Source organism: Pseudoalteromonas sp. NZS100_1 (assembly GCF_015864285.1).
Classification (GTDB): domain Bacteria; phylum Pseudomonadota; class Gammaproteobacteria; order Enterobacterales; family Alteromonadaceae; genus Pseudoalteromonas; species Pseudoalteromonas arctica.
The window spans coordinates 115,344-173,014 of record NZ_JADYXN010000004.1; the positions used below are offsets into that span (position 1 = coordinate 115,344).

51 protein-coding genes and 1 tRNA gene (1 of these 52 only partly in view) are annotated in these 57,671 nt (G+C 39.0%); 30 read left to right on the forward strand and 22 right to left on the reverse strand.

Annotated elements, in window-relative coordinates:
* Positions 1 to 639, forward strand: the 3' portion of a protein-coding gene (rlmB, locus tag I6F66_RS04260; protein ID WP_007378377.1) for a 23S rRNA (guanosine(2251)-2'-O)-methyltransferase RlmB. Its footprint begins 105 nt before the window's first position; 639 of the gene's 744 nt are visible here — the last part of the coding sequence; its start codon lies off the left edge, out of view; the stop codon is at positions 637 to 639.
* A gap of 206 nt (positions 640 to 845) precedes the next feature.
* Here rlmB and I6F66_RS04265 read toward each other — a convergent pair whose 3' ends face one another.
* Entirely contained in the window at positions 846 to 3,002 is a 2,157-nt protein-coding gene (locus I6F66_RS04265) for a TonB-dependent receptor (protein WP_197208814.1), read from the reverse strand.
* Between the two features lie 188 nt (positions 3,003 to 3,190).
* Positions 3,191 to 4,042: a LysR family transcriptional regulator gene (locus I6F66_RS04270; RefSeq protein WP_007579940.1), complete on the reverse strand. Its 852-nt coding sequence runs from the start codon at positions 4,040 to 4,042 to the stop codon at positions 3,191 to 3,193.
* Positions 4,043 to 4,168: 126 nt separating this feature from the next.
* On the opposite strand from I6F66_RS04270, the gene I6F66_RS04275 reads away from it, so the two are divergent.
* The 6 genes from I6F66_RS04275 (at position 4,169) to I6F66_RS04300 (ending at position 10,386) form a co-directional block, all read left to right on the forward strand.
* Entirely contained in the window at positions 4,169 to 4,768 is a 600-nt protein-coding gene (locus tag I6F66_RS04275; protein ID WP_197159609.1) for a hypothetical protein, read from the forward strand.
* 117 nt (positions 4,769 to 4,885) lie between these two features.
* Positions 4,886 to 5,968, forward strand: a complete 1,083-nt coding sequence (gcvT, locus tag I6F66_RS04280) for a glycine cleavage system aminomethyltransferase GcvT (protein WP_007579945.1) — start codon at positions 4,886 to 4,888, stop codon at positions 5,966 to 5,968.
* Positions 5,969 to 6,041: 73 nt separating this feature from the next.
* On the forward strand, positions 6,042 to 6,431 hold the full coding sequence (gene gcvH / locus I6F66_RS04285) for a glycine cleavage system protein GcvH (RefSeq protein WP_197208815.1): 390 nt from the start codon (positions 6,042 to 6,044) through the stop codon (positions 6,429 to 6,431).
* Positions 6,432 to 6,592: 161 nt separating this feature from the next.
* Complete coding sequence (gcvP, locus tag I6F66_RS04290) at positions 6,593 to 9,484, forward strand: aminomethyl-transferring glycine dehydrogenase (RefSeq protein WP_197208816.1); 2,892 nt, start codon at positions 6,593 to 6,595, stop codon at positions 9,482 to 9,484.
* A 315-nt stretch (positions 9,485 to 9,799) separates the two neighbouring features.
* Positions 9,800 to 10,096: a type II toxin-antitoxin system RelE/ParE family toxin gene (locus tag I6F66_RS04295; protein ID WP_197208817.1), complete on the forward strand. Its 297-nt coding sequence runs from the start codon at positions 9,800 to 9,802 to the stop codon at positions 10,094 to 10,096.
* A 5-nt stretch (positions 10,097 to 10,101) separates the two neighbouring features.
* Positions 10,102 to 10,386 carry an addiction module antidote protein gene (locus tag I6F66_RS04300; RefSeq protein ID WP_096793685.1) on the forward strand — a complete coding sequence of 95 codons (285 nt, stop codon included), beginning with the start codon at positions 10,102 to 10,104 and terminating at the stop codon, positions 10,384 to 10,386.
* A gap of 1,011 nt (positions 10,387 to 11,397) precedes the next feature.
* Here the strand turns inward: I6F66_RS04300 and I6F66_RS04305 are convergent.
* Positions 11,398 to 13,995, reverse strand: coding sequence for an AAA family ATPase (locus I6F66_RS04305; RefSeq protein WP_197208818.1), 2,598 nt, complete (start codon positions 13,993 to 13,995; stop codon positions 11,398 to 11,400).
* A 412-nt stretch (positions 13,996 to 14,407) separates the two neighbouring features.
* Here I6F66_RS04305 and I6F66_RS04310 point away from each other — a divergent pair, with 412 nt between their 5' ends.
* Positions 14,408 to 15,301, forward strand: coding sequence for an Abi family protein (locus I6F66_RS04310; protein WP_197208819.1), 894 nt, complete (start codon positions 14,408 to 14,410; stop codon positions 15,299 to 15,301).
* Positions 15,302 to 15,532: 231 nt separating this feature from the next.
* Here the strand turns inward: I6F66_RS04310 and I6F66_RS04315 are convergent, their stop codons facing one another.
* From I6F66_RS04315 to I6F66_RS04325, 3 genes are all read right to left on the reverse strand, one after another.
* Positions 15,533 to 16,681, reverse strand: coding sequence for a hypothetical protein (locus I6F66_RS04315; RefSeq protein ID WP_197208820.1), 1,149 nt, complete (start codon positions 16,679 to 16,681; stop codon positions 15,533 to 15,535).
* A 279-nt stretch (positions 16,682 to 16,960) separates the two neighbouring features.
* Positions 16,961 to 17,269, reverse strand: coding sequence for a hypothetical protein (locus I6F66_RS04320; RefSeq protein ID WP_182681743.1), 309 nt, complete (start codon positions 17,267 to 17,269; stop codon positions 16,961 to 16,963).
* A gap of 380 nt (positions 17,270 to 17,649) precedes the next feature.
* The gene (locus tag I6F66_RS04325; protein WP_002958040.1) at positions 17,650 to 17,895 is read right to left on the reverse strand and encodes a DUF4235 domain-containing protein; all 246 of its coding nucleotides are present in this window, start codon (positions 17,893 to 17,895) and stop codon (positions 17,650 to 17,652) included.
* A 481-nt stretch (positions 17,896 to 18,376) separates the two neighbouring features.
* Between I6F66_RS04325 and I6F66_RS04330 the strand changes: the two genes are divergently transcribed.
* From I6F66_RS04330 to I6F66_RS04340, 3 genes are read left to right on the forward strand one after another with little or no spacing between them, the layout of a single operon-like run.
* Complete coding sequence (locus tag I6F66_RS04330; protein ID WP_197118630.1) at positions 18,377 to 19,051, forward strand: VWA domain-containing protein; 675 nt, start codon at positions 18,377 to 18,379, stop codon at positions 19,049 to 19,051.
* Positions 19,051 to 19,770, forward strand: coding sequence for a PP2C family serine/threonine-protein phosphatase (locus tag I6F66_RS04335; protein WP_197118631.1), 720 nt, complete (start codon positions 19,051 to 19,053; stop codon positions 19,768 to 19,770). Before I6F66_RS04330 ends, I6F66_RS04335 begins: the two co-directional genes overlap by 1 nt.
* Positions 19,763 to 22,465, forward strand: coding sequence for a hypothetical protein (locus I6F66_RS04340; protein WP_197118632.1), 2,703 nt, complete (start codon positions 19,763 to 19,765; stop codon positions 22,463 to 22,465). The genes I6F66_RS04335 and I6F66_RS04340 overlap by 8 nt, the downstream gene beginning before the upstream one ends.
* Before the next feature lie 194 nt (positions 22,466 to 22,659).
* On the opposite strand, the gene I6F66_RS04345 is transcribed toward I6F66_RS04340, so the two are convergent.
* Complete coding sequence (locus I6F66_RS04345; RefSeq protein ID WP_024607151.1) at positions 22,660 to 23,043, reverse strand: hypothetical protein; 384 nt, start codon at positions 23,041 to 23,043, stop codon at positions 22,660 to 22,662.
* A 469-nt stretch (positions 23,044 to 23,512) separates the two neighbouring features.
* On the opposite strand from I6F66_RS04345, the gene I6F66_RS04350 reads away from it, so the two are divergent.
* The 3 genes from I6F66_RS04350 (at position 23,513) to I6F66_RS04360 (ending at position 25,797) form a co-directional block, all read left to right on the forward strand.
* Positions 23,513 to 24,007 (forward strand): hypothetical protein, encoded by a 495-nt coding sequence (locus I6F66_RS04350; protein WP_165727652.1) that lies wholly within the window; start codon positions 23,513 to 23,515, stop codon positions 24,005 to 24,007.
* Positions 24,008 to 24,161: 154 nt separating this feature from the next.
* Entirely contained in the window at positions 24,162 to 24,776 is a 615-nt protein-coding gene (locus tag I6F66_RS04355) for an ACP phosphodiesterase (RefSeq protein WP_197118633.1), read from the forward strand.
* 85 nt (positions 24,777 to 24,861) lie between these two features.
* The gene (locus tag I6F66_RS04360) at positions 24,862 to 25,797 is read left to right on the forward strand and encodes a hypothetical protein (protein ID WP_165741775.1); all 936 of its coding nucleotides are present in this window, start codon (positions 24,862 to 24,864) and stop codon (positions 25,795 to 25,797) included.
* Between the two features lie 95 nt (positions 25,798 to 25,892).
* On the opposite strand, the gene I6F66_RS04365 is transcribed toward I6F66_RS04360, so the two are convergent.
* A complete protein-coding gene (locus I6F66_RS04365) occupies positions 25,893 to 26,369 on the reverse strand; it encodes a YqhA family protein (protein ID WP_007581432.1) in 477 nt (158 codons plus the stop codon).
* A gap of 144 nt (positions 26,370 to 26,513) precedes the next feature.
* Here I6F66_RS04365 and I6F66_RS04370 point away from each other — a divergent pair, with 144 nt between their 5' ends.
* Positions 26,514 to 26,855 (forward strand): YajD family HNH nuclease, encoded by a 342-nt coding sequence (locus tag I6F66_RS04370; RefSeq protein ID WP_007581433.1) that lies wholly within the window; start codon positions 26,514 to 26,516, stop codon positions 26,853 to 26,855.
* 111 nt (positions 26,856 to 26,966) lie between these two features.
* Here the strand turns inward: I6F66_RS04370 and I6F66_RS04375 are convergent, their stop codons facing one another.
* Positions 26,967 to 27,437, reverse strand: a complete 471-nt coding sequence (locus I6F66_RS04375) for a YHS domain-containing (seleno)protein (protein ID WP_165740886.1) — start codon at positions 27,435 to 27,437, stop codon at positions 26,967 to 26,969.
* A 126-nt stretch (positions 27,438 to 27,563) separates the two neighbouring features.
* Here I6F66_RS04375 and I6F66_RS04380 point away from each other — a divergent pair, with 126 nt between their 5' ends.
* Positions 27,564 to 28,385, forward strand: coding sequence for an AraC family transcriptional regulator (locus I6F66_RS04380; protein ID WP_197159615.1), 822 nt, complete (start codon positions 27,564 to 27,566; stop codon positions 28,383 to 28,385).
* 161 nt (positions 28,386 to 28,546) lie between these two features.
* On the opposite strand, the gene I6F66_RS04385 is transcribed toward I6F66_RS04380, so the two are convergent.
* A complete protein-coding gene (locus tag I6F66_RS04385) occupies positions 28,547 to 29,905 on the reverse strand; it encodes a serine hydrolase (protein WP_197159616.1) in 1,359 nt (452 codons plus the stop codon).
* A gap of 184 nt (positions 29,906 to 30,089) precedes the next feature.
* On the opposite strand from I6F66_RS04385, the gene I6F66_RS04390 reads away from it, so the two are divergent.
* Positions 30,090 to 30,743: a hypothetical protein gene (locus I6F66_RS04390; RefSeq protein WP_165740883.1), complete on the forward strand. Its 654-nt coding sequence runs from the start codon at positions 30,090 to 30,092 to the stop codon at positions 30,741 to 30,743.
* A gap of 25 nt (positions 30,744 to 30,768) precedes the next feature.
* Here I6F66_RS04390 and I6F66_RS04395 read toward each other — a convergent pair whose 3' ends face one another.
* Positions 30,769 to 31,539, reverse strand: coding sequence for a DUF1223 domain-containing protein (locus I6F66_RS04395; RefSeq protein WP_165740882.1), 771 nt, complete (start codon positions 31,537 to 31,539; stop codon positions 30,769 to 30,771).
* Between the two features lie 177 nt (positions 31,540 to 31,716).
* Between I6F66_RS04395 and I6F66_RS04400 the strand changes: the two genes are divergently transcribed.
* Positions 31,717 to 32,394: a glutathione S-transferase family protein gene (locus tag I6F66_RS04400; RefSeq protein ID WP_165721108.1), complete on the forward strand. Its 678-nt coding sequence runs from the start codon at positions 31,717 to 31,719 to the stop codon at positions 32,392 to 32,394.
* A 215-nt stretch (positions 32,395 to 32,609) separates the two neighbouring features.
* Here the strand turns inward: I6F66_RS04400 and I6F66_RS04405 are convergent, their stop codons facing one another.
* The 6 genes from I6F66_RS04405 to I6F66_RS04430 all read right to left on the reverse strand — a co-directional run bounded on the left by I6F66_RS04405 (position 32,610) and on the right by I6F66_RS04430 (position 42,009).
* Entirely contained in the window at positions 32,610 to 34,349 is a 1,740-nt protein-coding gene (locus I6F66_RS04405) for a SulP family inorganic anion transporter (protein ID WP_197208844.1), read from the reverse strand.
* Positions 34,350 to 34,592: 243 nt separating this feature from the next.
* Complete coding sequence (locus I6F66_RS04410) at positions 34,593 to 37,532, reverse strand: TonB-dependent receptor (protein ID WP_165727645.1); 2,940 nt, start codon at positions 37,530 to 37,532, stop codon at positions 34,593 to 34,595.
* Between the two features lie 625 nt (positions 37,533 to 38,157).
* Positions 38,158 to 38,682, reverse strand: a complete 525-nt coding sequence (gene dps, locus I6F66_RS04415) for a DNA starvation/stationary phase protection protein Dps (protein ID WP_166378003.1) — start codon at positions 38,680 to 38,682, stop codon at positions 38,158 to 38,160.
* 235 nt (positions 38,683 to 38,917) lie between these two features.
* Complete coding sequence (locus I6F66_RS04420) at positions 38,918 to 39,286, reverse strand: DUF2237 family protein (RefSeq protein WP_197159617.1); 369 nt, start codon at positions 39,284 to 39,286, stop codon at positions 38,918 to 38,920.
* A gap of 136 nt (positions 39,287 to 39,422) precedes the next feature.
* Positions 39,423 to 41,291, reverse strand: a complete 1,869-nt coding sequence (gene gss, locus I6F66_RS04425; protein WP_165741091.1) for a bifunctional glutathionylspermidine amidase/synthase — start codon at positions 41,289 to 41,291, stop codon at positions 39,423 to 39,425.
* 331 nt (positions 41,292 to 41,622) lie between these two features.
* Positions 41,623 to 42,009: a hypothetical protein gene (locus I6F66_RS04430; RefSeq protein ID WP_165741090.1), complete on the reverse strand. Its 387-nt coding sequence runs from the start codon at positions 42,007 to 42,009 to the stop codon at positions 41,623 to 41,625.
* 369 nt (positions 42,010 to 42,378) lie between these two features.
* Here I6F66_RS04430 and I6F66_RS04435 point away from each other — a divergent pair, with 369 nt between their 5' ends.
* From I6F66_RS04435 to I6F66_RS04450, 4 genes are all read left to right on the forward strand, one after another.
* A complete protein-coding gene (locus tag I6F66_RS04435; RefSeq protein ID WP_010553100.1) occupies positions 42,379 to 43,212 on the forward strand; it encodes a mechanosensitive ion channel family protein in 834 nt (277 codons plus the stop codon).
* A 242-nt stretch (positions 43,213 to 43,454) separates the two neighbouring features.
* Positions 43,455 to 45,527 (forward strand): catalase, encoded by a 2,073-nt coding sequence (locus I6F66_RS04440; protein ID WP_197208821.1) that lies wholly within the window; start codon positions 43,455 to 43,457, stop codon positions 45,525 to 45,527.
* A 105-nt stretch (positions 45,528 to 45,632) separates the two neighbouring features.
* Positions 45,633 to 46,103: a GFA family protein gene (locus tag I6F66_RS04445; RefSeq protein WP_058154198.1), complete on the forward strand. Its 471-nt coding sequence runs from the start codon at positions 45,633 to 45,635 to the stop codon at positions 46,101 to 46,103.
* A gap of 100 nt (positions 46,104 to 46,203) precedes the next feature.
* The gene (locus I6F66_RS04450; protein WP_197139884.1) at positions 46,204 to 46,677 is read left to right on the forward strand and encodes a VOC family protein; all 474 of its coding nucleotides are present in this window, start codon (positions 46,204 to 46,206) and stop codon (positions 46,675 to 46,677) included.
* A 217-nt stretch (positions 46,678 to 46,894) separates the two neighbouring features.
* On the opposite strand, the gene I6F66_RS04455 is transcribed toward I6F66_RS04450, so the two are convergent.
* A tRNA-Leu gene (locus I6F66_RS04455) sits at positions 46,895 to 46,979 on the reverse strand.
* Between the two features lie 390 nt (positions 46,980 to 47,369).
* Here I6F66_RS04455 and I6F66_RS04460 point away from each other — a divergent pair.
* From I6F66_RS04460 to I6F66_RS04470, 3 genes are all read left to right on the forward strand, one after another.
* Positions 47,370 to 48,359, forward strand: a complete 990-nt coding sequence (locus I6F66_RS04460) for a fatty acid desaturase (RefSeq protein ID WP_165727639.1) — start codon at positions 47,370 to 47,372, stop codon at positions 48,357 to 48,359.
* 303 nt (positions 48,360 to 48,662) lie between these two features.
* A complete protein-coding gene (locus tag I6F66_RS04465) occupies positions 48,663 to 49,076 on the forward strand; it encodes a GFA family protein (RefSeq protein WP_007581502.1) in 414 nt (137 codons plus the stop codon).
* A gap of 94 nt (positions 49,077 to 49,170) precedes the next feature.
* Positions 49,171 to 49,392, forward strand: coding sequence for a hypothetical protein (locus tag I6F66_RS04470; RefSeq protein ID WP_165727638.1), 222 nt, complete (start codon positions 49,171 to 49,173; stop codon positions 49,390 to 49,392).
* Here I6F66_RS04470 and I6F66_RS04475 read toward each other — a convergent pair.
* Positions 49,381 to 50,577: an MFS transporter gene (locus I6F66_RS04475; protein ID WP_165740952.1), complete on the reverse strand. Its 1,197-nt coding sequence runs from the start codon at positions 50,575 to 50,577 to the stop codon at positions 49,381 to 49,383. The genes I6F66_RS04470 and I6F66_RS04475 overlap by 12 nt on opposite strands.
* Positions 50,578 to 50,683: 106 nt before the next feature.
* Between I6F66_RS04475 and I6F66_RS04480 the strand changes: the two genes are divergently transcribed.
* Positions 50,684 to 51,475, forward strand: a complete 792-nt coding sequence (locus I6F66_RS04480; protein ID WP_197139886.1) for a helix-turn-helix domain-containing protein — start codon at positions 50,684 to 50,686, stop codon at positions 51,473 to 51,475.
* Positions 51,476 to 51,511: 36 nt separating this feature from the next.
* Here the strand turns inward: I6F66_RS04480 and I6F66_RS04485 are convergent, their stop codons facing one another.
* The 3 genes from I6F66_RS04485 to I6F66_RS04495 form a co-directional block, all read right to left on the reverse strand.
* Entirely contained in the window at positions 51,512 to 53,572 is a 2,061-nt protein-coding gene (locus I6F66_RS04485) for a TonB-dependent receptor (protein ID WP_197208822.1), read from the reverse strand.
* 74 nt (positions 53,573 to 53,646) lie between these two features.
* On the reverse strand, positions 53,647 to 54,303 hold the full coding sequence (locus I6F66_RS04490) for a YoaK family protein (RefSeq protein WP_165740949.1): 657 nt from the start codon (positions 54,301 to 54,303) through the stop codon (positions 53,647 to 53,649).
* Positions 54,304 to 54,332: 29 nt separating this feature from the next.
* Entirely contained in the window at positions 54,333 to 55,022 is a 690-nt protein-coding gene (locus tag I6F66_RS04495; protein ID WP_165740948.1) for an ABC transporter substrate-binding protein, read from the reverse strand.
* Positions 55,023 to 55,145: 123 nt separating this feature from the next.
* Between I6F66_RS04495 and I6F66_RS04500 the strand changes: the two genes are divergently transcribed.
* From I6F66_RS04500 to I6F66_RS04515, 4 genes are all read left to right on the forward strand, one after another.
* Complete coding sequence (locus tag I6F66_RS04500; protein ID WP_166378022.1) at positions 55,146 to 55,394, forward strand: TIGR03643 family protein; 249 nt, start codon at positions 55,146 to 55,148, stop codon at positions 55,392 to 55,394.
* A gap of 76 nt (positions 55,395 to 55,470) precedes the next feature.
* Positions 55,471 to 55,833 carry a hypothetical protein gene (locus I6F66_RS04505; protein WP_165727633.1) on the forward strand — a complete coding sequence of 121 codons (363 nt, stop codon included), beginning with the start codon at positions 55,471 to 55,473 and terminating at the stop codon, positions 55,831 to 55,833.
* Positions 55,834 to 55,856: 23 nt separating this feature from the next.
* A complete protein-coding gene (locus tag I6F66_RS04510; protein ID WP_197208823.1) occupies positions 55,857 to 56,933 on the forward strand; it encodes an endonuclease/exonuclease/phosphatase family protein in 1,077 nt (358 codons plus the stop codon).
* Between the two features lie 254 nt (positions 56,934 to 57,187).
* Complete coding sequence (locus I6F66_RS04515; RefSeq protein WP_197208824.1) at positions 57,188 to 57,502, forward strand: hypothetical protein; 315 nt, start codon at positions 57,188 to 57,190, stop codon at positions 57,500 to 57,502.
* The last annotated feature ends 169 nt before the right edge of the window (positions 57,503 to 57,671 follow it).

A 57,671-nucleotide genomic window follows, 5' to 3' on the forward strand; every position in this document is an offset into this window, starting at 1 on the left:
CGCTCAACTCCGATTATTGATGAAGCACGTAAGTTTGGTATTTCAGTACAGTTTATGCAGCGTAAAGCCCTTGATAGCAAATCAAAGGGTGAGCAGCATCAAGGTATTATTGCCAACGTAAAAGCAGCGCCAACGTTTAACGAAAAAGATCTTGATGCGATCATCGCTCGTGAAGACACACCGTTTTTACTTGTGCTTGATGGTATTACCGATCCGCATAACTTAGGCGCATGCCTACGTAGTGCAGACGCTGCTGGTGTTCACGCTATAATTGTACCTAAAGATCGCTCTGCCAAGCTTAACGGCACAGCACGTAAAGTTGCTTGTGGTGCAGCCGAAACAGTACCGCTTATTCAAGTGACTAACCTTGCACGTACGCTTCGCGAAATTAAAGATGCAGGCGTATGGGTTGTAGGCACCGCTGGCGAAACTGATAACCACGTATTTGATGCAAGCTTAACGGGCCCAATGGCGATTGTTATGGGCGCAGAAGGCGAGGGCATGCGACGCTTAACGCGTGAGCATTGCGATATGCTTGTTAAAATCCCAATGGCGGGTACTGTTTCAAGCTTAAACGTATCGGTAGCCACGGGTATTTGTTTGTTTGAAGTATTACGCCAACGTAACGCAAATAACTAATACCTAATTAATAATACCTAATTTAAATTAAGTATTAAAAAAGCCGAGATTGAAGTTCAATCTCGGCTTTTTTGTATCTGTAACTTACGCTTTAACTTTGTAAGCTTTGGTAAACGGTTTAATAACAAGGCAATAATTTAGATGTGTAGTGCTTTTACATAAAAAATTATTAACGTAGTTAGTGAACCGTTTAACCAGCTTTTAATTTAGAATGAGTAAGTGTAGCCCATCTGTACAGTACGCGGCTTACCTGGTTGAATGCCACCGTTTGAACGGTTAGCAACGTATGTTTTATCAAACAAGTTATCAACGCTTAGGTATACTTTTTGATTTTCATCGATTAAGTATTTAGCAGCTAAATCCCATACTACGCGGCTATCAATTGCGTTTAAGCCCGACTCAGTTAAGTTAGCATGCGCATCAGATACGTAACGTATTTGGCTGTTAACTACAAACGCAGAAAACTCAGCACCTAACGATAACGCTACTTGGTTTTCTGGTACGTAAGGCATTGCATCGCCTTTTTCTACCGCGCCCCAAATTTCTGAATCAAAATCGTTTTTAAACTCAGAGTCTGTGTAGGTGTACGTTAATTTAACTGGGAACATTGCTGTATCAGTTGCAAAAGTACGTGCTGCACTAAATTCAAAACCCGCTACTTCTACTTCACCGTAGTTGTATTGGTCGCCAATGTTCTCATCGCTACAACCAACAGCCGCAGTACAGTTACCATGCATGTTGTCGTAGTCAGAGTAAAACGCAATTACTTCACCGCTAAAGCCATCCATATTAAAGCGAGAGCCAAACTCAATGTTTACACTTTCTTCTTCTTCTTGGTCAGCATTACCAGGAGCTGCTGGAGCATACCCTTTTTGAATACCGGCAAGAAATGTCACGTTTTCGTTAAGTGTGTAAGTAGCACCTAACGATGGCACTAAAATTTCTGTATCGTTCGACACATCTTTAGTTAAACCGTTGCTGCGTGTTGGATCAGTTTTAGACCACTCTTCACGTGTAATAGTAATGTCTTCATAACGAAGACCTGCACTTACTACTAATGCGTCAATTGTCCACTCGTCTTGAATAAACAAAGTACTTGCTTCTGCGCTATCTACACGGTTGCTGTCAGAGCCTGGAATGCCTTGCTCCGTAAGCGTTAAGCTTAGGTCTTGATTAAGTGTGTATTTGTCTTCCCATTGAAAACGATCCATTTCGTCTTCGTGGTAACGCACACCAACAGTCACATAGTGATCGCCTGCAGGAATATGTAATTCAGACTGAATACCTTTAGCTTGGTAATCGCGGTTATTAGCTTTAATACCAATACCTTCAATGCCTTCGCTTGTCGGGTTTGCTTCAAATTCACTGTATTGTTCAAGGTAGCTTTCGCTTACTTTGCTGGCTTTATACCAGTTACGATGAAAATCGTTTAAGTAAGCCGTAGCTAAAAACTCATAGCCATCACCAAAACGGTACGCGTAGTTAAGTTGGTATGCATTGTGGCGAGTATTCATTTCATCGTTTTGCGATGCAGCATAACGACGGTAAGGACTTTCTTGATAGTCTTCGTCAGTTAAGCCCATGTATGTTTCGTCTGATGTTTCGTCAGAGTACTTAATTTTCAGCTCAAGATTATGCGCATCGTTTTGACCAAACGTGTGGCCAAACTTTAATAGTAAATCTGTTTTTTCAAAGCCGGTGTTGTCATCGCCTACTGGCAGCTCTTTAAAGCCGTCTGCGCCGTAAGTAAATACTTCAATTAAGCCTGCTGTGTTGTTTTTTTCTTTACCGAAGTAAGCGTGACCTTTGTAGTAACCGTCGCTACCAAGGGCTGCATCTACCATACCTTTTGAGCTATTTGGCTCAGTAGGCAAGCTGCGCGAAAGCAAGTTTAAAACACCACCCGTAGTACGCGGGCCGTACTTAACTGATGCCGCGCCTTTTAATACTTCAATAGACTCCATACGACCCATAGTAGGGAAGTAGTAAGCAGAAGGTGCTGAATAGGGTGCTGGTGCAACTAATACACCGTCTTCCATTACCGATATTTTATCGTTACGGCCAGTACCTGTACCGCGCATACCAATATTAGGGCGAAGGCCGTAGCCGTCTTCTTCTTGCACGTAAACGCCCGGAACAGACGCTAAAACGCGAGAAATATCAGTAAATTTGAATTTTTGAAGTTCTTCATCAGAAATAAACGTAGCCGAACCAGGAATATCGTTAATTGCTTGTTCTGAGCCAATAACGGTAATTTGTTCAAAGCGTTGTTCTTTATTGCTGGTGTCTTTTGCTATTGCAGTAGCACTAAAAGACAAAGCAACCGCAGTTGCCAGGGTAGATACTAAAAACTTAGGGTTCATTGTGTTCCTAATCATGTCAATTATCTAAATTGGCGTAATTTGAACACGTTAACGAATACGAATCAATGTTATTAAGTATTTAATTATTCAGTTTAATAGAACTAAAAGCACCTACTTATGCAACTTTGTTAACTAAATTGTTTCTTTTGTATTGCTTCATAACTTATAAACTAGTTATAAAGTTTTGATTAGCTATAACCTAAGCGTAGCGCTATAAACTCCGCGAGTTTATCTACAGCATGATCCGATTCGCCCGAGCTTTTAATTAAACTAATACCAATATTGCCAAGAGTGGGTAAATGTTTGGTTTGAACTTGATAATTAAGCTCGCTAGGTACTGTGCTTTTAGCAAGTACCGTAATGCCTAAGCCTTCTTTTAATGCCGCAATAAGGCCGGTTAAATCGGCGTTGCTGTATACGATACGGTATTTTATGCCCGCACTTTTTAATGCATCAATTGCACGGCGACGATAAATACATCCCTCTGGTGCGGTAACTAGCGTAACTACATCGTTTTGCGCAAGTGATAGGTCGCCCACCCACACCAGTTCGTCTTGCATAAAAATAGGAAACTTATCAGAGTTAAGTCGCTCATTTAGCGCAAGTACTAAATCGAACTGATCTTGGCGAGAAGCCGAAAGTAAATGTTTACTTAAACGCGACTTAACTTCTAACGACACCTCAGGGTAGAGCGCCACAAAGTCGCCAATAATTGAAGGTAAAATACGCGCTGCAAATTCGCTCGGAATACCCAAGCGCACTTTACCTGCGATGTTTTCTGATGTGAACTGCTGCAAAATAGCATCGTTGTGTTGCATCATTTGTTTTGCCATAGGCAATAATAGCTCGCCGTACTGGTTTAATACTTGGCGCTGTCCTTGTTTTTTAAATAGTTTATAGCCAAGCACGTCTTCTAAGCGCTTTATTTGCAAACTGACAGCAGGTTGCGACAAGCCAAGTAAATCGCCTGCTTTAGCAAAGCCACCTATTTCAACTACCATTACAAAAGTACGTAAACCGTCTGTTGATATGTTTTTCATATTTAAAATTACAATTTATATAGCTATATATATAAGTATTATTTATCAATTGATAAAAAATTACAATTTGTTGTTGGTAGGCGTGGGCAATATACTTTTGTAATCGAAAATACACAGGTGTTTGTTATGACTTTTAACCCAATAATGTTTGCCCGCCACAGCAACGCAAGTAGTGCGGTTACTAACGCTTTGCAAACTAACAACAATCACGTTGTAATGGATTTTAGCGGCACCGAAACCAGTGTATTTTTAAGCACTATTTTAGGGCTCGATTTAACTAAGCTTACCGCCAGCGGTTTAGGCTTAAAAGGCACGCTTGATGGCGACTATAATTCTGACTACAGCTTTGCTGTTTATTACTTTAGCGAAACCGCCTTTAGATTTGTACTGCCACACAACGCAAGCCTTCAACTACAAGCACTTATAAACGAGCAACAGCTACGTTTTGATATTGATTATGTAGTACGCACCGACCTAGCAAGCTTTATTTTAAGTGGCGACAACGCGTTTGATACTCTAGTAAATGCTTTTAAATTAACACCCGGTTTGCGCCTTTCTGACGCGCAACTATGCTACGGTGCGCAAAGTGGTGATGTATTTATTACCGCCATTGATAAAAACGACGAACAACACTTTGTGCTTATAGCAAAAACGCCAGAGCTACAAAAATGGCAAAGCTACATGCAAGCGCAAGGTTTTGCACTTATGCATAGTGAAGCCGCATAACGAATACAAACAACAGGTGAACATAACAATGTTTACCTGTTTTTAATTGCAATTAAGCAATTAAAGTCTATTTAAGCCACGCCCTAAACAGGGTTAATTTAAACGTGAAGGAATGTTATGACTTCTAAAACTGTACTACATGCTAAGCACCTAGAAGCGGGCGCTAAAATGGTTGATTTTCATGGCTGGGAAATGCCAATCAACTACGGCTCACAAATAGAAGAACACAATAGCGTGCGTACCGACGCAGGTATGTTTGACGTATCACACATGACTATTGTTGATATTAAAGGGCCTCAAGCACAAGCATTTTTACGTAAGCTAGTAGCTAACGACGTTGCAAAATTAACCGTACCAGGTAAAGCGCTTTACACAGGCATGCTTAACGAGCAAGGCGGTGTAATAGACGACTTAATTATTTATTTCTTTAGTGAAACCTTTTACCGCCTAGTTGTTAACTCAGCAACGCGCGAAAAAGATCTAGCGCATTTGGCTAACGTATCAAGCGACTTTGACGTAACGGTTACAGAGCGCCCTGAGTTTGCAATGATTGCAGTACAAGGCCCTAACGCTAAAGCAAAAACAGCCACTCTTTTAAATGCTGAGCAACAAGCAGCTGTTGAAGGTATGAAGCCGTTTTTTGGTGTTCAAGTAGGTGATTTATTTATTGCCACAACGGGTTATACTGGCGAAGACGGTTACGAAATAGTAGTACCGAACGACCAAGCAGCCGATTTATGGCAACAACTGCTAGACGCAGGTGTTAAGCCTGCTGGTTTAGGTGCACGCGACACGCTACGTTTAGAAGCAGGTATGAACCTTTACGGCCTAGATATGGACGAAAGCGTATCACCACTTGCAGCTAACATGGCATGGACCATTGCATGGGAACCAGAAGATCGCGACTTTATTGGCCGTGACGTACTTGTTAAGCAACGCGCAGAAAAAAGCACTGACAAACTAGTTGGCTTAGTGTTTGAAGAAAAAGGCGTTTTGCGTAGCGGTTCTAAAGTAATTGTTGACGGTGGGATAGGTATTATTACTTCTGGTACTTTTTCACCAACACTTGGTTTTAGTGTAGCCCTTGCACGTGTACCACGTTCAACAGGCGATACAGCTCAAGTAGAAATGCGTAAAAAATTAGTAAACGTTAAAGTAGTAAAGCCTAGCTTTGTACGTAACGGTAAATCAATAATTTAAATAATTTGGTTATACCAATCACAATAATTATTGCGATTGGTATCCTCCCAATATAAACCAAAGGACAAATAAAATGAGCAACATTCCTAGCGAGTTAAAATACGCACCTTCACACGAGTGGGTTCGCAGTGAAGGCGACGGTATATTTACTGTTGGTATTTCTGAGCATGCACAAGAACTTCTTGGCGACATGGTATTTGTTGAATTACCAGAAGTTGGCGACGAAGTAGACGCTGGCGAAGACTGTGCAGTAGCAGAGTCGGTTAAAGCAGCATCAGACATTTACGCACCTATCAGTGGCGAAATTGTTGCTATTAACGAAGAGCTTGAAGATTCACCTGAAACAGTAAACAGCGACGCTTACGGCGACGGTTGGTTATTCCGTATTAAAGCATCTGACGAGTCTGAGCTAGACAACTTATTAGACGCTGAAGGTTACTCGCACACTATCGACGAAGAATAATAATTTTTTGTAGATAACTAAAAGCCCCGTTTAATGTATAAAAATGGGGCTTTTATGATTTTACAGCGCACAACCCCATACTGAGTGAACTGTTAAATCGTCAAATATTTTAATTAATGCTAGTTACCCATTAGCATTTAGGATCATAGGAATCTGGATTCATGTCAAACGCCAAATCTCTTGAAGAACTAGAGCAAAAGCAAGATTTTATTCGCCGCCATATTGGGCCAAGCCCAGCACAAGTAAGCGATATGCTAAGTGCTTTAGAAGTATCGAGTGTGCAAGAGCTGATCGACCAAACTGTACCTGCTAGCATTCGCTTAGAGCAGCCATTAACAGTTGGCGAAAGCCGTACTGAAGTTGAAACACTAAGCTACCTAAAATCAGTAGCAAGCAAAAATAAAGTTTTCAAATCGTACATTGGCCAAGGCTACCACCCAACTAACGTACCGCACGTAATTTTACGTAACGTACTAGAAAATCCAGGTTGGTATACAGCGTACACACCGTATCAGCCAGAGATTGCACAAGGGCGTTTAGAATCATTATTAAACTTCCAAACTATGACCCTAGATTTAACCGGTCTTGATTTAGCAAGCGCATCACTGCTTGACGAATCAACAGCGGCTGCAGAGGCTATGGGCCTTGCAAAACGCGTATCAAAAGCTAAAAAAGCCAATGCCTTTTTTATCGCCGACGACGTACACACACAAACAATCGACGTAGTAACAACGCGTGCCGAGCAGTTTGGTTTTGAAATAATTGTAGGTAAAGCAGAAGATGCCGTTAACCATGACATTTTTGGCGCATTATTCCAATACCCATCTACATCAGGCGAAGTGGTAGACATAACTGACCTAATTGCTGGCGTACAAAGCAAAAAGGCCATTGCCTGTGTTGCTGCCGACATAATGAGTTTATTACTATTAAAAGCACCGGGTAAACTAGGCGCAGACGTAGTACTTGGTTCGGCTCAACGTTTTGGCGTACCTATGGGTTACGGCGGTCCACATGCTGCATTTTTTGCAACACGTGACGCATACAAACGTTCATTACCAGGGCGTATTATTGGTGTATCTAAAGACCGCTTAGGTAACGACGCACTACGTATGGCAATGCAAACGCGCGAACAACACATTCGCCGCGACAAAGCCAACTCAAACATTTGTACAGCGCAAGTATTACTTGCCAACATGGCAGCGTTTTACGCGGTGTACCACGGCCCTCAAGGCTTAAAAACTATCGCGCAGCGTATACATCGCTTTGCTGATATTTTAGCTGCTGGCTTAAAAGCTAAAGGCATCGCACTTAAGCACAGCACTTGGTTTGATACGCTAACAGTAGTAAGCGACAGCAAAAACGACGTAACAGAGCGTGCAATTGCAAAAGGCGTAAACTTTGCAACAAACCACGAAGGCGAGTACTCAATTTCGGTATCAGAGACAACAACACGTGCCGATATTACTGAGCTATTCGATATTATTTTAGGCGAAGGCCATGGGCTAAGTGTTGACGCTATTGCAGCCGACGTTGAAGCAAATGGCAGCGAGTCAATTCCTGCAAGTTTAGTACGTGACGACGAAGTACTAACGCATCCAAACTTTAACAGCTATCACAGCGAAACAGACATGCTTCGCTACATTAAGCGACTAGAAAGCAAAGACTTATCGCTTAATCACTCAATGATCTCGTTAGGCTCATGTACCATGAAACTAAACGCGACTGCTGAGATGATCCCAATTACATGGCCTGAGTTTGCAAACCTTCACCCATTCTGCCCGCTAGATCAAGCAGAAGGTTACCAAATAATGATTGGCGAGCTACACGACTGGCTTGTAAACATTACTGGTTACGATGCTGTATCACTTCAGCCAAACTCTGGTGCGCAAGGTGAATACGCAGGCTTAATCGCGATTCGTAAATACCACGAGTCACGCGGGGATGCACACCGTAATGTATGTTTAATCCCAAGCTCTGCGCACGGTACTAACCCTGCATCAGCGCAAATGGCGAGCATGAAAATTGTCGTGGTTAACTGCGACAAAAACGGTAACGTAGACATGGCAGATTTAAAAGCGAAAGCTGAAGAAGTGTCTGAAAACTTATCGTGCATTATGATCACATACCCGTCTACGCACGGCGTATACGAAGAAACAATTCGCGAAATTTGTGACATTATTCATGAGCACGGCGGCCAAGTTTACATGGACGGCGCAAACATGAACGCGCAAGTTGGCGTAACAAGCCCAGGCTTTATTGGCTCAGACGTATCGCACTTAAACTTGCATAAAACGTTTTGTATTCCACACGGTGGCGGTGGTCCAGGTGTTGGCCCAATTGGTGTTAAATCGCATCTTGCGCCATTTATGCCAAACCACAGCGTAATTAACGTACCAGGTACTAGCATTGGTAACGGTGCGGTATCGGCAGCGCCTTATGGCTCAGCCGCTATTTTACCTATTTCATGGGCTTACATCACCATGATGGGGAGCGAGGGCTTAAAACAAGCCACTGAAATGGCAATCGTTAATGCTAACTACTTAACGCATGAGCTAAGCAAGCACTTCCCAATTTTATACCGTGGTCGTAACAACCGTGTTGCTCACGAATGTATTGTTGACCTACGCCCGCTTAAAGAGCAATCAGGCATTACTGAAATGGACGTAGCTAAGCGCTTGCAAGACTACGGCTTCCACTCACCCACTATGTCGTTCCCAGTCGCTGGTACATTAATGATTGAGCCAACTGAGTCTGAGTCAAAAGGTGAGATTGACCGCTTTATCGAAGCAATGGTGTCAATTAAAGGCGAAATCGAAAAAGTAATCTCTGGCGAATGGTCAATCGAAAACAACCCGCTAGTGTTTGCACCGCATACACAAGGCGACGTGTTAGGTAACGAATGGGACCGCGCATACGACCGTTTTTATGCTGCATTCCCAGTGCCTGCAGTAGCTAAAAACAAGTTTTGGCCAACAGTTACACGTATTGATGACGTATACGGCGACCGTAACTTAGTATGTTCATGCCCAGCGGTTGAGACATACCGTGATTAAGAGCTGAGACTAATTTTTGAACTTTAATGGGTATTAAGTCCCATTATAGTTTGGGAATTTATCAAAATTATAAAAGCCGTTGCAGCAATGCAACGGCTTTTTTGTGCGTAGCGATAAGCCATAAATAATATGGACGTAGGTTGGATAGAGTGAAACGAAACCCAACAAATCACAAATATACTTACTCGCTCAAAAGCCAAGAGTATGTGTTATTTATTGTAGGCGTTTAGCTTGCTGACGCGTTGATTGTTAATCAAAATTCGGTATCCCTTAAATAAAATTGCACGTATGTAGCCTTTGGGCTACAATTGTTTTATGAAATATCGTATTAAGAAAACCGACGAGTTCGATAAATGGCTTAAAAAGCTCAAAGATCGTCAAGCTTTTATGGCAATAGCTAAACGTATTACACGTGCCATAAATGGTAATTTTGGCGATAGCGAATCTGTTGGTGGTGGCATATCTGAAATGCGAATTTTCGTAGGGAAAGGCTATCGTGTTTATTACATAATTAGAGGCGGTGAAGTTATTTTACTACTCAATGGTGGCCACAAAGGTACACAAGGTAAAGACATTACCAAAGCAAAAGCCCTTTTAAGAGAATTGGAGTAATTACTATGACGCTACAAACATCAGATTTTAATCCGTTTGACTATATGGAAACACAGCAAGAAATTAATACATTTTTAGAAGAGTGTTTAGCTGATGACGATCCAAATACCTTTATTGAAGCACTTGGCTTATTAGTTAAAAAACATGGCGTGAGTGATATTGCTAAAGCAACGGGGTTAAACCGTGAAAGCTTATATAAAGCAGTTAACGGTAAAACCAAGCCACGTTGGGAAACTATTTTTAAAGTGATGAAAGCACTTAACTTTCGCCTTACAACACAAGTTGCATAGGCTGGGTAGAGTGAAACGAAGTCCAACAAATCACAACTATACTTACTCGCTCACAAACCAAGAGTATATGTTATTAGTTGTAGGCGTACAGCTTGCTGACGCGCGGGCGATAGCCCGAATAAGTATTTGAATTTACCGATAGCCCGAATAAGTATTTGAATTTACCGATAACGCGAATACGTTGGGCATTTCTATAAATTAGAAACCTTATTCAAGGTTTTGTCGCACTGGCGACGGCAGCCAAAGAGGGGCTGCCGCTGGTCCCTCTCTGGACACTCTCAGCGCACCCGAGCATCACGCTATTTCCTTCAAACCACAATTGATGTGAATGTAAACGCCATGAAAGCACATCCATGTGCAAGCATGGCTTTCATTTCATCCATGAAATGCATTACTCATCAATTGCTTATTTTCAGGGCGTGATGACGGGGAAGGGTGTTAAACGTGAGGTTGGTGTTTGGTCTTGGCAAGAAGCAAGACTGACCCTCTGTATTTCCTCTAGGTTGAGTGAAACGAAACCCAACAAATCACAAATATACTTACTCGCTTAAAAGCCAAGAGTATGTGTTATTTGTTGTAGGCGTTTAGCTTGCTGACGCGCGGGCGGTAGCCCGAATAAGTATTTGAATAGGTGGTTGAGGTTATTATCACCGATAATGTGAATACGTTTCGCGTTTCACGCTTCTAGAAATTAGAAACCTTATTCAAGGTTTTGTCGCGCTGGCGACAGCAGCCAAAGAGGGGCTGCCGCTGGTCCCTCTCTGGACACTCTCAGCGCACCCGAGCATCACGCTTAATCCTTCAAATAATTAATTGATGTGAGCGTAAACGCCATGAAAGCACATCCATGTGCAAGCATGGCTTTCATTTCATCCATGAAATGAATTACTCATCAATTGCTTATTTTCATGGCGTGATGACGGGGAAGAATGTTAAACGTGAGGTTGGTGTTTGGACTTGGCAAGATACAAGACCTGACCCTCTTTATTCATGTGATTAATTTAATTCAATTTAGGTCCCTGATGGCACCGGTTTTTCTCTTCGCTTTTTTAGGTCATTGAAGTAACTTTCTAAGCCTGTAAGGTCACTTTCAAGTTCATCAAAATCCGGGAAACTAACTCCAAACGCACTAGCAGTGTCATGAACATGCTTGCAGCATTTTGCATAAGCATCGCTAATGATTTTGTTGTCATTAGCATCAATGGTATCAATATATTTTAAATTCTGAGTTTTTACCCCATAACTAAAACGCTCAACGACACCTTTTAATAACCATTCTTCAACTAACCTTTCCCACGTTTTACGCATTTGATCATAAAAAGATTTGGCAGATAAAATATATTGCTGTTGATCTGGGTTATTAAATTGATTTTTAAGTTCAGGTAATTGGGTCTTCAGCTTTTTAATCCTCTTATTAGTATTAAATGCTTCCCAAGGTGGTTCAACCATAGGGTATCCAGCTAACTTACCATGCCTTCGAATTGCACTAATACTAATAGGAAACTGATGTTGATTTGCCACATCTTCAAGCATTTTTAAGAATGGTAAATCGTGGGTTAATACAACTACTTGTCTATTCTTGCTCTCTTCAACAATACGATTTGCAAATTTTTCACGCCATAGATGATCAAGCGAATTTACGGGATCATCAAACACGATCGCAGACTTACGGTTATCTACTATTAGCTCAGCCATAAAGCCAGCTAGTGCAATACACTTTTGCTCGCCTTCACTGGCAATTTCAGGGATTTTTGCTTCGCTATTGGCTAATTTAATCTCTAGCATAGATTGGCCAGCTTTACCGCTAGTTGCAGTTTGGACTTCAAGGTGTTTGAAATTGAGTTTTTTGAGTTCCTGAACAAAGGTTTCTTGTAGTTTGCCAACACTACCTTGTTTTGCTATCTCGTTTACCTTTCTAGTAATAGAAGAAATTTTGGCACTTAGGCCTAAATTTTCTAACAAGTGCAATTGCTTTAAACGTTTAATTTCGTTTTGTATTAAAGCTTTATTTGTCGTTATTTGGCTGCGATTTTCTATGTCAGATATTTTATTTATCAGTAAAGTTATTGTGGTTTGTTTAGCTGCGTCATCTTTTACTTCTTGTTCTTTTTTCTTAAAGTTTTCACTTTGTAGTTTCAACCAAGTTAAGCCATTAAGCACTAACTCTTTAAACTGGAAAATAGCAGGTTTACTAATTATACCATTGACCCTTTTTTGAATATCAGCATTAAGGTTTCTTAAGCTATCCGCAACTTCTTTTTTGGAGCCTTCAATCCAACTTAATACTCCTTCATGCGCTGTTAAGTCAAAGTTTAACCTCCCTAAGCAGTTAACTGCTTGATCGAAATTTTTCTTAGCTGCATCTGCCTCACTTTGTGTTTTGTCTTTTAAGTAATCATTAAACTTCTCTAATTGTTTGGCGGTTGTCTCTGTTATCGGCTGTAAACAAGTAGGGCAGCTTTCTCCAGCCACAGGTGGAAATGATTGACCTTGCCCGTTATGCTTAATAAACTCTTCAACATGTTGCCACATTGATTTCCATACTTGCGAACCAATACCTTCAACTGGCAATCCACCTAAAGCTTGATGTCTAGCGACCTCTGCCGCTGTTTCGGTTGTCTTATAGGCATCAAATAGCTTAGAAATAGTTAAAACAGCTTCATTACTTGTGGACTTTAATAGCCTATCAAAGTGATTTATTAGAGGATCAAGTCGCTGATATTGCTCTTTAAATTTTTTACGTAGGTCTTCAGGCGAACTCCCCTGCAATTCAGCCAACTCTTTTCTCAATTGGGTTAGGCTATCTACTTCAACTTGTGATGCACAATTTTGCTCTAACTCTTCAACAGTAGTGTCTTTATTGATTTTTTGAAGAAATATTGCACTTCGAGAACCTGTCGGGAGTTGAGGGAAAGTAGCCTGTTGCCCTAGTGTTCGAATGCTAGTAATACTACCCTTAGCTACGTGATTACAGACTAGAATTAGCTCGTCCAACACTTTTAGAGCCGCAGGCTTATATTCAACATTACCTTTTTTAGCTAGATAATGATTAGCCGATTTACTATCAAAAACTCGAATTGATTTCAGCTCAGGTGATGATGCCTGATTTTTAACCCAAACATCTGCTTTGGGCGGTTTATCGCTTACCTGAATGTTAATTTCTGAGCTTGGTATTCCTTTTATATCTTCATAAACATTAGAAATGACTTCAGGGGCATCACCTCTAGTTAGACATGCATTTTTTAACACTTTGGCATAACTGGATTTACCTGAGCCATTATTGCCATAAACAACAATTAAGTTAGTTTGTGCGTCAAATGCTAAATTTTGGTTTTGCACCAGTGATGCAACATTAGAAGTGTTGGAGATACCTAGCAAACGTACAGGCTCGCTTTCAACGTTATATCCAACATCTGATACAAGAGATGTTTTAGTTGCAAAGAGAACGTCTGGAGGATTAACTAAATGCTCTGTTTTAGCTAACTCTAATAACACATTTCTGTGCTGTCCAGTCAAAGTTCCATTGTCTAAAATATCTTTAACTGCTGCTCGCCACCACAAAGGCTTACCTTCAGCGTTAATCCAATCAATTACAGTTTTTATCGACATTCCTTATCCTTTATAAAAAATAGTTCCTAAAAAAAGAATATCAATAAATACTGAAGACTAATAGCAATATAATTTTCAAAAGCAGGAGATTAAAGTAGTCACCCATTTGAAAGTTCCGGTCAAGCAGGCAGCTGTGTTTTTTGATCTTTTTATTCAAAAAAAGTGCTCTTATTATTAAACTCAATTAAAAATATGGCTACGTACCTAGCAATTACATCGATTGCTATCAATATACACTATGGTTGGCCTCACTCATCGCTTAGTACCTATATCTGGATAAGCTACAAATATCTTGAAATTATACTTTTAAGCTCTATAATTACGCGTAACAACACCCCTCCCGCTACCCGTAAGCTCAGCGCCCTGCGAGGGGTTAATTATTTCTATAGCATGGTAAAAGGATTTAGCCTTCATGCAGTTCCCTAAAGCCCCCATAACATTTGCGCAGCAAGTCGACTTACTAGAAGAGCGCGGGCTAGTAATTAATGATAAAGAATCAGCAGCCTTTTATCTTAGCCATATTAATTATTACAGGCTAGGCACTTATTGGTGGTCGTTTATTGAAGATCATCAAAATCATACTTTTAAGTCTGGTACTACGTTTGAGCAAGTGTTAAATCTGTATTCTTTCGATAGAGAGCTAAGGTTGTTATTACTTGATGCCATTGAGCGGATTGAAGTATCTCTGCGAACTCAGTGGGCATATCATTTAGCAAAAAAGCATGGTTCACATGCACATTTAGATTCTACTGCATTTTCTTCTAAATTTAATCATAACGACTTTGTTAGTAATATTTGTGCTGAAATTCAACGAACGTCAGATACAAATATAAAAAAGCAAAATTACAAATATAATGAAGAAACACCCGCTATTTGGATTATTGCTGAAGTAATGAGCTTCGGCTGGCTTTCAAGAAGCTATGATGCAATAGGACGCCGAGCGCTAAAAAATGATATTGCAGATTCATATAAAGTAAAAGAAACAATACTTTCATCTTTTTTACACCACATAACTACGGTGCGTAATATCTGTGCCCATCATAGTCGCTTATACAACCGAGATTTTACATTTACCATGAAGCTGCCAACAAATGGCGACAGTGTTTTACTTAATAGCTTTAGCGATACAACTAAGCAGTTATACAACACACTCGTTATGTGTGCTTATTTTATGGATTTAACTAGCCCTAATCACCATTGGAAACAAAAGTTAGCTAGCTTGATTGAGGTGTATAATATTGACGTAACCGAAATGGGCTTCCCTGAAAATTGGAAAACGTTACCTATCTGGAATAGCATTAAATAAATTAAGAGCTAATTAAGCCCTCAGTTAATTGTAAAAACCAGAGGCACTAGATTTTTATTACACATCAAGTACCTAGGTTTTTAGTTTATTGCTCATCGAGTTAATTACTGTGTCTAGACCACGGCGGATAGAGTTTAAGAATGCGTTTATCATGTGATTGACCGTGGCAGAGGGCATAAAAAAAGGCAATATTATTGCCCTTTTTTATGCGCTTAAATTGGTTGTTATAAACTATAGCGCTACTAAGCTTTGCTCTAGCATTGCCTTTATTTGTTTTACTATTTTAGCTTCTGTTTCAGGTTCGAATTGTTGTATACGTGGGGTATGAATGTGCCCTGTAGGTATACTTGAATTAAGCGCATCGCGCAGGCGAATACTTCGGTACGATATTTCGTTAGACAGGTAACCACCGCCGCCGCCATTTACCGCAATACTATTTTTAAGCTCGCCGTACGAACCGGCTTTATAGGTTTTTTCAAGCGTGGTGACTTCGTGATTGTCGATAACTTTATAAGGGCCTTTAGCTTGTTGCATGTAACTTACAGGCAAGCTAAATTTTACAAACTCGTTGCCTGGAAGTGGTCGGCCATTAAGTTTTGGTATTACTGGGTTTGTTTGCGTTCCGCCATACACAATATTGGCATTATCGGGGGCAGTTACACTGCGACGTTTACCCGGAAAGTGCTCTAAATCAAATTCTGTTCTGCCCATACTTACGGTTACTACCATGTCTACATTATTAAGTGCGTAGTAAGGGGCAAGTAAGGATTCTATTATGCCTTGATCAAAATCTTCATAGCGTACAGGTACCATAACAGTGTTAATTTCTGCGCTCACGCCGTTGTAATTAATAACTTGGCCGTCGAGCAATAACGCCGCAACACCAGAGGGGTTACTTTGGTTTATGTTTCTATCGAGTAAAAATGGGTCAAAGCCTGTAAGTAATATTTTTTTAGTGCTGCCTGATGAAAAAGCAAGGTCGGTACGGCCTCTGCTGCCTTCCTCAAGTATGGTTAGTAAAGTATTTAGTTGAGCCTGCGTAATTGAAAATTTAGGCGATGTTGTGCGTATTACTTTGCTTGAAAGCAGGCGCGCCCAGTAAAGCTCTCGATCGTCGTAGTTATTGGTTTTTACTATGCGTTGTTTTGCGTTTTCCCACAGTTCAAAGCTAAAGCTTTGTACTAATGCTTTTGCACTTTTAAAGTCGTTTAATTCTTTAAATTGTTGCTCAAAACTTGATACTTGTGGGGTAAATGCATTTAAAACATTTGGCATTGCTGATTGTGCTTTGTTGATACGCTGTTCTTCAACAGTTAAAGGATTACTTAAAGCAGCGAATGAAGAGGCAATTAAGCTGGTCGCTAATAATACTTTGATCATAATATTCCTAATATAAGGCTATTGTTTTATATGTAATTTACTATCCTACTATTGCTAACTTAGAGCAACCAATTAACGTTGAATCGACTGATATTTGCTTTTGCCGTGCATTAGTATTGTTTAACGGCCAATTAGTATCATCGGCTAATAAAAATCCCTGAGTCAAAAATTGATCTTTATAGGTACTACTTTAAGCTCTAATAAAAGTAAAAAGCCGTTGCAGCAATGCAACGGCTTTTTTATGGCGTTAGCCCGAAGTAACCTTTGAACACCTTCGCTTTATTCATCAGGCCCTTTGAGCGTAAATTTTAAATGTTTACGCATATCTTTTAAAATCACGCCCTTTTTAAGCATTGCGCCGCTTAAGCGTTTTTGCCACTTTAATAAGTCAGGCTCTGCGGCCGCTAAGGCTTGCTCGTTTTCAAACTGAAAGCACAGCAGTAGTGTACTTGGAAATAAGTGGTATTCCACATCAAACCAGCATTGCAGCATGCCTGGGAGCTCAGCGCGGCCTTGTTCTTCTAATTTTTCAGCAGTATTAAGTACAAGTGCTTGCTGCTTTATTTGCACTGCAGAGAGTTTTTTCATTATTAAAATCCAAGTTAGCGGCTAAAAAATGCAGCCGGAATGCGGGCATTATACGCAAGCTTGTAGGTAAGCAACAACTTTGAAAGAGAGTTAATGTTTAATAGAGTGTATCTGCTTAAAATCTAGGAGGCCCTGTTGGAAGGCGCCTTTGGCTTTTCCAACCTACGTAGGTCGGATAAGCGGCGCAGCCGTGCCATCCGACTTTTTAAGTTTCATCACTGAACCCCGATTTGGATATTAATGTGTTTTTTAACTCAATAGTTAAGTAACTAGGGTTTTGCCAAGTTGCTTGCGACAACTGGGGAGTGGTTGTCGCAAGGCGCCTTTAGCGCCTCACCACATTACGCTTAATAATTATAAGAGGTATTAATTGGGTGGGTTTATTTGGAGCGGCGCTTGTCTAGTACGTAGCGTACGGCCATTCTTGCAACACCCGCACCAATACCTGAGACTACAGCCCATGTAACGGCCTCTTTAAGATCTGTTTCTTCGCTTGGTCTATCCTTTGGTGCTGGTTCGTTGGTAACCTTTTCCCACGATTTTTGTAAAGTTTTCCTTGTTAACATACCTGCTGATGCAGCGGCCAGACCTATACCTATCGTCGTAATTAGCTGTTTATTACTCATAATGTTCTCCTTTTTATAAATAACGGCAGCGTTATTTATGTGTAACTCTTTAAGTAAGAACATTAGTAACAGCAATTTATATACCGATAGAACCGTAAAGCCTTTAAATCGGGCTATTTTAAAATCTACACTTTAATATTCTTCCGCTAAAGCTTTATTAAACCCCGCGAGTATTTGTATTTATTAAATAACTACTTAATTTAGGGATGGTATTGGTTACGTATTTAAAATAATGCATTAAGCAAGGAGAGGGGGTTCTCACTAAGTGGGTATTGATGGAAAGTCTATTTGCAGCTGTATTTACGAGTATCTACGTAATCTTTATTTTAGTTTTAATATTAAAGAATAACTAATCTGTTGTTTTTAGTTTTCTTTAAACCTTTAATATAATTAATTTTTATAATATATTTGAGTCGATAAAAATTTAGTAAACTCTAAATTATTGATTAAAAATCTCCCATTTAAAAGGACTTAATTACTTATGCATAATGATGCAATTCCAGGCGTTGAATTTATCGATAACGCTAATCAAAGAACTCCATGTGTGTTGGTGCTAGATGCTTCTGGCTCAATGGCTGGTGAGCCTCTAAAGCAGCTCAACCTTGGTCTTAAAGTTTTTGAAGAACAATTAAAAAGTGATTTGTCTGCCGCATTAAAAGTGCAGGTTCTTGTATTAGCTGTTGGAGGTCATGATGATGTAGAGGTAATACAGCCATGGGTAGATGCTGTAGATTTTAAAGCACCAACAATTGAAGCCGGAGGCTTAACCCCATTAGGTGCAGGAATGTCGACGGCACTTAATGAGGTACAACAACAAAAATTAGTATACGACGAGAATGGTATTTCAAGTACTCGACCTTGGATCATCGTATTATCTGATGGCTGTCCGACAGATTTGGATTGGGAACAATCAGCTGATGCGTGCCGTAAAGCTGAAGAAGATAAAAAAGTTGTTATTTTTCCAATAGGTACTGAAGGCGCAGATTTTGCAGCGCTGGGGCAGTTTTCTAATAAATCAGCAAAAAAATTGAAAGGATTAAATTTTACAGAACTTTTTGTTTGGCTTAGTCGTTCTATGGCAACAGTATCAGCAAGTATTCCTGGTCAAAAAGTACGCCTTCCTTCAGCCGATGAGTGGGCCGAGGTTGAGATTTAATGGCTGGGCGATTTCTTGGCTGCTCAGTTACTGGTACCTCGCATATTGATGGCAAGATACCTTGCCAAGACGCTTGGCAAGTAAAAAAAACGGCAATGGGACTTGTCGCTTGTGTATCTGATGGAGCAGGCTCTGCGCAATATTCACATCTAGGCTCAAAGCAATTAATTGATAAAGTATGTGAAGCATTAGCTCAAGAAAAAACGATTGGTGAAAGCGCAATAGTAAGCTTAAAAACTGCAATTAGTGAAGCTCGAAAGTGCGTTGCCCTGCAAGGCGAAATATCGGATTATCATTCCACCTTATGTGGCGTGGCAACTTCTCATGAGGGAAGTTTAGTGTTTCATATTGGTGATGGGATTGTTATTGGTATTAACCCTGAAGATTGGTCTGATTTTATTGTCAGCGAACCTGAAAATGGCGAATTTGCCGAAACCACTTATTTTTTTACTTTACCTGATTGGCAATCTCACTTACGTATTATGTGTGCTCCAGAACGTTATAAACTCTGGTTTTTAATGTCTGATGGCGCGGCTAGTTTTGCTGCATTAACAAATCCTTATAGACCCACAACTAACTTTTTGTTACCGATACACAATTACTTAGCTAGTGTAGATGACGCAACAGGACGCCACGCACTAAAAAACACTTTAAATGATCCTCGTACCAATAGTATTACAAACGATGATAAAACCTTAGTTTGGTTATTGAATGAGTAATAGCGTAAACCTAATTTATCTTGATGGAAAAACAGCGCAAGTACAGTACAAAAAAAAGCCGATTAATAGCGGTGCTGATGGCACTATTTACGCTACTATTGACAACAAGTTAGCTTTAAAAATTTATCATGATCCAAACAAAGATATGCAACGGCAAGATAAATTGTGGCAGATGTTGTCGAATGCGCCGACAGCAGAGGGAATTTGTTGGCCTGTTGCCGTTATAAGTGATAAAAAAAATAACTTTATTGGTTATGCAATGCCTCTACTTGATTTAAGTCGTTGCTACACTATTGAAATGTTACTTTCTAAACGCTTGCGTGAGTCATTAAAAATAACCGACAGTTATAAGTTTAGGGTTACCGTTGCGATTAGTTTAGCGAGTAAGGTCGCAGAGCTTCACCGTTTGGGTCATTATATTATTGATTTAAAACCAGCAAACTTATCTTTTGATAAGCACACTGGTGATGTAATGGTTTTAGATTGCGACGGCTTTTCGATTAAAGGTGATAAAAAGAGATTTAAGGGGCATCAATATACGTCTGGTTATATTGCCCCCGAAGCTTTTGGCGGTAGAATACCACCTGAAAAGTTAGGAGTCGGTCAAGATTTATTCGCGTTGACTACAATACTCTTTCAGCTGTTAAATAACGGTTTACACCCATTCCAAGGCGTATCTAAAAATGGATATTCTTTACCAAGCGACAACCAAACTAAAATTACTGAGGGCCTTTATCCATATGCAATAAAAGTTCATGCAAAAATAAAGCCTTCTCCGTGGAGTATACACACTGATTTTCCTGACGTTTTGTCAAAAGCATTTACTCAAAGTTTAACGAGTAGAGTTCGAACTAAAGCTAATATATGGCAAAAGTTACTACTAGAACAAAGTTTAAAGCTCAAAGTATGTAAACAAAATTCAGATCATGCCTATTGGCAAAAAGCTTGTCCACATTGCCAGCTTAATCAAAAAAAAGCGCAAGTTAAAAAAAATATAAAACCGAATATTAAGTCTGCAGTAAAGCGCAGTGCCCCTATAAATAATTCAAGTCAGTCATCTAGTAATCAAACTAATAGTGGTGTAGGGAAATATATCGTACTTATTACGATTGTATTGATTGTGATTATTGCGGCTAATTTACGTGGCTGTTTTAGCTCTGTATCAACTTATAGCCAGCCGCAAGCAACGCCTTCTCATATACAAACTAAACCAGTAGAAAACAAAGGGGTTAAGTTTGAACATAAAACCGTTCACAAAGCAAAAACGGCCAACTCATTATTAGGTAATGTGACTTATTATAAACATGATATGGTTTTGCTAAATAAGTCGAGAGAATTAGTTGAAATCCCTTTTTATCAGTTAACTGGTTTTAAATCGTCTGACGCTTTTCCGCTCATTAAACACTCTCCCTTTGGTAGAATATTCCCTAGTGATTCACCTCAAGTTAGTTTAAGTAAAATTGATTTTGAAATGGCAGGTAAAAAAGTTGGGCAACTTGAATATCGAAGCGATAGAGTTTACCACTTAGATGATTGGCAGTATGACAGTAATAGTGAGCAAGGTTATGTTTATAACTGTAAATACGATCCCAATATTTGCACGCACGTAACGCAAATAGGTATGCAAAAAAAAGTTAGTTTTAAATTTAATGATTTTAAAGCAGAAAAAAGTTTCCCCGATGAGAATACAGGTGTTTCGGCAGATAGTTATCGACCTTGGCGTTTTAATATTACTGAAAATGGTAAAAAAATTGTCATGCTCAGCAATTTTGAATTAGTTGTTTACGATATTGCCAACCCAAGTAAACCGATAATAAAACAAAGGCTTCCTAAGGAGTGGGATGAGTGGAATGTAACCCGCTTGCTGAGTGTTAATAATGGACAAAGGCTATTTGTCGCTTTGGCTAAAAGTGAGCAATATGGAAAAAATTATCAGGGTTTTGTGACAGAGCTTTTGTTAGTTAACAACACTTATCAAGTCACTACTAATTTTGCTACGTTGCCTGACTCTAATAAAATGTCAGGGGTTGATATTGCAACTAATCTTAAAGGCGATGTATTAGCGATAGGTGAATACATTCAACCTGAGCAAAATAACACAAGGTTCCATATACTTAATACGCCTGTAGAGGTAACCATTGCTCATCCGGTTATTAAATTATGGAAAAAAACAGCGCAAGGCTGGCAGGCTGTCCGCTTGCCAAATGACCAAATAGTCACGTTAAAACAAAATGAACTAAGTCCAGATAAAGTGGTAACTAAAGTACCAGCAAATATTAGTAGGTCTGTACTTGTGGCGAATTTCAGTTCTGACTCTAAGGTAATGGGCGACCTGAGGTTTAACCGACAATTTATGTTGAGCAAATCAGGCGATGTTTTACTTTCAGGGATCACAGCAAGCAAAAGGCGAGATTACATAAAAGCGAAGGCTTCTATTTTTAAACTAAACTTTTTAGAAAATGAGTTTTTGTTAGCAGCCGAACTAGACAAAACTTATGATCCAATCAACCAATCAAATTCTCCATCTAATACAGCCTATCTTAGTTATTTGAGCGCTAGCTTATCGCACGATGGTAGTCAGGTTGCTTTAGGCTGGTTTGTATTTTTTGACGTTTTATCAAAAAGCAGTAAAACAAGATTTGAAAAGCAACGATATCAACTCGAACTTTTGAATGTTGAAGCAATGAAGGAATAATTCATGCTTCAACTTTAAAATGCATACCACAAGGGCTGTAATGATTGTAATACTGAAATTGATTTTTTTATAATACGAGCAAGATTGCTGACTTTATATTTGAACCTCTCTTATATATTTATTTTTAGCCATAACCTTTTTCTTTAAAAGTATACTTGGGCGTTATTGGTTGGTGGGCTTTGTTACTTGCTATATTAAGCTTGTGCTTCAGTTCCTAGTAAGGCACCGACATAGGCGAGTTCTTCGCTAAAAATACCATTCAAAAGAGCGTTTTGCTCAATTATTACAGCGTCATTAGGTTGGGCTTTGTATTCTTGCTGGCATCTTGTGAGTTCGGTGGCCAGCCATTGGCAAACATTAGTAGTTAATTTTATTGCTGTTTTTAAAAATAATGACCATTTTATTTTTTGTAAATTAAAGCGGTAAAGCGCGACAGCAATAACACCATAAGCCTGCTGTTCAGGTGTTGGCATGTTGTTAGTATTTATTGAAGTGCTGTTTAAAAGCTTGGTATTGACCATCGCTTGTTGCAGTGCAGCTTGTTGTGATTGACTTAAGAAGTTGTTTTCGTAATCCATGGATGGCCTATATCTGCTGATAGCAGGGCAATATAAAAAGAAGATTTAGCACAGTATTTTACGATTCATGCGCACCGAAAAATGAACCACAGTGATAACAAAATTAGACTGACTCTTTACTGAATTAATAAAACACAATTGTAACTGGGTAGGGGGTTTGAAGAGGGCAAGCGTCTTTGTTTTAACCTTTAAAGCGCATGAAAAATAATGTTCTTTTGGTGTTTTTAATTTTATTGGTAAGCACGGTAATAACTATAAACAAGAGAGTGATAAAAACCTCTCTTTATTTCGCAAGGGATTTTGTTTATGTAGATAGGAGTTTTTTACAAAATTTAGCAATTTTTACTCTAATAATAAGAGTGCTAGTACAGGGGGTTTGTTTTATCTTATTGATTTAATTTAATAATTTTTTTGGTTTGAGTTTTGCTTAGTAGTAAGTGTATTTTCTTAAATAAATAAAGGAGTTATTATGAGTACCGTTATTACTGGGTTATTCGAAAGTGCATCACAAGCAACACTCGCAATTTATAGATTAGAAGCTTTAGGTATTAATGAAGCTGATATTAGTATTGTAGCCAACGACTCATACGCAAAGGAAGATTTTGCTGTAGACGAAGGTACTAAAGCTGCCGAAGGTGGCCTTATTGGCGCGGCTTCGGGTGGTATTCTTGCTGCAATTATTGGTGGATTTACTGCCGTAGGGACTGTAGCAACAGGTGGTACAGGCTTATTAGTTGCCGGTCCATTAGTCGCTGCATTTGCCGCTGGTGGCGCAGGCGCTGCAGTAGGTGGTACTTTAGGTGCCGCAGTTGGTGCGTTTATCCCCGAGCACGAAATTAAGTATTATGAAGACGCCATTGAAAAAGGCTCTATATTAATTGGTATTAAGTACGATAGTGACAACAAAAACGCTATTGAAGAAATACTTAACAATGCAGGCGCAAGTAACGTTTCTACAGCGTAATGCTAGCTAATTAGTTTCAAAATTAATATGAAAGGTGAAACTTAGTTTCACCTTTTTTATGCTATTTTTTTGATTAGGCATAAAATCTAACTTTAAGTAGCGCTTACAATTAAGTTATTATTTTAACTGTATTAATACTAAGCCCGAGAACACTTTGAATTATTTAGCTCACCTTTATTTAGCACAGCCTACAGCCGATTCTCACTTTGGGAACTTGTTGGGCGACTTTGGTGGTAAAAGGCATGTAGAACACTTACCAAATACGGTTAAAAACGGGCTCGATAACCACTATTTAGTCGATAAATTTACCGACTCTCACCGCGCAGTAAAACACGCTAAACAGTACTTTTCACCCGAGCGTAAGCGCTTTGCTGGTGTAGCTATTGATGTGGTGTTTGATCATTTTTTAATTGTGCATTGGCAGCGCTTTAGCGAGCAACCTTTAAGTGATTTTAAGTACACCAGCTATCAGCTTTTAAATAATCGCATACCTGTTATGCCAACGCGTATGCAGCATGTTGTAACAAGTATGACTAAAAACGATTGGTTTAAAGAATACGAAACCATAGATGGAATAGGGCTAGCACTTGACAATATTGCCAAGCGTATTCGCTTTACCAACACTTTTGCGGGCGCGGCTGATGACATAGCACGGAATTACGATGAATTAGAAGCCGTGTTTTTAGCATTCTTCCCAGAGCTAATTAAGCATGTAAGTGAGTTTGACCTTGAAAGCACCCCAAAAAATGGCATAAAGCGCATTATTTAAAGTTTTCATCAATTGTTAACCTTTTGTGATAATTTAAGGTAAAAAAAACGCTACTCTAATACAAATTAATTTTTGAGTGTTTTTAATGAATCGCAATTACTTGGTTATTGTGAGCTTTGCTGTTTTAGCGGCATTTCAATCTGGTGCTGTATTGGCTTTCGATTTTGACTTAAAGTCGGTACGAACCACTATTTCAAACCCAAATACTAGCCATGCGTTAATATACGATGACCTTGCTGGAAATAATCAAAAAACACTGTTTTCGTTAGAGCCCATAAACAATCAACGTGTGGGTGTGTTTTTTGATATTAACGACATTGAAATTGGCTACTCTGCCGATATTTTTGAAGATGATGTTGAAACAAAAACACAAGATATACTGCTTTCGTATAGAAAATTTAAAAATTCTAAAATCACTTTTAACTATCAAACGCTTGAAGGGCTGCAAAGCACGGCTAGCAATTTAAGCGGCAATCAAACGGATCAAATTTTCTCGCAAAATACACGTTCAACCAAGTTTGAGCTATCTGGCCAACACAACTTTTATACCTTTAATAATAAAGAGTCTTTGTTTGAGCATTTTTTTCTTAATAGACCAAAGCTAAGCAGCAAATTTGACTTGTCGTTAAGTGTTGTTGGCGCGTGGTCTTTCAAGCATGTATCTCTTGAGAATAAAGATAATATTGTGTTTCAGGCTGATTTTTTAAATTCGTCTGCACCACAGGTCACTAAGTTAATTTCTAATTCGTACGGGGCGAGTATTGGCTCGCTTTTATCATTTTCGTTGCCGCATAATGTTCACGTATTTGCTGAATACAAAGTAGGTAAGGGAAATATTCGAAATACAGACCCTGGGCTGGGGTTAAAAGATTCGGGCGGTGAAAAAGTAGCGGCATACGGAGGTGGTATTTCTTGGACTTCAAGTAACAAAAAACTCATGGTAGTACTACGTGCGTGGGAGCAAACAGGTAGGCATATAGATACTTCTTTTGGTGACTTGTCAGTAATTAAGTTTTTTTAATATTGAGTGCTGGGGCTCTCACTTAAGTTTTTGCAGAATTTTAGGGATAAGTAATTACACCTGCATGTAATTACTTAATAGTAATGAGTGCTTAGTTAGTCTTTCATTGAGCGCCATGCAAATGTAGATGCTGCAATAACGATCGCAATGGCAATACCTAAGTAGAGTGTTTCTATTGTGCCGCCGAACTCAACTGCGTGCTCTAAAAATAGTATTACCAGTACAACCGAAGTTACTTGTACCAGAGTTATTTTTAAATCATGAAAGTCTTTAATATTAAAAGCAGCAAGAAATTTACTTTCCTCAGGCTTAGATGGTGTTATAAATAGTCGGTACAAGCTAATAGCAATAACTTGTAAGGTAATTCCGATTAGTAGCAAATCAAGAATTTTCAGTAGTTCAACTATTAGGGCTTTACCGGCTTTAGCTGAATCAGGCAGGTCAAATAGCGTTGTTATTACTATATTAGCTACAATATTAATGCATGAAACATAAACGAGTAATGATGATATTGCAGCGGTAATAACGGCGATTACGACCAAAAACCGACTTGTTTGGAATATATTTTCCATGTTGCTCAACTTTATAATTAGACCTGACTTATACGAAACGTAGCTTAAGTTAGATCCCTTACGAACTTTTTACTTTTATATTTGCTTTAACATATTGGCTATTTACTTGTTAAGCATAGAAATAACAAATTTAACTGGAATATTATGAGTAAGAATAACGATGTACCTCAGGCTTATGTTAAGCAAGAGGAAGGTTATAGAATAAAAGCCTTAAGATTATATCCTTGGGTATGCGGGCGTTGTGCTCGTGAGTTTGAATACTCAAATTTACGTGAGTTAACGGTGCATCATGTTGATCATAACCACAGTAATAATCCTGAAGACGGAAGTAACTGGGAGTTATTGTGTATTTATTGCCACGACAATGAGCACAATAAATACCACGAGCATATTATGTATGGCGGGTCGACTACAGATCGCAAAGTTGAGGCTGCGACGCATTCTCCATTTGCCGATTTAAAAGCGATGCTTAATAAATCAAAGTAATATTAGTTAAATTAAGAGCTTAAACCTAAAATTTTATTAATTTAAATGGCATTTTGAGGGTGAACGGTTATAAACCGAAGCAACCTCAAAATTAACTTTAAATTGGTTTTATTAAAGCTCTTTTGCTGTTTTGTCTTTTATGTCAAACCAGTTTGAATTGGCTGAAGTAATCAAGCCTGGTACGTCTTTTAGCCATTGTTTTTGAACCGATTTATCAAGATTTAAATAAAGTTTGTTTTCAACAATTTTGAAAGCTTCAGGATCTACGTCAAACTTTTTCTCCATTGATACACCAAACGCACAAAAGCCACCAAATTGTGGTACGTACTTTTCTGGGTTAGCTCTAAATAAGTCGCGGTGCTTAGCTGAACTGAACTTATAAATGGCATTTTTATGTGTTGCAGTATATTCAGAGCTGCCTGTTACCGCTTTGTTTTGGGTAAAGTAAGCAACGGTATCGTAACCACTAATTGCAATGTCGTTAACGTCTGCATTTGCGTCTATGTCTGCTGCAAAGCTTAGTGAACTTGCAAGGACTGATGCTGCAAAAAAAGCTGATTTAGTGAGTGTCGAAAATTTCATGTGTATCTCCAAAGAGTAATTTAATTAATGTGTTTGTTTAAAGCTTAGGTGTACTTTATCGTTATACTTTGGTTAATATGCGTCTATTAGTCTGTATTTTCATACCAATAATCCAAGGAGGCGTTTATGGACGTACTTTCGAGTGTATTGAGTCACTTTTCGCTTAATGCCAATGTGTTTTTTAGTGGGAACATGTGCGGTACGAGTGACTTTAGTGACGATCAAGGTGTTGGGCATTTACATTTATTACGTTCTGGTACGTTAAAAGTGCGTAGTAATAGTGGCTTTGAAGTTGTTTTATCTACGCCTTCGGTTATATTTTTTCCTCACTCTACAGGGCACTGTTTATTTTCGGATAAGGGTGACGGTGCTGATTTAGTGTGTGCACAAATTAGCTATCAAAGTGGAGGGCATAGCCCTTTATTGCAGGCGCTGCCTTTTTGCTTAAATTACGAATTAACGGGTGATGGATTATTAACGCAGAGCGCTTTTTGGATTTTTGAAGAGGCATTTAAAGACGCCAGCGGTAAGTATTTAATTATAGATCGCTTATGCGATGTATTTTTAATTAGTGTGCTTCGTAAAGTACTAGAAGAAGGCACAATTAAAAGCGGGATGATGGCAGGGCTTGCCCATCCTCAGTTGGCTAAGGTATTAATAAAAATACACCAAACCCCAGAACAAAGCTGGTCGCTCAGCACTATGGCTGAGGAATGTGGTATGTCGCGCTCTAAATTTGCCGATACCTTTAAGCGAGTAATTGAGCAAACACCGGCTGACTATTTGGCTGATTGGCGTTTATCGGTTGCTAAAAAGCTTATTTTAAAAAATCAAAATATGGATTTAGTAGCTAATCAGGTTGGATACGAAAATGGCTCTGCACTTGCCCGTGTATTTAGAAAAAAAACAGGGCAAGCGCCAAAAGAGTGGTTGTTAAATCAGCAGTAAGTTTTTATGTGCTTAATAAACTTTTTTATAATTTAGTGAAGTTTTTCGTAATATCACATGAATAGGGTCCTAATTTACCTCAGGAACACGATAAAATTAGTCATGCCCGAGGTTACGACTTGAGTGAACTTCGGGCATTGTTATTTAAGATAACGTCGAAATTAAATTTTAATCGCCTTAGTAGGAGTTATTGATAATCCACTAAAATACTTCATTACCAATTGGCCTTGGCTGTTTTTTTCTATTACTAAGTAATTGTTTGAATTAGGATAGTAAAAGCTATTGTCAGACATGGTAATAAGTTTTATTTTATCGCCGCCAGTGCGCTTTGAATACAAAACGTCATTTTCAAAAATTAGGCTGCGTAAGGTGTTTTTATCAATACGATAATCACCCAATACGGGCGCTAATTGCTGCTCTGTTACCTCTGCTTTTTTAAACTCGGGGAGTGCAATACCTAGTACTCTGGCTGTGAGTTTTTCGTTGATAAAAATAGGGTTTATGTGGTTTGAATTAGCCAGTACTGCAACATATAGCTTTTGTTCTGGAATATAGCGTGCATGCGCTAAAAAACCATTTATTCCGCCAGTGTGTTTAATTACGGTGTATTCATTCAAAGGCTTAATAATTAATCCGTAACCATAGGATGAAAAGCTGCCGTCATTTAGTTTAAAAGGGCTTACCATCTTCTCATAACTTGCTTTACTAATAAGCTTGCCAGACGATAACGCACTAAACCAAATGTTTAAGTCAGTTGGAGTAGATATAAGCGCACCTGCGGCATATGGCCAATCCATATTAATGTAGTTGGTGTTGATAAATCCTTGCTCTGTTTGCTCATACCCAGAGGCGCGATGGGCAACAATTTCTTGCCCTTCATAACTACTCTGGTTCATTTTTAGCTTTTTAAATATGTGTTGTTCAATAAAGTCTTTGTAAGACTGGCCACTTGCTACTTCAATTATTTTACCAAGCAGTGAATAACCCGTGTTGGAATAAGCCATTGTTTCGCCGGGTTTAAACACCATTGGGTGTTTGGCAAATCGCGCTAGTGTATCGTCAACGCTGGTGGGTACTTGTATTTCTTTATCAAAGAGATCGTCGTCATCTGTGTAGTTGGCGATGCCTGAGGTGTGGGTTAATAAGTTTTCGATTGTGACGAGGTTGCCCTCTGTTGGAAAGCTTGCAACATACTTATGAATATCATCGGTAACCGCTAGCTTACCTTGCTCTTGCAGCATCATAATTGCAGCTGCAGTAAATTGTTTTGAAATAGAACCTAAACGCAAAACGCTTTGCTCATTAAGTGCAATGTTATGTTCAAGGTTGGCAAGCCCGCGCGCTCCTTTAAAAAGTACTTTGTCATTTTTACTTATAATTACCGATACCCCAGGCTCGTTTTCAGCAAGGTTCTCGTTAAGAATTTCCTGATATTGCGAGGCTGTCGGGTTGGCTTTTACAAGGCTGGGTGTTAATAGCGAGAGGGCTAACAAACAGCTAGCGTAAAATGGCTTAATCATATTCATCCTTTTTAGTTTTTATACCAAACCTCTAGATAGGCTTAGCGATCCTTGTGTTTTATAGTGAGTTAATATTGCACAGCTAAAAAGTAAACACAATTATCGGATTTTATAGGGGCTCAGTAATAGGTATAATCGCTGCGTTTATTGGTTTTTATTATATTTTTACAAGGAAGTTGTTGATATGCCTGATGTAACGGCTCTATTTTATATTGCCATAATGGCCTTTTATTTATTGCGCTCAAATGATGGAAGTAAGTTAATTATAACTACGATCGTTTTAGCTGCTATTCCTCTATTTACGAGCGATTATTGGCAGTGGTTACAATTAAGTGGGCTGTTAAGTGTCATTATTTTAATTATAGAAAAAGAGAAAGCAGGGGCTACCGCAGGCGGTGCAATTGCGGTGTTAGTCGCTCTATTTATTGGGGCTTTTATTGTAAGTATAATTATTAATGCTGCATGGACATTTACGAGTAATTTTAAGCTTTCTACTTTTGAAGTTAAAGCTCCCTTAAGTTACGGATGGTCTACTCATATTATTTGGTTGTATTGTCTTACTTTTGTTATACCGCTATTTGCCATTTTACGCGGTATTAAAAAGCCCGTAGCATTCTTTGGCACTAATTTAACCGCACTCGCTTTAGCTGTATTACCACACTATTGCGGCTCATTTATTTATGGGCTTATGCTAAGCGTAGCTATTATTGCTTCTCTTTATTTAGTCGCTTTCGTGTTTAAAACAGATTCTGAACAACGCTTTATGTTTACGTATATGGGTATGAGTGGACTACTAACAAGCTGTATAGTTAAAGGTGTAATGGTGGCCTATTTTTAAACTTCAGCTGTTTATTTTATCCATATTAAAACCAATCTGCTGCAACTTGTAGTGGGGTAGGGTCGCTTTTTTCAGATACCCAAAATACTAAGGCTTGCTTTGTTGGCGATATTTTTTTAGCGCGAGGCAGGTTTAAGTCAGTTAATGATAATTGTTGCTTAGTTTGCATGTCACTTTGCTCGTAGCCAATAACAACAAAGTCGTGTTTTAACTTATGGCCTGCGTTTTCGCCGCTGTGTATTTGTGTTTCTATGCCAAAGCCTAACAGAGCTACATGGGCTATTAAGTTTTGGTTAGTATCATCTTTGGTATTAACAGTATCGTATTCGAGATTAATTTTACTATTGTTTATAGTCGCTTTTAAATTACCTAAATGAGGGGCTTTAGCTACAGGAATAGCTTGCTTATAAAACCAACCTTGCCACCCGCTGCCGTTAACCATAAATCCTGGGGTTGCTACAATCCTACTTTTACCGAGTGCTTTATAAGTACGTTGTCTTTTACTAAAAACAGCAGAGGCAAACGGGTCTTTCCATCCTAAATAATCCCAATAAGTAACATGAAAATTAATAGGGATTAAATCAGTCCATAGTTTTTCATCATCTGTAAACGTTGAAATCCAGCGCTCTGCTGGTGGGCAACTACTGCAGCCTTGCGATGTATAAAGCTCTAAAAAGGTAGTCGGATTAGCTGTACTGGAAATAGTCACTTGCTCAGCAGCTTGGCTTTGAAAGCAAAAAATTATTAACCCAACAAGTGAGATAAAAAATGGACGGGATAGTGCTTTAAAAGGCATGTTACTTCTCGCAAAGGTTGATATTGCATTCAGCCTAAATGATATTTACGAATGAAGTATCACGAAATACTCACAATTAAATCACGTTTTAACTGTATATTTTACTTGGTTAAAACTTAATTTGAACACCCGCTCAAGTTGTGTTTTAATCGTTGCTCAATTATTGAGGAACTTTACATGATTAAATTTTATTTTCACCATACTCCTAACCCAATGAAGGTTGCTCTTTTTTTAGAAGAAACAGGCTTGCCGTTTGAACTTGTTCCTCTTGATACTTTAAAAGGTGAGCAACATACACCTGAATTTAAAGCAATTAACCCAAACGCTAAAGCGCCAGCCATTGTTGATGGTGAAACGCGTGTGTTCGATTCGAATGCTATTTTAATGTACCTTTCTGAAAAATATGGAAAGCTTGAAGGTAAGGCCGACGATCGCGCTGAAATGCTGTCGTGGTTAATGTTTATCGCATCTGGTTTAGGTCCGTATTCAGGGCAAAGTGTTCACTTTAGACATATGGCACCAGAAGGGCTTGATTACGCGGTTAATCGTTATTTACGTGAAGCGCAGCGCCATTACGAAGTGCTTGATACGCACCTTGAGGGCCGCGACTTTATTGTGGGTGATACGTATACCATTGCTGATGTATCTGCATGGGGCTGGATTGATAAAGCACCGGTTGTATTGGGCGAAGAAGGTTTAGCGCCATATCCTAATCTTAAGCGTTGGTTTGAAAGTATTGATAGCCGCCCAGCGGTTGCGCGTGCACGCGTAATTGGTACTGATGTAGCCTTTAAAAAAGAGTTTGATGAAGACGCTAAAAAAGCATTTTTCCCTTCAAACTACCCAAAAGTATAAAAGCACTCAATACTAATACCAATTCCATTAAGTATGTGATCTAAATTTTACGCCGAAAAAATAATTCAGTTCTAGGCGTAAATTGATGTAAATGGTTGTTCCCTTTGCGAAATTTACAACAAAGAAATGGGTTGTTTTAGCAAGTAAAATAGATCAGCTATTTATTGGAATTGGTATAAACAGCAGATCAGCTAGCTGATCTGCTGTTTAGTATTTTATGGCTGTGTGAGCGCTTCTTTATTTTCGTCTGACTCAAACAAGCTAACCTCTTGTGTGTGCTGGCTTACGCTATTTCTTTTTAGGGCGATGTATAGGTCTGAGTGAATGTATATACCCTCTGTTCCTGACTTCATTCCTGCAATATCAAACCATGAGAGCAGCTGGCGTTTTCTGCCTGCAAGTTCAAGCCTTATATCGCGCTTTTTAAATATAACGTCGAGATCGGCAAGCATGGCCATTACACTTAAATCTAAGTGAGTAAAGCAGGGCACGGCATCAATTATTACGCATTGCGTATCGTCTTTTTGTCTTGCGTATTGTTCTAGTAATCTGCGTTTAAAGTAGCTGGCATTAAAGTAAGTTAAAGGTGAATTAAAGCGATAAATAAATACGCCTTGCACTGCTTTTGCTTTGTCAGTGGCGTCTAAACTTCTTACTACGCCGTTGATATCTACGCCGAGTATATTATCGGTTGGGCGCATTACGGTGCGAATAAACTGAAATAACCCCAGTAATACAGCAAGTGTGATCCCTGGTATAACGCCAATAAATAACACGGCAAGTAAGGTGGCTGATGCGAGATAAAATGCCTGTTTATCTTTTCGTTTTAATTGCCAAACAGCTTTTAAATCGAGTAAATGAACAGAGGCAATAATGAGTACAACACCTAGCGCTGCGCTTGGAATAAATTCAAGTGGGGCTGTTAAAAATACGGCTATGACCGCAATAATGGCCGCTGCTATTATTGATACTAACTGTGTTTTACCACCTGTTGCATCGTTAACAGCGGTGCGTGAGTCGGCGCCACTGACTGCAAAACCTTGCGAAAGAGCTGACGCTATATTGGCAATACCTAACGCTCTAAATTCTTTATCGGCGTCTATGTCGTAGCCATTTTTAGCAGCAAAGCTGCGGGCAGTTAGCATCATACTAACAAAGCTCACGATGGCTAAGTTAAGTGCGGGGACCACTAGCTCACGAATAATCCCTAAATCAAAAACAGGGGTATTAAAAACGGGAAGCCCGCCAGTTACGGTCCCAATGGTTTTTATATCAAGTTGTTTTAAATCAAAAATCCATACCAAAAGCGCACCAAAAGCTATGGCGAACATAGACGCAGGCCACGTGGGTTTTATGCGCTTCATGGCAAAGTAAACCGCCAGTGTAAACAAAGCCATTAGTAAGGTGGGAACATGTGTTTGCGCTAGATATGTGGGCACACCACCTAGGCGTTCAAGTAAGTAGCGCTCGTCAAAAGTAAAACCGAATACTTTAGAAAATTGACCAACAATAATAGTAATGGCTACGCCGTTTAGTAATCCCATTAAAATAGGTTTAGATAAAAAGTCGGCTAATACACCTAACTTAAATTTACTGGCTATAAAGCACCAAAAGCCGGTCATAGCGGTCATGGTGACAACAAGTTGCCAATGCTTAAAGCTGTCACCTGCAGCAAGAGGTGTTACTACTGCTGCAATAACGGCGCAGGTGGCGGCATCAGGGCCGACTATTAATTGCTTAGAAGTGCCAAAAAGCGCATATAGCATCATTGGCAGTATGCAAGAATATAACCCGACGGCGGCGTTAACACCGGTTAGTTGCGCATAGGCTATGGCAACAGGTAAAGCTACGGCAGCTACCGATAGCGCCGCTCTTACATCATCAGCAAACCATTGTCGCTCGTAGTGCAGCAATGTATCTAAACCCGGCATAAAATTATATAAACGCGACAGCACTTCAACTTTTCCTGTTAATAGTAATAACGCTTTGATAGTAAATTTAATATTCAAATAAGTATAGCTAGAGGAGAGTATTTTTACGTAATACCCACTGTATTGAATTAGTTATTTACTATAGCGATGGAGGGTTATTTAACTCGGTAGAATAATCATGTTTTTAATAAGGTTGTATAATATAAAGCCACTTTTTTATAGACGTAAAAAAGCCTGCATAAAGCAGGCTTTAGTTTCCAGGGAAAATTAAAATTTAGCGCGAATACCAAAGCTGTAACGACGATCCGCTTCAGTGTACTTCCAAGCACCACCTAGTTCAGATAGGTAGATTGAAGGCTCACCCGTTAAGTTAGTCGCATTACCTACTAGCGTAATATTTTCGTTAATATCCCAGCTTGCAGAGAAATCTAACTGGCCTCTGTCGTCACGGTAGTTATTACCGTAAACAGTGCCTTCTGCTGAAATACTGCCATCTGAGTTAATATTTTCTACGCGTTTTTCGTTTTCAGTATCTAAGAAACTGTCACGGTAGTTATAAGCGATACGAGTAGAGAACCCTTCGTATTCCCAAAATACTTGTAAGTTATATGTATTTTTAGAAATATCTAATAGTGGGTTGCCGTTTGGTTGTTCGCTGTCTGCATACGTGTAGTTTGCATTAACACCTAAGCCAGAAAATGCACCAGGTAAGCTTGTAAAGAACTGTTGGTAACCCACTTCAAAACCTTGTACTGAGCCGTTTTCACCATTTACATTTTTAACTGTATCGATACCCGTTAGTCCTGCGTCACGCAGACCTGCAACATGGTTAAAGCCATCTGCATCTACAGGGAAATCAGTTGCGTCAGAGTATACTAGGTTGTCTTGTGAAACACCTGCAACGTCAAGCTGACATACTTGGTTCCACTGCGTTACGTTTTGACCAGTTGAAGTGCTTGAAGAAGCCTGACAGCTGCTTTCGTTACTTAAGAAAGACTCAACATCTTTATAAAATACAGCGAAAGATAGTACGTTACCTTCATCAAAGTAATGCTCTACTGATAAGTCGTACTGCGTTGCACGGTATGGTTCTAAATCAATAGATCCTTGCGTTGCACCCGTAATATCGTTATTAACGTCAAATGCAGGGCTTAGCTCGCTAAAGTCAGCGCGGCGCATAACTTTTGCAGCAGCAAAGCGGAATAATGTTTCGTCTGAGTAGTTATACGTAACGTTTAAGCTTGGTAAAAAGTCGCTGTAGTCATTGTCGCCAGTTACTTTTTCGCCATTAAGAAATACGCTTGATTCTAAATCTGTAGTCACATAACGACCACCCACAATCGCAGTGATGTTATCAAAGTCTAAGTACGCTGATATGTACACAGCTGCTGTATCTTCAACTACGTTACGGTATGCGCTTTCTTGGAACTCTTGGTTATCTGAAAGACTCCCCGTTGACGCTAGGTTAGTACCTGCAAGTAACTGCTGAAGTTGAGCGTAAGTATTTGCAGGGTTAGATAAACCGTTGTAGCTTAAAAACGTTAGTAGGTCGTTTTGACCAGAATTACCTAATTGGTCAAAAGAGTTGTCGTGGCTAACTGTTGTGAAGCTATTTGAAAAAGCAGCGTTGTAGTCATCAACCCATAAAGTAGCTAATGAACCATCTGAGTCGTTAAATGCATTTTTGTAAATGTCTTTAATTTCTACTTTGTATTGCTCATATTCGTAATCGCGGTTAGTAACACGTACACCTGCTTTTACTTTAGACACCCAGCTTAAGCTGCTGAGAGGTTCAAACATTTCAACATCAAAACGAATAGCTGTTTCGTCATTGTCTGTTCTTCTATCTTCACTTTTAAACGTACGTAGTGCTAAGTTTTGTGGGTCAGTAAATGCATTTGGATCTGAATGAATGATGCTTGGTAATTTATTACCGTCTTGAGAAAATGCACCATCATATAAATGATTTGTTAGCTGAGTTCCGCCACTTGCTTCAAATGTTGATTTTTCGATTGGGCGAAGTGTAAATTCAGAATCAGGTCTTACGCTTTCTGATGATGCTACTGCAATTTCACCAGAGATTTTTATACTGTCAGTAAGGTTCCACTCTGCACCAAGTGCATTTGAAAACGAGTCAGTTTCACGAAAGTCACTGTATGTTTTAGGGATACCAAATTCGTTTGTTAGCGTGTAATTATTTACGCCGTTAGCATCTTGAGTTGTATTTGCATCTGTTGATAACGAACCCGCAACACCTAATATAGAGTTACCACTTTGCTCACCAGAGCGTTTAGTGCCACTTAAATCTAGATACACCATGCCATTACCAGATTGCGGTGCCCACTGAAGTGATAAATTTACAGCAGTACGTTTACGTTGTTCTACATATTGTTCAACACTGTGCTCGTCTCGTACGATAGCGTTGCCACTTGGTGTATTACCTTCTTGGCCATTAATATCAATGTCTTGAGGTTTAACACGGCTAGACGTTTCATCTTGACGAATTTCACGATCTTGATACGAAAACATAGCAATAGCACCAAAGGTACCCATTTCGTCAAAGTCCCAGTTGTTACCAAGTGAACCACTAAAAATAGGTGCTACTTTTTCTGTTTTATCTGCATATTCACCATCTAATGAAACTGCGCCAGTTAGTTTATCTAACTCTAATGGGCGAACTGTTTTTAAGCTAACTGTTCCGCCTAATGCACCTTCAATCATATCGGCAGTAGGAGACTTAACTACTTCTACTGTTTTTAAGAAACTTGATGGGTAATCTTGTAAGCTAATACCGTCACGAGAGTCGCCAATAGTAGAGCGACCGTTTAATTCAACACGGTTTTGAGGTAAGCCACGAATCGAAACACTGTCACCCACACCAAAATCGGTATTAATAGATACACCAGTAATACGTTGCAGTGCTTCTGCAATATTATTATCAGGTAACTTACCAATGTCTTCAGCAACAATCGCATCTACAATACGTCCGTCAGTACGCTTAAGCATAGCGGCGGCTTTCATACTACCTAGCATGCCTTTTACTTCAATAACTTCAATATCTGCAGCTGCCGTTTCTGAAGCTGCCGGAGCCTCTTGCGCTGCAATAGTAGAAGAAGCCATTAATAAAAGGGCTGCTGCACTGATTGTTGTAGAGCTACTTCTTTTATGTTTATTAATTAATGTTGAAGTAATTTGATTGAGTTTCATGTATCTCTCCCGTTTGGGTACGACTTACGTCATTGTGTGTGTTGTTACTTGGCTTGGTTAACCAATTTAACTGCTGTTTCCCTGTAGCGTGTCATACAGGTGGTATGGTTGAAATTAGTCCAATTCAGCTTTTATTACAACCTTTGTTTACCAAAAATTCACAAGGTGTATTACAAAACGTTATTTTATTTTGCTTATATTTAATAAATTTAATGGCTTATGATGTGTTTTTATTTTTTATATTTTGAATGAATTTTATTGAAGTATGTTTACCAAAGACGTTTTTTTATATTGTTTGTACTATTAAATACACTTTTTAGTGCTGTTTTTAAATTTTATGCCGTACTTTTATACGTATTTAGTTTGTTTTTTAAGTGATGTTAAAATAATGAGATGTTCATTAAAGGTTGGGTATGGCTTATAAATTTGCGAAATAGTAAGGAGTATAAAATCATTAAATTTTATTTTGGTTATTTGTTTTGGTAATACCAATTTTCTATTGTTTTTATATGAATTTTGTATTAGAGCTTACTGATACATATCTATATATGATTATAAATAGAGTGATTTTTACGCAAAAAAAAAGCCCAGCATATTAATGCTGGGCTTTCTTAGATTAAATATATTAGCTTTTTAACTCGCCTGTAGATGATTCTAAATGGGCTCTAATAAACCACTGAAATTGCTCTAGGTCAGCTAGTTGGCTGGTGATCATATCTTCAGACACCGGATCTAATTCAGAAAGAGTCTCAATTGCTTTGCGGTGATCGCCATTAACGCCGTTGTATACTTTATCAAGTGCGGCTAAATGCTCGGTTACTAACCCTTTACCTACTGAGTATTCGCTCCATGTACGACGATCTACAATTGATTTAGGCGTACCAACGGGCACTCCACCAAGAGTCGCAATTCGCTCTGCAATTGTATCTGTCATTTCGCGCACAATGTCTACTTGTGGGTCTATCATTTCGTGTACGCCAATAAAGTTAGGTCCTACTACATTCCAGTGAATATGCTTTAAAGTAAGCTGTAAATCTATCAATGCAACCATGCGGTTATCTAGCGTAGCTATTGTTTTTTGAGCTGATTCGTCACTCATACCTGGCGCGGTAAATTTAGTTGTTTTGTTTGATTCGTTATTGTTACTCATAATTTCTCCTACATTAAGTAATGTGTTGCTCATATAATATGTTGCGTTATGAGCATGACTTAAACTTAATGAAGCAACTGTTATGCCGTAAGTTGATTGTTTTTAAAAGCTTTTTAAAACATGGGGTTATGTTTTTATTTGAGATTTTAGAGGCTGGAGGGGTGATTGAATTTTTGAAAAGCCTGCATACATTTGTAAAATCTGCAGACTTTAATTTAATAACGCTTAAGTGTATTTAAACTTTGGCTATATATTCGTGCGCTTTTAAAACATCGAGCGGCACTATTTCTAATGATTTTTTATTTGTAGCTTCAAGTACCACTGGTGGCGCAACGTTTGCTGCAATAGCATGAAGCCATCTTACTGCACACAAGCACCATTTATCACCGGCTTTTAAACCTTCAAAATCGTAAAGAGGGTTTGGGCTTATTAAGTCGTTACCTTGTGATTTTGAAAATTGTAAAAACTCGTCAGTCATAATTGCACACACACTGTGATTGCCAAGATCTGATTCTGGTACATAACAAAATCCTTCACGTGTGTAGCCACCATTACCGCAACATAGTTTTAAACGTGTGCCAAGTACATTAAATTGATTCGCCATGAAATACCTTAGTTTGTGGTGTTTAATAAATTTACTCTATCAGGAGTAACTCGCTTGAGATAGCTATAAAACTTAAAAGAGGGAAGGGGGTCTACACAAACTTAAGCCCGCAGCAAAATTGCGGGCTTAGTATTATTTATTTAATACGCAGTGCCATACAATCGCTATGGCCGTTTATGATCATGCTTTTATCAACACGTACGCCACCACCAGAGTATTTTCCGGCGGCTGTAAAACTACATATTTGTACAAAGTAGTCATCTACTTTAGGCAGTGCAAATAGTTGTTGGTATATTTGGTCTTGCTCGGCAAAGTGCCCCATTGTTTTTTCTATAACTTGCTGCTGTTCATCAACAAGTTGAATATTAGCACCACAACGTCCTACTATTGGTTTAACTACATAACCGGTTTGTAATAACTCGTCGTTAAGCTCAAACGCGGTATTAAGTAAATATTTATGATTAGGGAATAAACTCCACAGTATTGGTAAAATAGCCTTGTTACTTGGGATCAATGTCCACAGCGGTTCAAATACCATGACATTTTTACGCAGTAATACATCGACTAAGCGTGGCGTTTCACCAATTTTGAATTGTGGTTCAAAGTTATCACCTAATGATTGGTCTGCTTCGCATTCTTCACGAATTTGATCAAGTGCGGTTTCCCACGACCAGGTTTTCCATACGTAACTCAGTTGTGCGCCATCTGCATCTACTATGTTGCCTGATTCATTCCAGCGAAGTGTGCTTAAGCCAATTACTAACTTACACTCAAAGCCCGCGGCTTCAATAGCTTCTTTCATAAATAATGCGTGGTAATGCTCTTCTGGTTCATCATCTTGCAGAATATGAACAAGACCTTTTACTTCACTTTTACGCCATGCTTTTACGAGATCTTTAAATAAATTTTGGCCTGCATCTACACCTGTTTTAACACCAAAGTGTTTTGCCCATTTACCCTGAACTTTGCCGCTCTCCATATAACACGATGCCGAATCGCAATTGTATTCGTAAACTTTTAAACCTGCTGCTGTTAAAGCAAAGTCAAACCGACTGGTAATTAATTGGTTTAAGCGGTTATCCCACGATTGGCGAATTTTATTAATCACAACATCGGGTAAATTAAACTTTTTTAATAACTCAGGGTGCTGCAGTACATAGTCGGTTGCATGCATAAATAAGCCATGCAGCTCATTTGTTGCATGCTCAATGCTTTGCTGCGCCGTTTGAGATATCGCAAAGTAATTATGTTGATCCGCAGCTACTGATGTAAGTTTATGGCCTTGCATCATTTCTACGTAGGCAGCTTCATCGTCATTCGCAATATTTAACCATGACTTGTTTGCTTGGCCTGTATCTACTGCTTTATGGGCTTCTATAATAAATAAATCAGTGTTTAGCTCAGACGTTGGCTCAGCATATTCTGTTTCATCAGTTTGTGTCATCCAGCCTAAAATAGTGGCGTCGCTGTAAGAGCACTCAATCCAATAGTCGCCATCTTTAGTTACTTTTGCTTTTAGTTCACGGCACCAGCTTTGATCTTTTGGCCATATTTGATGTCCTACATTTTGCTCAGCAAGGCGTATTTTATCTTCGTGCACTTCAACAACGACAGCAACATGGCCTGTTTCTTCAAACTCGCCGCCTTCTTCCCATATAAGTAAGCTACCTACTTGAGGATGATGTTTTGCACCATTTTTAAACGCGTTTAGTGGCAATCTGTTTTGGCTATTTACATCGCGCACTGAACGCAGCTCAAAAATATCGTAAGCCATAGCAATATCATCAAAAATATAGCTATGGTTGAGATACATCCATCGACGTGCAAACTCAACGCATTGCCATTTATAGCCCATGTAAATGCCATCAAGGTAACTACGATAGGCGCTACGATTAGGATAAATGCTTTCGTCAGCCGTATCATAATCAGATGAGTACACAGCAACATTACCAGGTGCATAACCTAATAAGGTACCAAAATCACTAGCAGGAGCAGAAGATTTCATAAACAAAGATGTTCAAAATAAAGGTGTGATAATTTGCTGACTATATGAGCGAAACTGCGTTATAGCAAGATATAAAATATGTTTTTACGAAGGGGGATAAGTAAAAAATCACTCATTCATTAAAGAGTGAAAATACGGGAGAGTACTTTTACTAATAGTGTTAGGTTTGGTGCTTTTTTGGCTTGTAACTGGTTGAAATTTATTGATATTTTTGATGTGATTGTTACTGTTTAAATCTCAATTAAAAAATGGAGAAGCTATAGGTAACTTCTCCACTTTTATTATTCATATTTAGTGATTTTTATAATATGTAAAGCAGGTTAACGCGCTGCTAAATCATTTCAGCATCTATATGGCGTATTAGGTTTGATACCCAATTAACATATTGGCGGTGAATTTTTTTGCCGTTGTAGTTTAAGTTAATAGAGTCTTTATAGTTGATTGAGTATGCCGTTTTGTTATACGCAATATCGATAGTTAATTGGTGTGTGCGAATATCCAGTACACCTTTTATTTTACCTTCACTCATAGGCGTACACTTCCAACCAAGCTGAATACATGCCTTTAGAATGCCTTTTTCTACGTCAGCTTCACTGTTGGTAATTGTTGATGTTTGTGGAATAGGGTTTTGTTCAAAGTCTCTTACTGCAACAGATGTTGAACAACCAGCAAGTACAGTAAGTGTTGCCGCTGTAAGTAAAATTGAGTACTTTTTCATAATAATCCTTTGTTTTAATTTCATCCAATTGTGTTGTCTCGCCAATATATGCGCGCTTAGGTGAGATTATCGGTAAATTTATAGATGAGTGCCAGCAGTAATTAGAAAATTAAGAGAGTTAACCGAGATTTATTTCGGGTATTAGCTTTATTTATGAACAAGTTAAAGTTGAATTATTTAAGCTGTAGACCAAGGGTTAAAGCAAAATTATGTGTTGAAAGATTTACGTGAGCGATGACATGTTTTGAGGGAACGCTCTTTCTTTATGTTTTAAATTACTCCTATAGTCGTACTTTAGTTAATTTTTTGTTAAACTATTGCGCTTAGTATGAATTGAAGTCAGTTAAAAGTTTTTAAAACAGGAAAAAAATGGAAGATATAATAAACAACATTGATATTAATCAATATTTACCCGCTGCAATTACGTGGGCAACCAACATATTACTAGCGATTGCAATCTTACTTGCGGGCTTATGGTTAGCGGGCAAAGTACGCAATTTAATTATTGGCTTATGCCATAAATACACTCATCTTGATGATACGCTTTTTCGCTTTTTAGGCAGTATGGCTCGCTACATCATATTAGCGTTCGTTATTATTGCCGTGTTAAATCGCTTTGGTGTACAAACGGCCTCTATTATTGCTTTGCTAGGTGCTGCGGGACTTGCTATAGGCTTGGCGTTACAAGGTGCAATGTCGAACCTTGCCGCAGGCGTTATGCTACTTGTTTTCAGACCTTATAAAGTGAATGACTTTATTGAGGCCGCAGGGCGTTTTGGTAAAGTAACAGAAGTAGATATGTTTACTACTATTTTACAAACGTTCGATAACCAACAGGTTATTATTCCAAATAGTCAAATTTGGGGCGCGCAAATTATAAACCATTCACATCATCCAATTCGTGGTGTGGATATGCATTTTGGTGTTGCTTACGGTGAAGATACAACCGCTGTACGTAAAGTTATAGATGCCGTACTTGCAGCGCACCCACACATACTAAAAGATCCAGCTCCTTTTGTTGAAGTAGAAACTCTTAACAACAGCTCAGTAGACTTTTTAGTAAGACCTTTTTGTAAGGGCGAGCATTACTTCGATATTCTTTACACTGTGCCAGAGTTAATTAAAAAAGCACTGGATGAAAACAACATCGAAATACCTTTCCCACATCGTAAAGTTATTTTAGTTAACGAAAGCAAAGATTAATTAAATTTAAAACGATTTAAACCTAAGGGCACTTTTAAGTGCTCTTTTTTTGTGTGAAAAAGTTACATACCTGTGTAACCTTTTCTTTTATAAACCACTTCAAATACTACATTGTTATCTGTACAGCCCTTTTTTACTAGGTTGGATGGCTGGTCTTTATTTTGCATTTGCATAGTCGCTTTTAGCTTTAAAGCTCATAAAAACTATTGACCCATTAAATCAAACTGTATGAAGGACTAAACATGGCTGAATCATTTAAATACTCAGGTAATAAAGGACATGGCGGTGAATTGCATCAAAAAGCGTCGGATGAACACCCTACCATGACCACCGCGCAGGGCTGCCCTGTAAGTGACGATCAAAACTCATTACGTGCAGGAAAGCGTGGCCCAGGATTATTAGAAGATCACATAATGCGCGAGAAGATCTTTCACTTTGATCACGAACGCATTCCTGAGCGAGTAGTGCACGCTAGAGGCTATGGTGCACACGGATATTTTGAAAATTACGACACGCTTGAAGATTTAACCTGTGCAGATATTTTTCAGCGAAAAGGTGAAAAAACTCCAGTATTTACTCGTTTCTCTACAGTTGCAGGTAATAAAGGGTCTCCAGATTTAGCACGTGATGTACGTGGTTTTGCGGTAAAATTTTATACCCAAGAAGGAAACTGGGATTTAGTGGGAAACAATATACCGGTATTCTTTATTCAAGATGCGATGAAGTTTCCAGACTTAGTTCATTCAGCTAAAGCCGAGCCCGACCGAGGTTTTCCGCAAGCGCAAACAGCACATGATAACTTTTGGGATTTTGTGAGCTTATCGCCTGAGTCAATGCACATGGTTATGTGGGCAATGTCTGATAGAGCTATTCCGCGCTCTTTACGCTTTATGGAAGGTTTTGGCGTTCATACCTTTAAATTCATTAACGCCAAAGGTGAAGAGAAATTCGTTAAATTTCATTGGAAACCAAAAGGCGGCATGCAATCTGTAGTATGGAACGAAGCACTTAAGCTAAACGGCGCGGACCCTGATTTTCATCGCAGAGATATGTGGGAATCTATTTGTAATGGCGACTTCCCTGAGTGGGAGCTAGGTGTACAGGTGTTTGATCAGCAATTTGCTGATGAATTTGAATTTGATGTTTTTGATGCCACTAAGCTTATACCTGAAGAGCAAGTACCAGTGCAAATTGTTGGCCGTATGGTGCTTGACCGTGTTGTAGACAACTTTTTTGCAGAAACAGAGCAAGTAGCATTTTGTACTCAAAACATTGTACCGGGGCTCGACTTTACACCCGACCCGCTACTGCAAGGTCGTAACTTTTCATACTTAGATACTCAAACTAAGCGTTTAGGTGGTCCTAACTTTACGCATATTCCGGTCAATGCGCCTAAATGTCCAATGCGTCATTTTCAGCAAGATGGCCACATGGCAATGCACAATCCAAAAGGGCGTGTTAATTATGAGCCAAACTCATGGAGCGGCGACGAAAACAACCCGCGCGAATGCCCAGTACATGGCTTTAAAAGCTCAAAGGAACCTGAAGTAAGCGGCGGTGATAAACTGCGTTATCGCTCAGAAACATTCAGCGATCATTACAGTCAAGCCCGTCAATTTTATTTAAGTCAAACAGAGGTAGAGCAGGCGCATATTCAATCTGCGTACGTGTTTGAGCTGTCTAAAGTTGAGCATTTACCAATACGAGAACGTTTGGTATCGCACTTGTTAAATATTGACGAAACCCTCTCAGATAAAGTTGCCGAAGGACTTGGCTTGCAAGAAATGCCAGACCCAGCTGAAGCTGCTATGCCAACACGTAAAGACTTACCTGTATCTGATGCGTTAAGTATTTTGAAAAATGCGCCCAACACCTTCAAAGGCCGTAAATTAGGTATTTTAGTAAGTGATGGCTTTAATGCAGACATCTTTGAATCGGTTACCAATGCACTTAAAAGTGAAGGCGCAAACTCTGAAATTATTGCCCCACAAGTTGGCGGTGCTAAATGCAGTAAAGGTAAGCACTTTAAAGCTGATCAGGTTATTAATGGTGGTCCATCGGTTTTATACGATGCGGTACTTGTACTCACCACTGAAGAGGGAGCCGAAAAACTAGCTGCTATTGCAGAAGCTAAAGACTTTGTAAGTGATGCGTATGCACATATGAAATACATAGGTTTTACAAGTGAGGCTAAGCCATTATTTAAAGCCGCAGGGCTCGATGATAAAGCAGATGATGGCTGGATTGATTTAGAGGCACACTCTGCCGATAAATTTATAAATACATTACGTAATTTAAGATATTGGAAACGTTAGTAAGCTCAATAATTAAAAAACCACAGCATGTAATTGTTGTGGTTTTTTTAAGCTCACCTAGTTAAGGTATTAGTTCAAGCCAACAATAAAAAAATTGGATATATTATGAAGCTTAATGGGGCTTGTCACTGTGGCAAAGTGGTATTTACGGTCAACTCAAAACACCCTTATCCTTACAATTTATGTTACTGCTCTATATGCCGTAAAACCGCAGGGAGCGGCGGGTTTGTTATTAATTTAAACGCGCAATACAGCACGCTTGAGGTTACAGGGCGTGAACACATAACTATTTATCATGCAAAAATAGGCGATAAAATCAGCCCTGCAGAGCGTCATTTTTGTAAGCATTGTAGTGCTAACTTGTGGTTATACGATGCACGTTGGCCTGAGCAAGTTCACCCCTTTGCTGGTGCAATAGATAGTGAGTTACCCATACCGCCAGAGCGCACTCATTTAATGCTTGGTAGTAAAGCAAATTGGGTAAATGCGCCCATTAATGAAGGTGACAAGCAATTTGAAGAATACCCTGATGAAAGTATTGCTGCTTGGCATAAGCGTTTAAACCTCGAAAAGTAACGCAATTTTTTGTATGAGCTAAGCTTAAATTTAGGGGCAATTAAACGCATATTTAGTTTATTAAATATTAAAAATCACCGCGTAAGTAAAGGAGAATATTATGGCAGTCTCAGCAATACCAAAAGGGTTTCATTCAGTTACACCATATTTAATTATGAATGACGCACAAAAAGCGATAGATTTTTATTGTGATGCATTTAGTGCTGAACACGTAATGCAAATGCCTTTACCTGATGGTGGAATAGCCCATGCAGAAATAATAATTGGTGATTCGCATATTATGCTTTCAGATAATGGTTCTGAAGAGCATTTAAAAAGCCCAAAAGAACTCGGTGGTACTGCGCTAAGCCTTATGCTTTATGTTGAAGATGTTGATACCGTATTTAAAAAAGCAATTGATCTAGGTGCAACACTAATAAGACCCTTACATGACCAGTTTTATGGTGATAGGACCGGCACACTACGAGACCCATTTGGTCATATATGGATCATTGGTACACACAAAGAAGATGTTAGTGACGAAGAGTTAAGTAGTCGAATTGGGGATATAACAAATCAAGAGCAAGACGCATAACTAGCGTGCTTATTAGATTTATGTACCTTCCTAATTACGTTGACGGCTTTAATGAAAGGTTTGTAGCTTTTGCTTCAACTCATCTAGGTTTTATCTTGTTATCGAAACCGTTTTCTGCCTAAACGTAGCTCACTTAATTAAGCGAATTAGTATAAATTACTAGTTAAGTTTTAGGTATAAAAAAACCTCAGCTAATAATTAGCTGAGGTTCAAAAAGTGGTACCAGCGGCCGGACTCGAACCGGCACTCCTTTCGGAAGGGGATTTTGAATCCCCCATGTCTACCAATTTCATCACGCTGGCATAATTTTTCTTTAATCTTTTAAGCATAAAAAGATAAAGAAAAACCACTTAAAATAAAAAGGATACTTATATACCTCTTATTCTGTATCCGCATTATACAAATAAAAGAGGGGGCGGCAAGCCTTTTCTTTTATTTGCATAAACAACTGGTTGATAATTAATCGTTTATAGCAAGGATACTCCATAGGTAATTTTTTTAAGTCTTTTTGGCTAATATATAAAGCGAATATTTTGGGTTATGAGTGCTATTAAACTGTTATGCGATTGAATAAATAAGCAATTGAACTATTGATAATAGTTAGCCGTATTACAATAATTATTCCTGCTTTATGCCGATTTTGCGCTTAATTCAGGTATTATTTGTACAACAAGGTTTTTAAGACATTATATATGACTCAATTAAGTGCCAAACAGAACATTCAATCGATTGTTAAAGCAATTAAGGCAGAGGAAGCATCACTTCGTCAAAAGCACCCGTTACTTGCACATCAAAATACCTTAGGGTTAATTATTTTATTGCTATCGCTTAGCGCACTAATTGGTGTTGGTGTTTTATATTATTTAGCCATCATACCTGCTTGGGTATGCATAGTACTTGCGGCTATTGCTGCATCTATTTCCCATGAGTTAGAACACGACCTTATACATAAACAATACTTTAGTAACCAGCCATTTATGCATAATTTTATGATGCTAACAGTATGGTTAATGCGGCCAAATACTATTAGCCCGTGGTACCGACGTAAAATGCATTTACACCATCACAAAACCTCAGGCACACAACAAGACTTAGAAGAGCGCTTGGTGGGCAACGGTATTAAAAACCCATTCTTACGTGCGTTAGTTATTATGGATGGGTTATTAGGGTTAGTTATTTCTACTAAACGTTTTAGAAAAGAAATTAATGGCTTTAGTTTTTCGAGTGTTTTTAATGCGGGATTTCCGATAGCGACTGCGTATTTTGCTGTTTTATACAGCGTTATTGTATTTCATATTGTTGATTTATTTATACCACTTTCGCTAAATTCGCCTAGCTGGTTGTTAAGTACAATGAATGTGTTCGAATTTTTAATGGTTGTGCTCATTGTTCCTAATATTATTCGCTCAAGCTCGCTTAATTTTGTTACCTCAAGCATGCATTACTATGGCGGCGTTAATAACATGCTTGAGCAAACTCATGTACTAACGAGCCGTTTATTTATGCCGTTTCACTTGTTTTGTTTTAACTTTGGTAAAACGCATACCATCCATCATTTTGTGCCAAATCAGCCGTTTTATTTACGTCAAATGCTAAGTGAAAAAATACTTAAAGTAATGGCGCAACACAACGTGCGCTTTAACGATTTTGACAGCATAAAAAATGCTAACGCATTTAAATAATTACCCCCAACATAAGGGGAGGTTCTACATTGCTATTCTTATTTTATGATCTAAACACACATAAAAAATAATTTAGACGCACCACGTTACGCTATTAACTTAACGTGGTATTGCTGTTTTATTTAAAACATCGGATCATGTTTGTAGCTCTTGCTCAACGTTGAAAATCACTCTCAAAAATTAAAAATCTAACCGAATATACAAATGAACCGGCGAGCAATTTTTTATATTTTAAAAATAATGAATCGATACTGCCGGTCTTATATCTCGATTCAATCTTCATAAGCATTAAGGATTTAAATAATGGAAATTACTGGAAGCTGTTACTGTGGTGAAATTAAATACCAAGCAAAGTCTCAAAATAACAATGCACTTGTTTGCCATTGTAGCGATTGCCAACGTATGTCGAGCGGCCCATTTAGAGCCGTTATAATTGCAGAGCCAAATTCGGTAGTATTTACCCAAGGTGAGCCAAAAGAGTTTGTTAAGACAGCGCAAAGCGGTAACAAGCGTGCGCAAGGTTTTTGCGGCACATGTGGTACAACACTTTATGCAACTAACGAAGCTAAAACTGACCGTGTATATGGCTTGCGTATTGGTGCGGTTGATCAGCGTGAACAGTTTACGCCAACAGCACAAATTTGGGCTAAATCAACATTGAGCTGGTTGAGCGGCTTACACGAAGTACCTGCGTTTGATACAACCCCACAAAATTAGTAATACTGATCAAAAATCACTTTTTTAGTAAGCGGTTTGAAATTTATTTTACCAAATGACTGTCTACTTATAAGTCAGTCATTTGGAGAATAACATGTGTAGTTCACCTAAAAGCAGCCGAGCAGTTAAAAAAACAGCCATTAGTTTTAATGATGAGCTTACTCAAGAGCAGCGCTTGCGTTTTGCTGCAAAGGCTAATTTAGCGCAAGAGCGCCGTGAACAGCGTGAAGCAACTAATAAACGCTACGAGCAAAAGCATACTAGCGGTAAGCCTGCATCTGGTTTTTTTTCGTGGTTACAACAGCTAGTTAACTGATTTAGCTAACGTGGTGTTTTTACCACTACCTAAGCCACATAGCGCGCATAATACGCCTGCAATAGCGCACAGCCATAATGGTGCAGCCCAACTTCCTGTAGTCGTGTGTAATGCACCAGCTAGCATAGGACCAATAGCCGCGAGTAAATAACCTACGCTTTGCGACATACCTGAAAGCGACGCTGCTTGTTGCGAATCATCGGTTCGTAAACTAATAAACGACAACCCCAATATAAAACATGCTCCAGAGCAAAAACCCAGCATTAAGGTCCACACAAAGGCATAGTTAGGCATGTAAAGCAGCCCCAATGCACTAAATGCACTGAGCATAGCTAAAATAAAGCTAAGCGCGCTTTGATCTTTTAATTTGGCAAGTAACGGAATTAATATTAAACCAGGCAATGCAGTCGCAATTTGAAAAGCCCCATGATAAGCACCCGCTTGCGTAGCACTTTGGCCTGCTTCGGTTAATATGCTGGGCAACCACGTAATAATTATATAATTTAAAAAAGAGTTTAAACCCAGTAACAAGGTAATTTGCCATGCTAGTAAATAGCGCCATACACTTTTTGACGTGTCAGTGTGTTGAGCAATACTCGCGGGTTTTGTGTGCTTACTTAATTGCGAGATCCATACAATAATACTCGCCAGAGTAATAAGAGCTGATGAGCCCAGCGCAAGTTGCCATCCTAATCCGTTTAACTGACTAAGCGGAAATACCAAAGTGGAAAACCCACCCGATACCACGCCCATAGTAAGCACGTAGGCTGAGGTCATTAACGCAACCTTTGCAGGAAAGTCGCGCTTAATTAAACTTGGTAATAATACGTTTGCGATGGCAATACCTACACCAATAATAGCGGTGCCTACAAAAAGCATGGCTGAGGTATTTATTACCCGCGCTGCAACCCCTGCAAGTATAAATAACAAAGCCACAAACAAGGTGCGCTCTAGCCCCTGCTTTTTAGCAAGAGTTGCGGCCATTGGCGATACAACCGCAAAGGCAATGAGTGGCAATGTTGTTAAAAACCCAGCTTGCGATGCGCTAAGCCCAAAGTGATTAATAATTTGTTCAAGCACAGGTGCAATACCTGTAAATGTGGCGCGTAAATTTGCGGCAATAAGTAATATGCCAAGCACAAGTAATATGCCAGCAAAGCGTGATTTAGGTGTGTTATTTAACAAAAGGGAAGACCATTAAAGCTAATACTTAATGGGCGCTAGTATAAAGGCTTAGCAAAAACTATAATTTAGAGATAATGACATTAAATAACTAAAAACAGACAAAACTATGTTTGATGCAATTGGCTGGGACGACATTAAAAATTTTGAAACTATGGCGCAGCCCATAATAGCCAAAATAGAGCACGCCCATGCAAGTCACGAAATACCACTACATACCCATCCTAAAGGGCAGTTAATTTTAGCGCTACATGGTTATGTAACGTGTGAAGTGTCAGCCAAAATGTGGATGGTGCCTACGCACAGTGCAATTTGGATCCCAGGACAAAAGGTGCATAGTAATAGGGCGTCTGATAACGCAAAGCTTTGTCATTTATTTATAGATAGTAGTAAAAACGGTATGCCGCTAAATACCTGTACGTTAGCCATTACGCCACTGGTTAAAGAGCTAATGTGTGAGTTGGCTGGGCATAATCAGCACTATACTTTAAATAGTAAAACATCGCGTTTAGCGCAGGTGTTGTTTGATCAACTTATTGAAATGCCCGTACAGCCACTCGATTTTGTATTATCTAAAAACGAGGTAATTCAAACTATGAGCGATCAGCTTATAAACAAGCCAAACAATCGAAAAACACTACCACAATGGGCTAAGCAGTTTGCATTAACTGAGCGCACATTAGCGCGGTTAATTAAAAAAGAAACCGGTATGACATTTGGAAAGTGGCGTACGCAATTACATATAATTACAGCCCTAAAAGCGCTTTCTGATAAGCAAAGTGTGCAGCAGGTGTCGGAGTTACTAGGGTATGAGTCGGTGAGTGCATTTATTACTATGTTTAAAAAAGTGATGAAAAAGTCGCCCATGAAATACATGAGCGACTTAAATCAATTAAATTAGCTTAGCCTTTAAATCAGTTTAGCTCTTAAATAAGCATTACCACGTATAAGTTGCCGAAAGCATCGCGTTACGAGGTCTACCCGGGAAGTATCTGTCGCCGGTAAAACTGGTGTAATCGGCGCGCTCTGCATAAGCCTCATTAGTTAAATTAATAATGCGGGCAAGCACTTCAAGGTTATTAGTAACTTGCCACTGAGCGCGCAGGCTTAAAACATCATGCCCTTGGTATTTATTTAAGTTTTCTGGGTCGGTGTAGTAGTTACCAACGCGATGCCACTGCAAAGCAAATTGCGCGTTGTTTAATGCCTGCCATGTTAAATCGAGATTAGCAATATTACGCGGCGCGGTATCTATGTCGTTGCCGTTTATATTTAAACCGTTAAGTATTTGGTTGTTAGTATAAGTATGCTTTGCGTGAGTGCCTGCAAAGTTAAGCGCAAGCGACTGCGTTAGCTGGTAGTCAAGTTCAAGCTCAATACCACGATGGCGAGAGCTGCCATTATTTACCGTAAAAAAGTCACTATCGCGGTAAATCGTATTGTGTTTACTCATAGCGTAAAGTGACACGCCATAACGTAGTTTTTCGTAAATCCCTTTAATACCCAGCTCTGCGTTATTGGCTATTTCGGCGCTTAAATTTGCAGTGGTTTGCTCGCGTTGTAATTGGTAGAGCTCAGCCGCTTGTGGCGCTCTGTAACCGCGAGAAAAGTTAGCATAAAGCGTGTTATTTGTATTGTACTGATAACTAACCCCAAGCTTTGGCGATAGATTACTAAAACTATTTTTTCCACTTTCAGGGCGGCTGTATCGGCAGCCACCAAAGCCGCATTCTGTTCCATCGTCTTTTGTTCTGCCTGCTAGCATATTATTGGTGTAGTCGTACTGCATATGCTCGTAGCGCACACCTGCGGTAAGTAACCACTTATTTAATTGCCAATCAATAGATGCAAAAGGGGCATAAAGCGTGGCGTTTACATCGTAATCGTAATGCTTACCTTGTGGCACTGTAGCAACTAAAAATGCAGAACCTTGAGTGGGCTCATTTTGGCTTTGAGTAAAGTCGGCTTGCGTGTATTCGCCATCAAGCCCTAGGTTTACTTTTACATTACTTTGTAAATTATGTTGATAAAGCGATTGCACACCAAAGCCGGTTTGACTGTTTTTTTCAAGCGGTGTGCCGGGTAAAAAGTGCTTAAAAAAGTCCATGCTTTGGTCGCGAAAATATAACGTAGTAGAGAGCACATCATTGTTATTTAATTGCCATGTTGCGTTGCTCCACGCTCTAAACGCGCGTGCTTTTCTAAATGCATCTGGGTCAAAGTTTTTTTGCGCGAGATCTTCGTTTTTATAGCTTTCAAAGCCTGTAATAAACCCCGCTGTTTGCTGATCTAAATTTGTGTAAGTAAGCCCTGATGTCAGTAGTAAATTATCATTTGAATAGCGGTGGCGGATATTTACTTTTTGTTGCTCTACGCTTTCATCATCACGGTAACCACTGTCGTCGGTAACACTTGCATTAATGCCTATTCCGCTGTTGCCGTAATCTTGTCCTGCACGTAATTTGTAGCGAGTATAGCCGTACGAGCCGTAATCTAAACCAACTAAGCCACCGCCTTGTGTGGTGTCGGGCGTTATTACATTAATAACACCATGCACAGCGTTTGAGCCATAAAGTGCAGAGCCAGGGCCTTTTAGCACTTCAATGCGCTGCGCCATTTCGCTGTGCGCTTCAAATAGCTCGTTTATGTTACAAAACCCAGCAGCTCTCAGTGGTATGCCATCCTCCAAAGTCAATATGCCACCACAAGCGCCTGCGCCCGAAAGCACTTGTGAGCGAAGCGCGGGTAAATACTCTTGGCCATTTCCGCGTTGAATATTAGCACCCGCTACACGTTGCAGAGCTTCTTCAATATGGGTAGGCGCTATGCTATTTAGCTGCGCTTGCGTTAGTGTGCTTATTGATAAAGGGAGTGGGGTCGATAGCGCTTCAATACGTGATGCCGTAGTTGTTATGGTTTCTATTGCATCGTTGTTTTGATTATCGGCAAACGCAGCGTGGCTAAAGGGTAATATCAGCGGCAAAAAATAAGGTTTCATACATTCCTTGAAAGTAATCTATATTGCATTGCCTCTATAATATGCGGTTTTAATGTGCTTTTAAACTCGTTGCGTTAAAGCGTACGTAACCTATAAACCCGATACGTAATTGATAAAACAAAACAAGCCACAGCAGGAAACACCAAAGTAAGCACTTGGTAGTGTTCAAATAAAATAAAGCCGATTACACCACCTAATAAAAAGCCCGCAATAATAAGTAAAAACATAACGCCTTTACGCGTATCAAATTGCTCACCTTTAAGTGCTTTTCCTATCATTAAACCAAGGTCAGTAAAAATACCCGTTAAGTGTGTGGTACGAACTACTGCGCCACTGTAATTAGTCGCTAACGCGTTTTGTAATCCACAAGCAGCAGATGCGAGCGTAATGCCATAAACATAAGATTGATTAAGTAGGTAGGCACTTGCTAACAGTAAAGCGCCTTCAATAAATAAGAGCGTGTCGTAATGCCGGCCAAGTTTTAATGAACGCCCTGCAAGTAAAAAACCAGAAAGCGCAGAGCCCAGCATAAAGCTTATTAGTATGCTCAATAACAGTAAAGCGGCTGAAGTACTGCTCATTAGTTTAATACCCAACAAAGTGACAGAGCCTGATAAGTGCGAAATAGCCTGATGTTCAAATCCTAATAAGCCAACAGCGTTAACTATGCCCGCTATAAATGCCAGTGTAAACGCGCCATATTCAACCCACTTTGGTAGTTTTGTAAACATTGGTTATCTCTTAATATGTGCAGAGTTAATTATTGAGCTTGTGCTTTAAAACGCTTTATTTGTTCATCAACTAATTTTGTATCAATTACGCCACGCTTAAAAGCAATGTAAGTAGGAAACGTAAACTCATTTAATTGCCGAGCATAAATGTTTTTATATTCTTTTGAGTACCACAAACCTGCTTGATAGTTAGTTATTGCGTATTCAACACGTTTTTTTTCTAGTAGCTCAAAAGTGTCTTTAGTTGAAAGTGAACGAAGCAGATTATTCTCATCAAGGCTGTACTTTTTAGCGATAATTTTGGGAAGAATAACACCGCGTAACATAGCTATAGCGGCTTTTGATAAATCATCAATAAGCAGATTATCTTCATTTAACGTGAATAAACCAAACTTAGTGGTATGCAAAGGCTCGCTAGTAAAGTCTAAATATTCTGTACGCTCTTTATAGTTGGCCAATGAGAAATAGCAGTCGTAATAGCCCAGCTCCATCTCTTTTTTAACACGCGCCCAAGGTAAATGAACAACGTCAATTTTGAGGTTTAAGTTTTTTTCAATAAACTTAATGTAATCAATATCTAAACCTGTAAATGTATCGGCTTTTTCATCGTAAATAGTAAAAGGCGGGTAGTGGGTTGTTACGCAGCGCAGGGTTTTACTTGGCGCTGCAAGTAATAACGAAGGTAAAGTTAAAGCTAAAAACAGGAATATTGCGCGCATAAATATAAATTCGATATCTTTTAAAGTACATAAATTGAACGCCAATTATACAGTTACTGAGCTTAATTGCATTGATCTAAGTATTTTTACCTAGCGTATAAGTTAAATTTTGTGAGAAACATCATGTTTAACCCAGAGCAACAGTCACGCATTATTGAAATGGCGTGGGAAGATAGAACCCCTTATGAGGCAATAGAGCAGCTATACGGATTAAAATACCCGCAGCTGGTGGTATTTATGCGCGAACATATTTCAAAAGGCAGTTTTAAAGTGTGGCGTAAACGCCATGCAGGGCGTAAAACAAAACACTTAAAATTACGCGATCCCGCTATTATGCGCAGCCATTGTAAAACTCAATATAAACAACGTTAAACGAGGGGTGGGTGTTTCATACGATGTTCATCCATGTTTGTTAATCTTTAGCTATTAACTACGCTAGAGATTATTTATGAGAGCAGTAATATACACAGCACTAATAGCATTGGGTTTATGTTCAATAAGCGCAGACGCAAAACCGCATAAAGATAAACATGGTCATAAACACGGCCATAAAAAGCATCATTCGCATAAACATAACGACAATGACTACCTTTCTAAAAAAGAGGCAAAGCAGTTAATTCGCGCAGGTTGGACGCCACCAGGGCTAAGTAAAAGCTACCACCGAGGCGACTTTTTAGAGCGCGATTTATATAAACGAGGTAGAGTTATTGAACGCTCTAGAGATAATGGTACAGTAAGCATTGAGATAGACCGTACAGTTATTCACATGGTGCACGACACCCGAGAAATACTTTCAATTTTAAGTCGCTAAATTAACTTTATAAGGATATTAAAATGCTCATTGCGCTGGCTATAATTATTGGCTTTTTTTTACTGGTTACCCTATTACCTATGTCGTACAGCCAGCATTACTTAGTGCGTAGCTGCGACTTTGTGCGCTTACAGGTATTTTATATTGCCAGTTTTGTAGCTGTTACTTCGCTGTTTTTATTATGGCAAAGTAGCGCAATAGGTTACGTGTTTATAGCCTTAACCTCATTACTTATAATGATTTTACAAGGTAAGTGGATTTACCCGTACACGTGGCTTGCTAAAAAAGAAGTGCAAAGCGCACCAAAGCACATAGACCATAGCGTCCGAATTATGTCGGCAAACGTACTTATGTCGAATCATAAAAGTGAGCAGTTAATTAGCTTGGTTAACGAGCACCAACCCGACTTACTTATCACGCTTGAAAGCGACAGCTGGTGGGAAAATAAATTATCAGTTATTAAAAAACACTATCCGTATTTTATTGAATGCCCTAAAGACAACCGCTACGGCATGCACCTGTACAGCAAATTTAAAATACTCGACGCGCAAATATGTGAGCTTATAGAAGAAGATATTCCCTCAATTCATATTTTGTTTGAAAACGATGAAGGCCTGCAAATGCAAGGGCACTTTATTCACCCAGCACCACCAAGCCCGACAGAGGAAGACTCATCACTTCCGCGCGACTCAGAGCTAATAATGGTGGCTAAAGCACTTAAAAGCCCTACACGGCCTACCATAGTTGCCGGTGATTTAAACGACGTAGCATGGTCGCGCAGCACGCGTTTGTTTATGCAAATAAGTGGCTTTTTAGACCCTCGAAAAGGCCGTGGTTTTTATAACACATTTCATGCAAGTTACTTCTTTATGCGCTGGCCGCTTGATCACTTATTTCACAGCGAAGGCTTTAAAGTAAAGCGTATTAAGCGTCTTGCTAAATATGGCTCTGATCACTTTGCACTACTTACTGAGCTTTCTTATGAGAATGCCAATCAGGAGTCACTAGAAGATAAACCCGAAGATCTAAAGCATGAAGAAATCCAAGAGCTAGCTATGAGTAAAGCCGATAAGCGAAAAGTACCAAGATTTGACGAGTAAACGTCAGATGTAGCGGTATTTATATAAAGTACTAAATTACTAATAGTTGAGGCCGACTTGTGTTGAATTGTGGAGTACTGAATTATTACTGTGCTCTTTGGTTAAGACTTTATTTTTAAAATATATATTTGCTTTATTAGAAGTAGACAGCGCTAAAACTCTCGAAATAAAGACTGGCAGTTAACTCTCCTTGTTTGTATTTAAGGTTATTTACAATAAGCGTTAACTTTTTAAAACTTTAGGTTTTTAATTATATGTTTGAGTACTTCAGGCTTACTTTGCTGGTTTTAGGCGCTATACCTTTGGTTGTATACCCATTTGCGATTATCCCTAGCATTATGGGCTTAGGAAGTAAGCCTCATATTGATATTCCTTTGTTTAATAGAATCATGAATAAATTCTTTTTATGGGGCGTTTTAATATATCCCTTTGTATTTTTTGGATGCGATTGGTTTAGCGATAATTTTAAAGAATATGACCTTATATTGGCTTCTCTGCCCATGTTTTTTTTACTATTACTCTGGGGCAGTTTTCACTTTATGGATGCTCCAGCAAAGTACGAAACGTGAAAAAAGACATCAAATTTATTAAAACTAAAAATATAATTTCAGATATTTATACACCGAGCGTTCGATAACTATTTCTAATAGTAGGGCTTTGAAAAAAAACGCTTTGAGTGCCTAGCTAAATATAGCACTGATCATTTTCCATTCGTCATTAAATTATCTGGTGAAAACT

Bases quoted from the DNA above. Each gene is read 5' to 3' on its own strand.
- I6F66_RS04265 (WP_197208814.1), bottom strand. From the start codon at position 3,002: ATGAACCCTAAGTTTTTAGTATCTACCCTGGCAACTGCGGTTGCTTTG.
- I6F66_RS04270 (WP_007579940.1), bottom strand. From the start codon at position 4,042: ATGAAAAACATATCAACAGACGGTTTACGTACTTTTGTAATGGTAGTT.
- I6F66_RS04275 (WP_197159609.1), top strand. From the start codon at position 4,169: ATGACTTTTAACCCAATAATGTTTGCCCGCCACAGCAACGCAAGTAGT.
- gcvT (WP_007579945.1), top strand. From the start codon at position 4,886: ATGACTTCTAAAACTGTACTACATGCTAAGCACCTAGAAGCGGGCGCT.
- gcvH (WP_197208815.1), top strand. From the start codon at position 6,042: ATGAGCAACATTCCTAGCGAGTTAAAATACGCACCTTCACACGAGTGG.
- gcvP (WP_197208816.1), top strand. From the start codon at position 6,593: ATGTCAAACGCCAAATCTCTTGAAGAACTAGAGCAAAAGCAAGATTTT.
- I6F66_RS04295 (WP_197208817.1), top strand. From the start codon at position 9,800: ATGAAATATCGTATTAAGAAAACCGACGAGTTCGATAAATGGCTTAAA.
- I6F66_RS04300 (WP_096793685.1), top strand. From the start codon at position 10,102: ATGACGCTACAAACATCAGATTTTAATCCGTTTGACTATATGGAAACA.
- I6F66_RS04305 (WP_197208818.1), bottom strand. From the start codon at position 13,995: ATGTCGATAAAAACTGTAATTGATTGGATTAACGCTGAAGGTAAGCCT.
- I6F66_RS04310 (WP_197208819.1), top strand. From the start codon at position 14,408: ATGCAGTTCCCTAAAGCCCCCATAACATTTGCGCAGCAAGTCGACTTA.
- I6F66_RS04315 (WP_197208820.1), bottom strand. From the start codon at position 16,681: ATGATCAAAGTATTATTAGCGACCAGCTTAATTGCCTCTTCATTCGCT.
- I6F66_RS04320 (WP_182681743.1), bottom strand. From the start codon at position 17,269: ATGAAAAAACTCTCTGCAGTGCAAATAAAGCAGCAAGCACTTGTACTT.
- I6F66_RS04325 (WP_002958040.1), bottom strand. From the start codon at position 17,895: ATGAGTAATAAACAGCTAATTACGACGATAGGTATAGGTCTGGCCGCT.
- I6F66_RS04330 (WP_197118630.1), top strand. From the start codon at position 18,377: ATGCATAATGATGCAATTCCAGGCGTTGAATTTATCGATAACGCTAAT.
- I6F66_RS04335 (WP_197118631.1), top strand. From the start codon at position 19,051: ATGGCTGGGCGATTTCTTGGCTGCTCAGTTACTGGTACCTCGCATATT.
- I6F66_RS04340 (WP_197118632.1), top strand. From the start codon at position 19,763: ATGAGTAATAGCGTAAACCTAATTTATCTTGATGGAAAAACAGCGCAA.
- I6F66_RS04345 (WP_024607151.1), bottom strand. From the start codon at position 23,043: ATGGATTACGAAAACAACTTCTTAAGTCAATCACAACAAGCTGCACTG.
- I6F66_RS04350 (WP_165727652.1), top strand. From the start codon at position 23,513: ATGAGTACCGTTATTACTGGGTTATTCGAAAGTGCATCACAAGCAACA.
- I6F66_RS04360 (WP_165741775.1), top strand. From the start codon at position 24,862: ATGAATCGCAATTACTTGGTTATTGTGAGCTTTGCTGTTTTAGCGGCA.
- I6F66_RS04365 (WP_007581432.1), bottom strand. From the start codon at position 26,369: ATGGAAAATATATTCCAAACAAGTCGGTTTTTGGTCGTAATCGCCGTT.
- I6F66_RS04370 (WP_007581433.1), top strand. From the start codon at position 26,514: ATGAGTAAGAATAACGATGTACCTCAGGCTTATGTTAAGCAAGAGGAA.
- I6F66_RS04375 (WP_165740886.1), bottom strand. From the start codon at position 27,437: ATGAAATTTTCGACACTCACTAAATCAGCTTTTTTTGCAGCATCAGTC.
- I6F66_RS04380 (WP_197159615.1), top strand. From the start codon at position 27,564: ATGGACGTACTTTCGAGTGTATTGAGTCACTTTTCGCTTAATGCCAAT.
- I6F66_RS04385 (WP_197159616.1), bottom strand. From the start codon at position 29,905: ATGATTAAGCCATTTTACGCTAGCTGTTTGTTAGCCCTCTCGCTATTA.
- I6F66_RS04390 (WP_165740883.1), top strand. From the start codon at position 30,090: ATGCCTGATGTAACGGCTCTATTTTATATTGCCATAATGGCCTTTTAT.
- I6F66_RS04395 (WP_165740882.1), bottom strand. From the start codon at position 31,539: ATGCCTTTTAAAGCACTATCCCGTCCATTTTTTATCTCACTTGTTGGG.
- I6F66_RS04400 (WP_165721108.1), top strand. From the start codon at position 31,717: ATGATTAAATTTTATTTTCACCATACTCCTAACCCAATGAAGGTTGCT.
- I6F66_RS04410 (WP_165727645.1), bottom strand. From the start codon at position 37,532: ATGAAACTCAATCAAATTACTTCAACATTAATTAATAAACATAAAAGA.
- dps (WP_166378003.1), bottom strand. From the start codon at position 38,682: ATGAGTAACAATAACGAATCAAACAAAACAACTAAATTTACCGCGCCA.
- I6F66_RS04420 (WP_197159617.1), bottom strand. From the start codon at position 39,286: ATGGCGAATCAATTTAATGTACTTGGCACACGTTTAAAACTATGTTGC.
- gss (WP_165741091.1), bottom strand. From the start codon at position 41,291: ATGAAATCTTCTGCTCCTGCTAGTGATTTTGGTACCTTATTAGGTTAT.
- I6F66_RS04430 (WP_165741090.1), bottom strand. From the start codon at position 42,009: ATGAAAAAGTACTCAATTTTACTTACAGCGGCAACACTTACTGTACTT.
- I6F66_RS04435 (WP_010553100.1), top strand. From the start codon at position 42,379: ATGGAAGATATAATAAACAACATTGATATTAATCAATATTTACCCGCT.
- I6F66_RS04440 (WP_197208821.1), top strand. From the start codon at position 43,455: ATGGCTGAATCATTTAAATACTCAGGTAATAAAGGACATGGCGGTGAA.
- I6F66_RS04445 (WP_058154198.1), top strand. From the start codon at position 45,633: ATGAAGCTTAATGGGGCTTGTCACTGTGGCAAAGTGGTATTTACGGTC.
- I6F66_RS04450 (WP_197139884.1), top strand. From the start codon at position 46,204: ATGGCAGTCTCAGCAATACCAAAAGGGTTTCATTCAGTTACACCATAT.
- I6F66_RS04460 (WP_165727639.1), top strand. From the start codon at position 47,370: ATGACTCAATTAAGTGCCAAACAGAACATTCAATCGATTGTTAAAGCA.
- I6F66_RS04465 (WP_007581502.1), top strand. From the start codon at position 48,663: ATGGAAATTACTGGAAGCTGTTACTGTGGTGAAATTAAATACCAAGCA.
- I6F66_RS04470 (WP_165727638.1), top strand. From the start codon at position 49,171: ATGTGTAGTTCACCTAAAAGCAGCCGAGCAGTTAAAAAAACAGCCATT.
- I6F66_RS04480 (WP_197139886.1), top strand. From the start codon at position 50,684: ATGTTTGATGCAATTGGCTGGGACGACATTAAAAATTTTGAAACTATG.
- I6F66_RS04485 (WP_197208822.1), bottom strand. From the start codon at position 53,572: ATGAAACCTTATTTTTTGCCGCTGATATTACCCTTTAGCCACGCTGCG.
- I6F66_RS04490 (WP_165740949.1), bottom strand. From the start codon at position 54,303: ATGTTTACAAAACTACCAAAGTGGGTTGAATATGGCGCGTTTACACTG.
- I6F66_RS04495 (WP_165740948.1), bottom strand. From the start codon at position 55,022: ATGCGCGCAATATTCCTGTTTTTAGCTTTAACTTTACCTTCGTTATTA.
- I6F66_RS04500 (WP_166378022.1), top strand. From the start codon at position 55,146: ATGTTTAACCCAGAGCAACAGTCACGCATTATTGAAATGGCGTGGGAA.
- I6F66_RS04505 (WP_165727633.1), top strand. From the start codon at position 55,471: ATGAGAGCAGTAATATACACAGCACTAATAGCATTGGGTTTATGTTCA.
- I6F66_RS04510 (WP_197208823.1), top strand. From the start codon at position 55,857: ATGCTCATTGCGCTGGCTATAATTATTGGCTTTTTTTTACTGGTTACC.
- I6F66_RS04515 (WP_197208824.1), top strand. From the start codon at position 57,188: ATGTTTGAGTACTTCAGGCTTACTTTGCTGGTTTTAGGCGCTATACCT.